Source organism: Gloeobacter violaceus PCC 7421, from assembly GCF_000011385.1.
Taxonomy (GTDB): Bacteria; Cyanobacteriota; Cyanobacteriia; order Gloeobacterales; family Gloeobacteraceae; genus Gloeobacter; species Gloeobacter violaceus.
The window spans coordinates 792,327-846,814 of the sequence record NC_005125.1 but is presented as its reverse complement, the minus strand read 5'-3'; the positions used below and the strand labels follow the sequence as shown (position 1 = coordinate 846,814).

Annotated in this window: 57 protein-coding genes and 1 tRNA gene (1 of these 58 only partly in view); 29 read left to right on the top strand and 29 right to left on the bottom strand. The window is 61.5% G+C overall.

The genetic code is table 11. The annotated features are described in order from the left end of the window. Positions 1-25: 25 nt before the first annotated feature. Positions 26-1,165, top strand: a complete 1,140-nt coding sequence (locus GLL_RS04140; protein ID WP_164928607.1) for an NHL repeat-containing protein — start codon at positions 26-28, stop codon at positions 1,163-1,165. 480 nt (positions 1,166-1,645) lie between these two features. Here GLL_RS04140 and GLL_RS04135 read toward each other — a convergent pair whose 3' ends face one another. After that, complete coding sequence (locus GLL_RS04135) at positions 1,646-2,191, bottom strand: hypothetical protein (protein WP_011140795.1); 546 nt, start codon at positions 2,189-2,191, stop codon at positions 1,646-1,648. Positions 2,192-2,385: 194 nt separating this feature from the next. On the opposite strand from GLL_RS04135, the gene GLL_RS04130 reads away from it, so the two are divergent. Together GLL_RS04130 and GLL_RS04125 are read left to right on the top strand one after the other, a co-directional pair. Further along, positions 2,386-2,610, top strand: coding sequence for a hypothetical protein (locus GLL_RS04130; RefSeq protein ID WP_164928606.1), 225 nt, complete (start codon positions 2,386-2,388; stop codon positions 2,608-2,610). A gap of 36 nt (positions 2,611-2,646) precedes the next feature. Then, complete coding sequence (locus GLL_RS04125) at positions 2,647-2,832, top strand: 50S ribosomal protein L32 (protein ID WP_011140794.1); 186 nt, start codon at positions 2,647-2,649, stop codon at positions 2,830-2,832. Between the two features lie 73 nt (positions 2,833-2,905). Here the strand turns inward: GLL_RS04125 and GLL_RS04120 are convergent, their stop codons facing one another. The 3 genes from GLL_RS04120 to GLL_RS04110 form a co-directional block, all read right to left on the bottom strand. Then, positions 2,906-3,895 carry an adenosine kinase gene (locus GLL_RS04120; RefSeq protein ID WP_011140793.1) on the bottom strand — a complete coding sequence of 330 codons (990 nt, stop codon included), beginning with the start codon at positions 3,893-3,895 and terminating at the stop codon, positions 2,906-2,908. After that, complete coding sequence (locus GLL_RS04115; RefSeq protein WP_164928605.1) at positions 3,895-5,037, bottom strand: murein hydrolase activator EnvC family protein; 1,143 nt, start codon at positions 5,035-5,037, stop codon at positions 3,895-3,897. The genes GLL_RS04120 and GLL_RS04115 overlap by 1 nt, the downstream gene beginning before the upstream one ends. A 65-nt stretch (positions 5,038-5,102) precedes the next feature. Then, positions 5,103-5,996: a methylenetetrahydrofolate reductase gene (locus GLL_RS04110; protein WP_011140791.1), complete on the bottom strand. Its 894-nt coding sequence runs from the start codon at positions 5,994-5,996 to the stop codon at positions 5,103-5,105. Between the two features lie 155 nt (positions 5,997-6,151). On the opposite strand from GLL_RS04110, the gene yqeK reads away from it, so the two are divergent. Together yqeK and rsfS are read left to right on the top strand one after the other, a co-directional pair. Continuing rightward, the gene (gene yqeK, locus GLL_RS04105) at positions 6,152-6,751 is read left to right on the top strand and encodes a bis(5'-nucleosyl)-tetraphosphatase (symmetrical) YqeK (protein WP_011140790.1); all 600 of its coding nucleotides are present in this window, start codon (positions 6,152-6,154) and stop codon (positions 6,749-6,751) included. A gap of 2 nt (positions 6,752-6,753) precedes the next feature. Then, the gene (gene rsfS, locus GLL_RS04100) at positions 6,754-7,131 is read left to right on the top strand and encodes a ribosome silencing factor (protein ID WP_231848373.1); all 378 of its coding nucleotides are present in this window, start codon (positions 6,754-6,756) and stop codon (positions 7,129-7,131) included. A gap of 18 nt (positions 7,132-7,149) precedes the next feature. On the opposite strand, the gene hpf is transcribed toward rsfS, so the two are convergent. From hpf to GLL_RS04075, 5 genes are all read right to left on the bottom strand, one after another. Beyond that, a complete protein-coding gene (hpf, locus tag GLL_RS04095; RefSeq protein ID WP_011140788.1) occupies positions 7,150-7,713 on the bottom strand; it encodes a ribosome hibernation-promoting factor, HPF/YfiA family in 564 nt (187 codons plus the stop codon). 175 nt (positions 7,714-7,888) lie between these two features. Further along, the gene (locus GLL_RS04090; RefSeq protein WP_011140787.1) at positions 7,889-9,322 is read right to left on the bottom strand and encodes a hemolysin family protein; all 1,434 of its coding nucleotides are present in this window, start codon (positions 9,320-9,322) and stop codon (positions 7,889-7,891) included. Between the two features lie 94 nt (positions 9,323-9,416). Then, positions 9,417-10,856 carry a cryptochrome/photolyase family protein gene (locus tag GLL_RS04085; RefSeq protein WP_011140786.1) on the bottom strand — a complete coding sequence of 480 codons (1,440 nt, stop codon included), beginning with the start codon at positions 10,854-10,856 and terminating at the stop codon, positions 9,417-9,419. A gap of 8 nt (positions 10,857-10,864) precedes the next feature. After that, a complete protein-coding gene (locus GLL_RS04080; protein ID WP_011140785.1) occupies positions 10,865-11,266 on the bottom strand; it encodes a Fur family transcriptional regulator in 402 nt (133 codons plus the stop codon). Between the two features lies 1 nt (position 11,267). Further along, positions 11,268-11,585, bottom strand: coding sequence for a DUF1825 family protein (locus tag GLL_RS04075; protein ID WP_011140784.1), 318 nt, complete (start codon positions 11,583-11,585; stop codon positions 11,268-11,270). Positions 11,586-11,631: 46 nt separating this feature from the next. Between GLL_RS04075 and GLL_RS04070 the strand changes: the two genes are divergently transcribed. Then, positions 11,632-12,972, top strand: a complete 1,341-nt coding sequence (locus GLL_RS04070) for an FGGY-family carbohydrate kinase (RefSeq protein WP_164928604.1) — start codon at positions 11,632-11,634, stop codon at positions 12,970-12,972. Here GLL_RS04070 and GLL_RS04065 read toward each other — a convergent pair. Beyond that, positions 12,969-13,460: a hypothetical protein gene (locus GLL_RS04065; protein WP_164928603.1), complete on the bottom strand. Its 492-nt coding sequence runs from the start codon at positions 13,458-13,460 to the stop codon at positions 12,969-12,971. The genes GLL_RS04070 and GLL_RS04065 overlap by 4 nt on opposite strands. An 88-nt stretch (positions 13,461-13,548) precedes the next feature. Beyond that, positions 13,549-14,631, bottom strand: coding sequence for a photosystem II q(b) protein (psbA, locus tag GLL_RS04060; protein WP_011140781.1), 1,083 nt, complete (start codon positions 14,629-14,631; stop codon positions 13,549-13,551). Positions 14,632-14,803: 172 nt separating this feature from the next. On the opposite strand from psbA, the gene GLL_RS04055 reads away from it, so the two are divergent. After that, positions 14,804-15,649 (top strand): alpha/beta hydrolase, encoded by an 846-nt coding sequence (locus tag GLL_RS04055; RefSeq protein ID WP_164928602.1) that lies wholly within the window; start codon positions 14,804-14,806, stop codon positions 15,647-15,649. After that, positions 15,642-16,232: a D-glycero-alpha-D-manno-heptose-1,7-bisphosphate 7-phosphatase gene (locus GLL_RS04050; protein WP_011140779.1), complete on the top strand. Its 591-nt coding sequence runs from the start codon at positions 15,642-15,644 to the stop codon at positions 16,230-16,232. Before GLL_RS04055 ends, GLL_RS04050 begins: the two co-directional genes overlap by 8 nt. Here the strand turns inward: GLL_RS04050 and cofH are convergent. Next, positions 16,169-17,338 (bottom strand): 7,8-didemethyl-8-hydroxy-5-deazariboflavin synthase subunit CofH, encoded by a 1,170-nt coding sequence (cofH, locus tag GLL_RS04045; protein ID WP_011140778.1) that lies wholly within the window; start codon positions 17,336-17,338, stop codon positions 16,169-16,171. The genes GLL_RS04050 and cofH overlap by 64 nt on opposite strands. A gap of 142 nt (positions 17,339-17,480) precedes the next feature. On the opposite strand from cofH, the gene GLL_RS04040 reads away from it, so the two are divergent. Both GLL_RS04040 and GLL_RS04035 read left to right on the top strand, forming a co-directional pair. Then, positions 17,481-18,827 (top strand): HlyD family secretion protein, encoded by a 1,347-nt coding sequence (locus GLL_RS04040; protein ID WP_011140777.1) that lies wholly within the window; start codon positions 17,481-17,483, stop codon positions 18,825-18,827. Between the two features lie 13 nt (positions 18,828-18,840). Further along, positions 18,841-20,154, top strand: coding sequence for an ABC transporter permease (locus GLL_RS04035; RefSeq protein WP_197530116.1), 1,314 nt, complete (start codon positions 18,841-18,843; stop codon positions 20,152-20,154). Here GLL_RS04035 and GLL_RS04030 read toward each other — a convergent pair. Both GLL_RS04030 and GLL_RS04025 read right to left on the bottom strand, forming a co-directional pair. Next, positions 20,151-20,846, bottom strand: a complete 696-nt coding sequence (locus GLL_RS04030) for a response regulator (protein ID WP_164928601.1) — start codon at positions 20,844-20,846, stop codon at positions 20,151-20,153. The two genes, GLL_RS04035 and GLL_RS04030, sit on opposite strands and share 4 nt — an antisense overlap. 597 nt (positions 20,847-21,443) lie before the next feature. Continuing rightward, a complete protein-coding gene (locus GLL_RS04025; protein WP_011140774.1) occupies positions 21,444-22,145 on the bottom strand; it encodes a tetratricopeptide repeat protein in 702 nt (233 codons plus the stop codon). Positions 22,146-22,162: 17 nt separating this feature from the next. On the opposite strand from GLL_RS04025, the gene GLL_RS04020 reads away from it, so the two are divergent. The 10 genes from GLL_RS04020 to panB all read left to right on the top strand — a co-directional run bounded on the left by GLL_RS04020 (position 22,163) and on the right by panB (position 31,431). After that, positions 22,163-23,446: a histidine phosphatase family protein gene (locus GLL_RS04020; RefSeq protein ID WP_011140773.1), complete on the top strand. Its 1,284-nt coding sequence runs from the start codon at positions 22,163-22,165 to the stop codon at positions 23,444-23,446. 64 nt (positions 23,447-23,510) lie between these two features. After that, positions 23,511-24,911, top strand: coding sequence for a PrsW family glutamic-type intramembrane protease (locus GLL_RS04015; RefSeq protein WP_011140772.1), 1,401 nt, complete (start codon positions 23,511-23,513; stop codon positions 24,909-24,911). Positions 24,912-25,006: 95 nt separating this feature from the next. After that, the gene (gene hisB, locus GLL_RS04010) at positions 25,007-25,600 is read left to right on the top strand and encodes an imidazoleglycerol-phosphate dehydratase HisB (RefSeq protein WP_011140771.1); all 594 of its coding nucleotides are present in this window, start codon (positions 25,007-25,009) and stop codon (positions 25,598-25,600) included. Between the two features lie 3 nt (positions 25,601-25,603). Continuing rightward, complete coding sequence (locus GLL_RS04005) at positions 25,604-25,780, top strand: DUF29 family protein (RefSeq protein WP_011140770.1); 177 nt, start codon at positions 25,604-25,606, stop codon at positions 25,778-25,780. 112 nt (positions 25,781-25,892) lie between these two features. Further along, entirely contained in the window at positions 25,893-26,303 is a 411-nt protein-coding gene (locus tag GLL_RS04000; RefSeq protein WP_011140769.1) for a BlaI/MecI/CopY family transcriptional regulator, read from the top strand. Continuing rightward, entirely contained in the window at positions 26,300-27,160 is an 861-nt protein-coding gene (locus GLL_RS03995) for a M56 family metallopeptidase (protein ID WP_011140768.1), read from the top strand. Before GLL_RS04000 ends, GLL_RS03995 begins: the two co-directional genes overlap by 4 nt. A 314-nt stretch (positions 27,161-27,474) precedes the next feature. Further along, positions 27,475-28,437 (top strand): PLP-dependent cysteine synthase family protein, encoded by a 963-nt coding sequence (locus GLL_RS03990; RefSeq protein WP_011140767.1) that lies wholly within the window; start codon positions 27,475-27,477, stop codon positions 28,435-28,437. 127 nt (positions 28,438-28,564) lie between these two features. Then, the gene (locus GLL_RS03985) at positions 28,565-29,557 is read left to right on the top strand and encodes a GDP-mannose 4,6-dehydratase (protein WP_197530115.1); all 993 of its coding nucleotides are present in this window, start codon (positions 28,565-28,567) and stop codon (positions 29,555-29,557) included. A gap of 10 nt (positions 29,558-29,567) precedes the next feature. After that, entirely contained in the window at positions 29,568-30,617 is a 1,050-nt protein-coding gene (gene gmd, locus GLL_RS03980; RefSeq protein WP_011140765.1) for a GDP-mannose 4,6-dehydratase, read from the top strand. Positions 30,618-30,648: 31 nt separating this feature from the next. Further along, positions 30,649-31,431 (top strand): 3-methyl-2-oxobutanoate hydroxymethyltransferase, encoded by a 783-nt coding sequence (gene panB, locus GLL_RS03975; protein ID WP_164928599.1) that lies wholly within the window; start codon positions 30,649-30,651, stop codon positions 31,429-31,431. A 502-nt stretch (positions 31,432-31,933) separates the two neighbouring features. Here the strand turns inward: panB and GLL_RS03970 are convergent. Beyond that, positions 31,934-32,989, bottom strand: coding sequence for an IS4-like element ISGvi4 family transposase (locus GLL_RS03970; RefSeq protein ID WP_011140763.1), 1,056 nt, complete (start codon positions 32,987-32,989; stop codon positions 31,934-31,936). Between the two features lie 94 nt (positions 32,990-33,083). After that, positions 33,084-33,284, bottom strand: a complete 201-nt coding sequence (locus GLL_RS03965) for an efflux RND transporter permease subunit (protein ID WP_164928598.1) — start codon at positions 33,282-33,284, stop codon at positions 33,084-33,086. A 67-nt stretch (positions 33,285-33,351) separates the two neighbouring features. Between GLL_RS03965 and GLL_RS03960 the strand changes: the two genes are divergently transcribed. Further along, the gene (locus GLL_RS03960; RefSeq protein WP_164928597.1) at positions 33,352-36,264 is read left to right on the top strand and encodes a M14 family metallopeptidase; all 2,913 of its coding nucleotides are present in this window, start codon (positions 33,352-33,354) and stop codon (positions 36,262-36,264) included. A 26-nt stretch (positions 36,265-36,290) separates the two neighbouring features. Here the strand turns inward: GLL_RS03960 and GLL_RS03955 are convergent, their stop codons facing one another. Next, complete coding sequence (locus GLL_RS03955; protein ID WP_011140761.1) at positions 36,291-36,845, bottom strand: 5-formyltetrahydrofolate cyclo-ligase; 555 nt, start codon at positions 36,843-36,845, stop codon at positions 36,291-36,293. Further along, complete coding sequence (locus tag GLL_RS03950; RefSeq protein ID WP_164928596.1) at positions 36,842-37,768, bottom strand: hypothetical protein; 927 nt, start codon at positions 37,766-37,768, stop codon at positions 36,842-36,844. Before GLL_RS03950 ends, GLL_RS03955 begins: the two co-directional genes overlap by 4 nt. 121 nt (positions 37,769-37,889) lie before the next feature. On the opposite strand from GLL_RS03950, the gene GLL_RS03945 reads away from it, so the two are divergent. After that, on the top strand, positions 37,890-39,248 hold the full coding sequence (locus tag GLL_RS03945; protein WP_011140759.1) for an anthranilate synthase component I: 1,359 nt from the start codon (positions 37,890-37,892) through the stop codon (positions 39,246-39,248). 139 nt (positions 39,249-39,387) lie between these two features. After that, positions 39,388-40,998 (top strand): 2,3-bisphosphoglycerate-independent phosphoglycerate mutase, encoded by a 1,611-nt coding sequence (gene gpmI / locus GLL_RS03940; RefSeq protein WP_011140758.1) that lies wholly within the window; start codon positions 39,388-39,390, stop codon positions 40,996-40,998. Positions 40,999-41,196: 198 nt separating this feature from the next. Here gpmI and GLL_RS03935 read toward each other — a convergent pair whose 3' ends face one another. Further along, positions 41,197-41,991, bottom strand: a complete 795-nt coding sequence (locus GLL_RS03935) for a SpoIID/LytB domain-containing protein (protein ID WP_164928594.1) — start codon at positions 41,989-41,991, stop codon at positions 41,197-41,199. 75 nt (positions 41,992-42,066) lie between these two features. On the opposite strand from GLL_RS03935, the gene GLL_RS03930 reads away from it, so the two are divergent. The 4 genes from GLL_RS03930 (at position 42,067) to GLL_RS03915 (ending at position 45,268) form a co-directional block, all read left to right on the top strand. Further along, positions 42,067-42,735, top strand: a complete 669-nt coding sequence (locus tag GLL_RS03930; protein ID WP_011140756.1) for a phosphoribosylanthranilate isomerase — start codon at positions 42,067-42,069, stop codon at positions 42,733-42,735. Between the two features lie 82 nt (positions 42,736-42,817). Then, positions 42,818-43,795, top strand: coding sequence for a solanesyl diphosphate synthase (gene sds / locus GLL_RS03925; RefSeq protein ID WP_011140755.1), 978 nt, complete (start codon positions 42,818-42,820; stop codon positions 43,793-43,795). Positions 43,796-43,912: 117 nt separating this feature from the next. After that, the gene (gene fba, locus GLL_RS03920; protein ID WP_011140754.1) at positions 43,913-44,983 is read left to right on the top strand and encodes a class II fructose-bisphosphate aldolase; all 1,071 of its coding nucleotides are present in this window, start codon (positions 43,913-43,915) and stop codon (positions 44,981-44,983) included. 132 nt (positions 44,984-45,115) lie between these two features. Further along, positions 45,116-45,268, top strand: a complete 153-nt coding sequence (locus GLL_RS03915; protein WP_164928593.1) for a hypothetical protein — start codon at positions 45,116-45,118, stop codon at positions 45,266-45,268. Between the two features lie 96 nt (positions 45,269-45,364). On the opposite strand, the gene GLL_RS03910 is transcribed toward GLL_RS03915, so the two are convergent. The 4 genes from GLL_RS03910 to ndhC form a co-directional block, all read right to left on the bottom strand. Then, complete coding sequence (locus GLL_RS03910) at positions 45,365-45,865, bottom strand: DUF1622 domain-containing protein (RefSeq protein WP_011140753.1); 501 nt, start codon at positions 45,863-45,865, stop codon at positions 45,365-45,367. Positions 45,866-46,103: 238 nt separating this feature from the next. Further along, on the bottom strand, positions 46,104-46,634 hold the full coding sequence (locus GLL_RS03905; protein ID WP_011140752.1) for an NAD(P)H-quinone oxidoreductase subunit J: 531 nt from the start codon (positions 46,632-46,634) through the stop codon (positions 46,104-46,106). A 4-nt stretch (positions 46,635-46,638) separates the two neighbouring features. Beyond that, positions 46,639-47,337 (bottom strand): NADH dehydrogenase subunit K, encoded by a 699-nt coding sequence (locus tag GLL_RS03900; protein ID WP_011140751.1) that lies wholly within the window; start codon positions 47,335-47,337, stop codon positions 46,639-46,641. Positions 47,338-47,398: 61 nt separating this feature from the next. Next, the gene (ndhC, locus tag GLL_RS03895; protein WP_011140750.1) at positions 47,399-47,761 is read right to left on the bottom strand and encodes an NADH-quinone oxidoreductase subunit A; all 363 of its coding nucleotides are present in this window, start codon (positions 47,759-47,761) and stop codon (positions 47,399-47,401) included. A 116-nt stretch (positions 47,762-47,877) separates the two neighbouring features. Between ndhC and GLL_RS03890 the strand changes: the two genes are divergently transcribed. Continuing rightward, positions 47,878-47,949 (top strand) — tRNA-Gln (locus GLL_RS03890). Between the two features lie 10 nt (positions 47,950-47,959). On the opposite strand, the gene cobU is transcribed toward GLL_RS03890, so the two are convergent. Then, positions 47,960-48,514, bottom strand: a complete 555-nt coding sequence (gene cobU / locus GLL_RS03885) for a bifunctional adenosylcobinamide kinase/adenosylcobinamide-phosphate guanylyltransferase (protein ID WP_197530112.1) — start codon at positions 48,512-48,514, stop codon at positions 47,960-47,962. A gap of 110 nt (positions 48,515-48,624) precedes the next feature. On the opposite strand from cobU, the gene clpS reads away from it, so the two are divergent. Then, a complete protein-coding gene (clpS, locus tag GLL_RS03880) occupies positions 48,625-48,906 on the top strand; it encodes an ATP-dependent Clp protease adapter ClpS (RefSeq protein ID WP_011140748.1) in 282 nt (93 codons plus the stop codon). Here clpS and csaB read toward each other — a convergent pair. From csaB to ctaD, 5 genes are all read right to left on the bottom strand, one after another. After that, a complete protein-coding gene (gene csaB / locus GLL_RS03875) occupies positions 48,903-49,946 on the bottom strand; it encodes a polysaccharide pyruvyl transferase CsaB (protein WP_011140747.1) in 1,044 nt (347 codons plus the stop codon). The genes clpS and csaB overlap by 4 nt on opposite strands. Positions 49,947-49,948: 2 nt before the next feature. After that, positions 49,949-50,602 (bottom strand): response regulator transcription factor, encoded by a 654-nt coding sequence (locus tag GLL_RS03870; RefSeq protein WP_011140746.1) that lies wholly within the window; start codon positions 50,600-50,602, stop codon positions 49,949-49,951. A 144-nt stretch (positions 50,603-50,746) separates the two neighbouring features. Next, on the bottom strand, positions 50,747-51,775 hold the full coding sequence (locus GLL_RS03865; protein ID WP_011140745.1) for an SDR family oxidoreductase: 1,029 nt from the start codon (positions 51,773-51,775) through the stop codon (positions 50,747-50,749). A gap of 145 nt (positions 51,776-51,920) precedes the next feature. Next, positions 51,921-52,145, bottom strand: coding sequence for a chlorophyll a/b-binding protein (locus GLL_RS03860; protein WP_011140744.1), 225 nt, complete (start codon positions 52,143-52,145; stop codon positions 51,921-51,923). A gap of 1,380 nt (positions 52,146-53,525) precedes the next feature. Next, positions 53,526-54,488: the 3' portion of a cytochrome c oxidase subunit I gene (gene ctaD / locus GLL_RS03855; RefSeq protein WP_011140742.1), read on the bottom strand. It continues 702 nt past the right edge of the window; only the last 963 of its 1,665 coding nucleotides appear in the window; the start codon falls outside the window, past its right edge; its stop codon occupies positions 53,526-53,528.

Here is a 54,488-nt window from a genome sequence, read left to right as displayed (position 1 = left end):
GGAAGTGTTACGAGGTCAGTACATCATGCAACAATTGGTCGTGCTTATTGCCTCCCTGCTTTTTGTCGAGTGTGCAGTGGCTGCGGTTGCTTCGGACTTAAAAGCTTTCACGTTAAACGACCTTAGTGATACTGCAAATACTTTATCTAATACCTCGTTCAAGCTGTTTTCACTTCAGAGCAGCTCTATTACTGCCAGATTTTCTGAAGATTGGTCATGGGGTTCAGATTCAATAATTTCTGAGAGCAACAGGTCTCAAAATATTAGTGTTAATTCTGAGCTTTTTGTGCTTGACCCCTTTCAGGGAAATGATGTCTTGAAATTTGATGGTCAAACTGGTGTTTTTCTCGAGCCTTATGTAGAGGGTTTCTCTCGTTTAAGTCCTGCATCAATGGTATTTGGGGGGCTAAACAACAACCTATTTATTTCACAAAACGGAGGCGGGAGCGTATGGGAGTACGATTTACTTACAGGTGACTTCATTGGAGAGTTTGTGGCCACTGGATCAGGTGGCTTGAGTAGGCCCTCTGGCCTTGCGTTTGGGCCGAATGGCGGCAATTTGTTTGTGGCTGATACCAGCAGCAGCAAGATCCTAGAGTTTAGTGTTTTTGATGGATCATATGTGGGCGATTTTGCATTTCTGTCAGGCATGCTTCCTGGAGAGATCGCTTTTTTCAATAGCAATCTGTTTGTAATAGATCAAGCTGCTTCAGCTGTTCAAAGATTTGACAGTCAGGGAACCTATCAGGGGGTATTCGTTTCCAATTTGGACAGTGCCGCTGACTTTGTATTTGGACCGAATGGCAATTTGTTCATAACAGTTGGAGATTTTCAGCTGGGTCGTGTCGATCAGTACGACGGTGTTACTGGAGCATTTATTGGGACATTTGCTTCAGGTAATGGCCTAAGCAATCCTACAGGGCTCGCCTTTGGTCCAGATGGCAACTTGTATGTTGCAGATAGCGACACCAGTAGCATTTTGGAGTTCAACGGTTCCACAGGTGCTTACGAAGGAATATTTGTACCTACAGGTAGTGGCGACCTGGGTTCACCTGACGACATCCTTTTTCAAGAGATACCGGAGCCTGTGCCTGGATTTATGGTTCCAATGCTTAGTGCGTTTGGCTTGATGGCGTGGCAATTTCGTAAGCGCAAGCTGGGTTGAGTCGTGGGCAAGGCTGGGTTCAGAGGTGGTAGCAGGGCGTTGTTCTTGTGAGGATAATTGTTAAGCAAGGATTTCGTAATATTGTAATGGGCTGAAAGCCTTGCCCTGAGCAGGTTTCAAAATTTTCGTGTCTTGAACAGTTTTGAATCGAGTGTAGAGGAATAATTTCTGCACCCACGCTTACGCAGGGGTTTGCCGCAGTCGACACGCGTCGTGCACGCACTGGAAGAGTGAGCCTACCCAACCCGCCAATGCTCGTTCCCAACCGCGCCGCTAAGTCCGGGGGGTGTCGGGGGGCTGGCAGCCCCCCGACGCGGGGAGGTTGGAGAGCGCGAGAGGGGAACCCGAAGGGGGTTCCGCCTCTCGCCCCACAGACCGTCGTGCCAAGCAAAAGCCGCCGAATCCACCCAAAAAGACCCAGGAAAAGAGCGTCATTCGAGCCATGCCGCTTCACCCTTACCCGGATTTGGTATCTGGTACCTATGGCTGAGTTGGTAGAGCCGGTAGAGCCGGTGCCAGGGGGGCTGGGGTTGAACGGGGGGGGAGGGCAATGACGAGTTTGCGGAAGTAGGGTTCGACGGTGCGGGCTGGAGTGTAGCCGGTGGACTCGTACAGGAGCTTGCCGCGCGGGTCGAAGAGCAGCAGCTTGGGCACCTCGCCCTGGAAGTAGGTTTGGAGGTCGGGCTGATCCTGTGGGAAGGTGTCGACATTTACAGCGATGAAATTGACCTGCGAGCCGAAGCGGGACTGCAGCTGGGTGATGTCGAAGGCCTGCTTTTTGCAATCGCGGGAGTCGTTGATATAGAGAATGACCAGGGCAGGCTGACGGCGGCGGATCGATTCGGCCAGCGTGATACGCGGCGGCACAAGGGCGCCGTTGTTTCCGTAGAGTGAGAAAACACTGCCCTCGTAAGTATCATCATCGATCGCAGCAAAAGTGATCCCCGCCGCCAAAAGCGATGAGCCAACGGCTAAAAGTCCTGCTGTGAGAGCGAGAGAAGGTTTTGAAGCGATTGGCTTGTTCATTGGATTCGCATTACCCTTTAGCTCAGCATATCTCTGGTTTAGAAAAGTGCGGGACAGCTATCCCCAAAAGTTTATGCAACAAAAATTCGCACAGATGCGTGATCCCCGATTCGTTAGGCCGGGTATAAGGGAGAGACCCGATCAGTACGCAGTTTCAAGTTCCTTTGTGAAAGGCAATTAGGAGGCCGATATATATGACTAGCGTCATGGTGGAGTCGGAACTTCAGGAGCGGATCCTGTCCGAACTAGGCCGCCAACCGCGTTCGATTGTACAGCTGACCTACGAGTTGGGCCAACCGCCCTGGGTGGTGTTCCGGGCGATGCACAACCTCAACCGCCGGGGATTGGTCGTTTATGCTCCTGGTCGGGGGCAGTGGTGTTTGGTGAGTTTACGGGCGATCAGCGGTGCGCTATCATAAGAAAGCTTTTTTAGCGCACCTCGGAATTTACTAGCCATGGCTCAGCCAAAGAAAAAGACCTCCAACGCCAAGCGGGATCAGCGCCGCGCCACCTGGAAGCGCAAAGCGCGTGTGCAGGCTGAAAAAGCCCTTGCCCTCGGCAAGTCGATCCTCTCGGGCAACAACACGGGTTTCTACTACCCGCAGCTCGAAGCAGAGGAAGAAGAGCAAGCAGAAGAGTAGTCGACGACGACCTCCGACAATCGACTCTCCGCTCGGGGCAGCCCTCCAGGGCTGCCCCTTATGTTGTGGGTTTTCAGGCTTCGGCGAGCAGTTCTGCGACCACCTGGGGATCAATGGCATCGAGGCGCGGGCCAAGTTGGGCCACCACCCTGGCCGCCAGATACGAAGCCAACCGGCCGGTGGCCGGGACGGCCAGATCGTGGGTGAGGCCGTAGAGCAACCCCGCTGCGTACATGTCGCCCGCGCCCGTCGCGTCGACGGCCGCCACCGCAAACGGTTCGATGCGGTACACATGGCTGCCGTGGGCGATGTAGGAACCGGCGGCACTCATGGTGACTACCGCCGTGTTGCAGTAAGAACGCAGAACATCGACCGCCGCTTCCGGGGAACTGGTCTCGGTGAAGACCTCCGCCTCCTCCTGGTTGCCGAAGAGCACATCGACATGGTCATTGACCACGCGCCGCAGTTCTTCTTTGTGGCGGCGCACCACGAACGGGTCGGAAAGACTCAAAGCGATGGGCACCCCGGCGGCGCGGGCCTGCTCCATGGCAAAGAGCACCGCGTCTTTTTGATTTTGGGTATCCCAGCAGTAGCCCGTGATGTAGAGATAGCGGCTCTGGGCAATCGCATCGGGGTCGATGTCAAACAGCCCCAGTTCGCGGCAGGCGCCCAAATAAGTGAACATCGTGCGCTGGGCGTCGGGGGTGATCAAGATCACACTCAGCCCGGTAGGTTGGGAGCCGACCCCCAGGTTGGCCTGCACCCCCCGGGAAATCATGCCGTTGCGGTAGGCGGCGCCGTAGCTGTCGGCGCCGACTTTGCCGGTGTAGCAGGTGGTCCCCCCCAGCTGCTGGATGCCGATCACCGTGTTGGCGGCCGAACCGCCCGGGGTGGCGTGAATAGGCAGACCCGCCAGTTTGGGGATCAGCTCGTCGTACTGCTCGCGGTCGATCAGGCAGACCCCGCCTTTGGGAAAGCCGAAGCTCACCAGCAGGGCGTCGGAGACCTGCACCTGCAGGTCGTAAAGCGGATTGCACAGGGCAAAAACGTCGAAGGTGCTCATCAGCGCAGGTAATCGAGGGGATTGACGGGTGAACCGTTGACGCGCACTTCAAAGTGCAGATGCGGTCCGGTCGAAAAGCCGGTGGAGCCGACCGCGGCGAGCGGGTCGCCTTTTTTGACTGTCTGGCCGACGGTGACAAACAGACGGCTCGCATGGGCATAGAGCGTCGAGAGCGTGCCGCCGTGGCTGACGATCACACAGCGGCCGTAGCCGCCGTACCAGCCGGCGTAGAGCACCGTGCCGTCGTCGGCAGCCCGGATGGGAGTACCCGAGCGGGCCGCGACATCGATGCCCGTGTGCATCTTGCGCACTTTGAAGATGGGATGGTGGCGCATACCGAACTGGCTGCTCAGGCGGCCCTCGGTGGGCAGGATCATCCGGCCGCTGCCCTGGACACTGTTGTAGCGGCGCTCGCTCGCGATAATCGTGCGGATCATCGCCGAGACGCGCTTCGAATCGGCAGCCAGCCGCCGTTGGGCCGCTTCGTAGGCGGCACGCTGGGTGCTCAGGCGCTGGACCAGTTCCGATTGGATCGAGGCTTGCCGGGCAAACTGCGAGCGGCGGCCGGCCAATTGCTGGGCAATCAGAGCGATGTCGTTTTTCTGGTTCTCGACGGCGCTGCGCTTGCGGGTGACCTGCTCGCGCCGGGTATCGAGGGCCTCAAGCAATTGCTGATCGCGCTCGAAGACTTTGCCCAGCTGTTGGCGCCGATCCATCAAGGTGTTGAGATCGCGGCTTGCCAGAAGCAACGCCCACCACTGCTCGGGGCGCTGCTTCTGCAAAAAGCGCAGCCGCTCGGCGGCGGCGCGCTGCAGCGACGAAAATTCGGTCTGCAGGCGACCGAGATCGCGCTTGAGGGCCACCAGCCGCTGCTGGGCCACCGACAGCCGATAGCGCGAGTCCTGCAGCTTGTTGGTGGTGACCGTCAGGTTCTGGCGGATGGCGCCAAGCCGGCTGCGGGCCACTTTTTCTTTGAGGCGCAACTGCACAGCCTGCCTGCGGGTCGACTGCAACTTCTCCTGCAACTGCTGCTGGCGTACCTGGAGATTCTGGATGGTCGGAGAAGCAGCGACACTTTGCGATGCCGTCAGCCCGATCGTCAAGATCGCCGCCGCACCCAGCCGCCGCAGGAGACCTGCCATGAACACCCCGTCAAAAGTTGGGGTCATCCTACCACGCCCGGATGCCCCACCCGGCGGCAAATTGTCTATTGCACAGGCGCGATACCGGCCAGGTCGAGAATTTCGGGAATCAACTCCTCCTTGCGGATGGCCATCAGATGGACGCCGTCGCAGATCTGCCGGGCCTTGGCCACCTGCTCGGCGGCGATCGCCGTGCCTTCTTTGAGGGGATCGCACGCCCCGGCGAGCCGCCGGATGATCCCCTCCGGAATGGTGACCCCGGGCAGATTGCGGTTGATGAATTCGGCATTCTTGGCGGATTTGAGCAAGAATATCCCGGCGAGCACCGGCCGGGCGCTCTCGTGGGCAATTGCGTCCATGAACCAGGCCAGACGCTCAAAATCGGTGACCAGCTGGCTTTGAAAAAAGCGCGCCCCCGACTCCACCTTGCGCCGAAAGCGGGAGCGCAGCCCCGCTTCGCTGGTGCACTGCGGATCGATGGCCGCCCCGGCAAACAGGCGCGTGGGGCTGCTCAGGGCGTTGCCGGCGCTGTCGAAGCCCCGGTTGAGCCCGCCGATCACCCTGAGCAGCCGCACCGATTCGAGGTCGCAGACCGCCCGTGCCTGGGGGTGATCGCCGCAACCGACCGGATCGCCGGTGAGCGCCAGGATATTGTGGATACCCAGCGCCTCCGCCCCGAGCAGATCGCCCTGCAGAGCGATGCGGTTGCGGTCGCGGCAGGCCAGCTGGCAGATAGGCTCGATCCCCCGCTGCACCAGCAATGCCGAGGCGGCAAGCGGGCTCATGCGCATCACCGCCCGGTTGGAATCGGTGACATTGACGGCATGCACCCGGTTTTTGAGCAGAGTGGCTTTTTCTAGAAAGGCTTCTATGTCCGGCCCTTTGGGAGGCATCACCTCGGCGGTGATCAAAAATTCCTTGCGCTCGGCGGCCGTCTCGAGGCGGGCTGACTTCACCATGGGTCGAGGGTTGTCCTGGGTATCTATGCATGGTACCTATATTCGGGCGACCCGCCGAGCCGTCCCAGACCGACCGGCCACCGCAGGAGCCGGCGATTTTTTCACCCATCGGCCGGACTGGTAAAATGGGGTGTGTTTTGGACGAGAGCGACGCGATGCAAACTCCGGCGTTAGAAGTGAGCTGGCGGGTGTCGGTGCTCGAATGGCTGGCCCGCCATGTGCCGCCCAAGCGCATCGAACACATCCTCGGGGTCGAATCGACCGCCGTCGCACTGGCCGAACGCTACGGCGCGTCGCCCGAACGGGCCGGCCGGGCCGGGCTGCTGCACGATCTGGCCAAATATTTTCCGCCCGAGAAGCTTTTGCTCGAAGCCGACCGCCTCGGCATCGCCGTCGATGGGATCCAGCGGCGCACCCCCCACCTGCTGCACGCCGACGTCAGCGCCGGGCTCGCCCGCGAAATCTTCGGCGAAGCAGATCCCCAGGTGCTCATGGCGATCGCCAACCATACCCTGGGCGACGCCGAGATGGATCTGCTCAGCCAGATTCTGTACGTGGCCGATTGGATCGAACCGACCCGCAAGGGCGAGGATGTGGCCCGGGTGCGCCAGGCCGCCCAAGCCAACCTGATGGAAGCGGTCCTGCTGGGGGCGGAGCAGACTATCCTAGATCTGATCGAAAGCCGTCGGGCCGTTCATCCGCGCACGCTGCTGACCCGCAACTGGGCGTTGTCCACCTTAGAGGAGCATTTATAACGTTGATCGATCAAAGCGCCCTGCCGCTGGCTCTAGCTGCCGTCCAGGCTGCCGACGACAGAAAAGGCGAAGATATCGTCGTTCTGGAAGTAGGCCAGGTGACCATCCTTGCGGATTATTTTGTGATTGCCACCGGCAACTCCCGCGCCCAAGTGCGCGCCATCGGCAACGCCGTCGAAGAAAAAATCAAAACCGAGTTCGCCCGCAAGCCCGTGCGCATCGAAGGGCTTGGGGAGGGCAGCTGGGTGCTCGCCGACTACGGCGATGTGATCGTGCATGTCCTGCTGCGCTCCGAGCGCGAATTTTATCAGCTCGAAGCTTTCTGGGGCCACGCCCCGCGCGTCGATGTGGCGCTCCCCCCGGCCCCCCTCAAACCTTGAGGGGGCCGACGGGGGAATCTACCTGGGCACAATCAGGCCGTAGCCGCCGTGGTTGCGCGCGTAGAGCACATTGATTTCACCGCTCTCGGCGTTGCGGAAGACAAAAAAATCGTGATCCACCAGCGCCAGGTGATCGAGGGCCTCCTCGGGGCTCATCGGCGGCATGGCGAAGTACTTGGTGCGCACGACTTCTTTGGGCAGCGCCGTCGCCTTCTCATCGCCATTGGGAAGACTAATCGGCGCCTGGTTGGCCACCGCCAGACCGGTCTTGGGCTTCGGTTTTTTTTGCATTCGTTCTTTGTACTTGCGCATTTGCCGGTGCAATTTGTCGGCGACCAGGTCGATGCTGGCGTACAAATTTTCGGTTTCTTCCTCGGCACGGATGATCGTACCGCTGGCCTGGACGGTCACCTCCGCCGAATGGCTGCGGGAAATGCGCGGATTGCGTGCCACAGAAAGATAGACATCGACACCCATCGTCAACTGATCAAAGTGGGCGAACACTTTATCCAGTTTGGAACTGACGTAGTCACGAATCGGTTCGGTGACTTCGATATTCTTTCCGTGGATGGCAAATTGCATAAACGCCTCCTGTGGTGACACGAGGCCCCGGAAGCGGCCGACTTTCTCCTGAGCCGCGGTTTCCGGGACGTTGAGATGTTCCATTTACGTTAGCATCCGCCACCCTCGCCCACTGGACGAATACAGACAGCCCAGGTAAATTTTTGCTGCGGGCAAAAGAAATAGATATGCAGGCTTATCTGCCGATTTCGTTGGCCTGCGCTTCGCGCGCAATCGAGCGCTCCGCCGCCTCGACCTCTTCGCGGGTGCGCCACACCAAGCGCACCCGCTCCAGGCGCGGTCCCTCCATCTCCAGGACCGTAAATTCGAGTTCGTTGTAGAAGAACTGCTCGCCCGCTTCGGGGACTTTGTGCAACTGGTACATGACAAAGCCGCCCAGGGTCTTGTACTCGTCGGAGATGGGCAGTTGGAGGTCCAGAAAATCGTTCAGTTCCTCCAGGTTGATCTGCGCCTGGATGATCGCGGTACGCTCGTCGAGTTTGACGATGTCGGGAGTCGCCTGATCGCTTTCGTCGGTGATGTTGCCCACCAGTTCTTCGAGCAGGTTCTCCATCGTCAGCAGTCCGGCGGTCCCGCCGAATTCGTCCACCACGATCACCATCGCCTGGCGCTCGCGCTGCATCTGGGTGAGCAGTTCGCTGATGCGCTTATTTTCGGGCACAAACAGAATCGGCCGGGCCAGACCGCCCACGGTGTCCGTGGGCTGCACTTCGCCTTTGGCCAGGGGAGTGATCACATCCTTGATCGAGACCTGGCCCTTGATTGTGTCGAGGGAGTCCTCGTAGAGCGGGTAGCGCGAGTGGCCGGTGCGGGAGACCTCGAAGAGCACCTCCTGGATGGTGGCGGTGAAAGGCAGCGCGTCGATGGAGGTGCGCGGCACCATCACATCGATGGCCACCGCGTCTCCGAACTCGAAGACATTTTCGAGCAGTTCCTGCTCGCCTTTATCGAGACCCGACGCGCTCGAGGAAGAGATCAGCAACTGCAACTCCTCGGGGCCAATCGGGTTGGTGTGGGTGTTGACGTTGGCCTTTACCCCAAAGGCGCGCAGCACCAACCACGACGACCAGTTGAGAAAGCTCAAAAACGGCGCGAAGAGTTTAAAAAAAATCTCGTTGGGCCAAGCGAAGAGCAGTGCCGTGCGCTCCGGGTAGAGGATGGCCACCGACTTGGGAGCCAGTTCCCCCAGCACGATGTGCATGTAGGTGATCAACAAAAAGGCGACAATCGTGCTGATCGTGTGGGCGAGGGCCGAACCGGCCGCGATCGAGAAACCGCTCAAGATGGGCTCGATCAAGGCGGCGATCGTGCCTTCGCCGATCCAGCCCAGAGCCAGCGAGGCGATCGTGATCCCGAGTTGGGTGGCCGATAAATAGCGATCGAGGTCCTTTTGGGAGCGCTGCACCGAGAGCGCGCCGCGGTCGCCCTCCTCGACCAGCTGTTCGATGCGGGTGCGGCGCACCGAGACCAACGAAAATTCGGTGGCTACGAAAAACCCGTTCAGCAGAACAAGCAGGACGACCGCAGCCAGCCGCAAGAGCATTTCAGGCCACGACAGCAACAACTCGCCCGCCGTCGCGGCCATCAACAATAAAGGGGGTTCCGCCATAAAAGCTGGTGCTGCTCAGGCGACGCGGTCGCCATGGCACATATTCCTTGCTACTAGCTTCAGTTGTAGCAGATTCGCCAACGTTTGTGAGCCGTCACTCGCTGTCCCTTGCGCCGGGATCCGCCTGCTGGGCGCGCACGGCGCGGTAGCGCTCCTTGAAAACTTGCTGCTGGCGCTTGTGCTCGACGATGGGCTGGGCGTAGCGGTGCTGGGCGCGCATCAGGGGCGGCAGGCGCTCGGAGGTGACCAACAGCGCCGTGTCGACACCCTCCAGTTCAGGCAGCCAGCGGCGGATGAAAACGGCTTTGGGGTCGTAGCGGCCCGCCTGGGTACTCGGATTGAAAATCCGCAGAGGCTTGGGATCGGTACCCACCGAGGCCGCCCACTGCCAGCCGCCGTTGTTGGCCGACAGATCGCCGTCCACCAGTTTTTGCATGAAGTAGCGCTCGCCCCAGCCGTAGGGCAGCAGCAAATCTTTGGTCAGAAAACTGGCCACAATCATCCGCAGGCGGTTGTGCATCCAACTGACGGTATTGAGCTGACGCATCGCCGCATCGACGATCGGATAGCCTGTCTCTCCTTGGCACCAGCGCTCGAAGCGCTCCTGGTCCTCATCCCACTGAAAATTCTCAAACTCGCGCCGGAAGGGACGACCGGCCAGTTGCGGAAGGTGAAACAGCTCGTACTTGTAAAATTCACGCCAGCCCAGTTCCTGCTGCCAGACCGCCAGTCCCGCCCGGTCGCGATCGTGCTCGGCCTGCTTCCAGGCGTCCATCGTGCGCGCCCAGACCGCCCGGATGCCAACGGTCCCGAATTTGAGGTGTGCACTTAAGCGGGAAGTGCCGTCGCAACCGGGCAGATCCCGCCTTTCGCCGTAGCGGTAGAGCCCTTCGCGGGCAAAAGCTTCGAGTTGCTCAAGCCCCGATTGCTCACCCGGGCTGACCAGCAGCTCGCCCGCGAAGGGTCTGCCCAGTTGCGCCAATTCCGGAAAAGACTGCTCCTCAACGGTGGGCGCTTCGAGACGTTCAGGCGTCGGGAAGGGCTTGGGCTTCGGCTTGGCGGACCATTGCCGCCAGAAGGGCGTGTAGACCGTGTAGGGCTTGCCCCCCGCGGCGGTGAGCACCTCCCCGGCCGGGTGCAACAAGATCTCGGCACAGGCATGGACGGTGATCCCGGCGGCCCGGAGTGCTTCTGCCGCCCGTGCGTCGCGCTCGCGGGCGTAGGGCTCGATGTCGTCGTTAAAATAGACCGCCCCGGCTCCCACGGCTTGGGCCAGGGCCACCAGTTGCTGCACCGGCTCGCCCACGCGCACCGCCAGACGGCCGCCGATGGTGCGGTAGGCCTTTTGCAATTCCAGCACCGATTCGCGCAGAAAATAGATCCGTGCCGGGGCGGTGTCATCGCGCTCGACAATGGTCGGATCGACGATGAAAACGGCGAGCACCTGCCCGCCCGTGCGGCTTGCCTGCCAGAGAGCAGGGTTGTCGTGCACTCTGAGATCCCGACGGTGCCAGACAATCGCAATAGAAGACATCGTGCGCTTCAGGCTCCCACAGCCTGACGGCACTCGCCGCAGGTGCCGTAAAAATCGAGCACATGGTAAGCAATCTGAAACTCGTGATCCTGGGAAAGGTGTTGTTCGAGAGCACTCACCGGGCAGTGATCGAGGGGAACCACCCGTTTGCAGCTCAGACAAATAAGATGGTGCTGGCTATGGTTGGCGCGCCCCATCAAATAATGGGCCTGGTTGTCGCGCACGTCGATGATCTGAATGCGGTCGTCCGCGAGCAACGCTTCGAGCGAGCGGTAAACCGTGGCAAGACCCACTTCCTGCTCGGTCCCGCGCAGTTGCAGGTAGATATCTTGAGCACAAAGGGGGCGCTTTGAACTGGCAAGGGCTTCGAGCACCGCCTGCTGCCCTTTGGTCAGCTTTCTCGCGGGCATGTCATTCCTTAATCTGGGCTTTCATCTGTTCGAGGGTTGATTCCATCTGCTGGAACATCTGTTGGGGCGTCATGCCGAAGGTGTTGAGCTGATCGGACATCTGCTTCATCGCCATCTGCGCCATGAAGTCATCGGACAACTCCATGCGCTTGAGCATAATGCGCTGGCGGTCGAGCAGTTCTTCCATTTTTTCGATGAATATCTTCTTGCCTTCCCGGTCGAACTTGCCGTAGTTGCTGCCGACCTGCATCAGCTCCTGGTACTCCTGATAGAATTCTCGAGCCTCTTGTTGGACGATCTCAGAATCGAAAAATCCCATGGTAGTTCTCGGGTCATCGGCACACTTCCATGCTACCGCACCTGGGTTGTTCGTCGGGATCGACCTGGGTACCTCGGGTTTGAGGCTGGTTGCCGTCGACGGAAGTGGCCTGGCTGTCGCCACGGCTTCGCAAACCTGGCCGGTGGCCGCGAGTGAACAAGATCCCGCCCAATGGCTCGCCTCGCTCGAAAAGTTGTGGAAGCCGTTGATCAGGGAATTACCCGGGCCGGTACTGGCCGTCAGCGCCACGAGCACCTCCGGAACGGTCCTGCCCACGGACTGCAAAGGCCGCCCCATCGCCTCCGCCTGGCTCTACAGCGACCGGCGGGGCTCAGAGCTGGGGGCGCGCTTCGGCATCCCGGCCGGTTGGGGCCTCAGCCGCTGGCTGTGGTGGCAATTGCAGGGGAGCACAGATTGCCGGCTTACCCATCCAAGCGATTACTTGCTGACGGCTCTCGGGGCCAAAGTGGGTTGGACGGACCACACCTGCGCGCTTAAAAGCGGCTACGATCCCGCGGCAGGAAAGTGGAGCCTGGCACTGGCGGCCGGTGTTCCGGCCGCACAGTTGCCCGCGGTCGTGCGGCCCGGCACGGTGGTGGGCACCCTCGCCCCCGAATGGGGTCTGGGGAGCGGCGTGAAGCTGGTGGCCGGTTGCACCGACGGCGTGGCGGGACAGATCGCAAGCGGCGCCCTCGCCGTCGGGCAGGTCTGCCTCAGCCTCGGGAGCACGCTCATTTTCAAGGGAGTCAGCGAAGCGAAGATTGCCAGTGCGGACGGTGCTGTCTACAGTCACCTCCATCCCGATGGGCGCTTGTGGCTGCCCGGGGCCGCCTCCGCCTGCGGTGGGGCGATTCTGGAAAAGTTCTATCCCCGGGAGCAATGGGAAGAGTTGAACGGGTGTGCGGAAGCTTTGAACCGCCCCACCGGCCAGACCGCTTATCCTCTGGCCACACCGGGCGAGCGTTTTCCGCGCTCGGGTGCCGATTTTGCCGGGGGATTACCGGATGTTCCAACCGAAGATCCGCACTTTTACGCCGGACTGCTCGAAGGAGTGGCTTTTGTCGAGCGCCTGGGGCTTGAGCGTCTGATGGCTCTGGGTATGCCGGTCCAGGGGGCTTTACTGTGCGTGGGGGGCGGTACCCACAGCGAAGTCTGGCTACGCATTCGCGCCGCCGTCCTGGGCCGGGAGCTGCAACTGCCTGCCCAGGTGCAGCCCGCTCTCGGAGCGGCAATCCTGGCTGCCGCCGGTGTCTGGGGGGTGGGTGTCGCCCAGGCTGCGGCCCGAATGGTGCGCCTGGATCGGCAGATCCTGCCGGACGCAGCCCTGGCTGCTGCCTACGAAGCTGTCTATCGCCGGTTTCTGGAGCGCTGGGGCGGGGCCGGCTAAACCGCCTTGATGCTGGAGAGGATTTGCTGAACCACCGGCGCCGCCGCCTTGGTGGCGTCATCGTTCACAGTCGTGATCACGAAGAACACCCGGTTGGCCGGTGTGATCAGCGCCATGGTGTTGACCCGCACGGCTTTGGTCTTCACGGTGCCCGACCCGGTGAGCGTCACTCCTGCCAGGCCGTTAATCTTTACCTTCCTGGGACTGCCTTTGAACTTCAGATCACTGACTTGTTCAGCTGCACGCTTGTCGATGGCTTTGCCCGCGGCCTCGAGATCCGTCTCGGCCAGCGAGTCGATCACCATCGAAACCGTTTCATCCGGGGCACTTACCGTCAGGGTCTGACCGTTCCGGGTTGTGTTGAAATCGCCTGGGATTGTCACTTGAACTTTCGCCAGTTTGTCCGTGTACGTATCTGCGAGCGCAACGGCGCTTCCTGCTGCCAGCAATGCCGCCACCCACAAATACTTCCCCAAAATTCGCATCATCCGTACCATTCCACTGCGTCCTGGTCGATTCTGGCACGAAAAAGAGGCCCCCGAAGGGGCCCCTTTCATGTCCGAATTGGCTCAGCAATTAGCCGTTGAGGTCGGCGTTGCCCACCGCCACCGGAGCCGACTCCGTTCCAGCCAAATCCAAGGGGAAGTTGTGAGCATTGCGCTCGTGCATCACTTCCATTCCCAAATTCGCTCGGTTGACGATGTCCGCCCACGTGTATATCGCACGACCCTGAGAATCCACGATGCTGCTGTTGAAGTTGAAGCCGTTCAGGTTGAACGCCATCACACTGATGCCCAGCGCCGTGAACCAAATCCCAATCACCGGCCACGCCGCCAAGAAAAAGTGCAAACTGCGGCTGTTGTTGAAGCTGGCGTACTGGAAAATCAAACGGCCAAAGTAACCATGCGCCGCAATGATGTTGTACGTCTCCTCTTCCTGGCCAAACTTGTATCCGTAGTTCTGGGACTCTTCCATCGACGTCTCACGAATCAATGAAGAAGTCACCAGCGAACCGTGCATCGCACTGAACAGCGAACCGCCGAACACACCCGCCACCCCCAGCATGTGGAAAGGATGGTTCAGAATGTTGTGCTCCGCCTGAAAAACAAACATGAAGTTGAACGTGCCCGAAATACCCAACGGCATACCGTCACTGAAGCTGCCCTGGCCAATCGGGTAAATCAAGAAGACCGCCGCCGCCGCCGCCACAGGAGCACTGTAGGCGATGCAGATCCACGGACGCAGGCCCAAACGGTAGCTGAGCTCCCACTCGCGGCCCAGGTAGCAAAACACCCCAATGAGAAAATGGAAGACCACCAGCTGGTAGGGGCCGCCGTTGTAGAGCCACTCGTCCATCGAAGCCGCTTCCCAAATTGGGTAGAAGTGCAGGCCGATGGCGTTGGAAGACGGGATCACCGCCCCGGTGATGATGTTGTTGCCGTACAGCAGCGAACCGGAAATCGGTTCGCGGATGCCGTCCATGTCCACCGGCGGGGCGGCGACAAAAGCGACGACGAAGCAAATCGTCGCAGAAAGCAGGGTGGGGATCATCAGGACGCCGAACCAACCAACGTAGAAGCGGTTGTTGGTGGAGGTCACCCAATCGGCGAAGCGGTCCCACAGCCCTTGTGAAGAACGACGTTCAAGAGTTGCAGTCATTGTTCTGACAAATCCATAATGCAAAGGCTTATTACCTTACAACGATATATTAGTTCATGAGGCTCTAATTGTTCACTCGGATTTGCTTTTGCTTATATCTCAAATCAGTATCGCTTATCTATGATGCCGGTCTCAGGCGATGGGATAATGCATGTGTTATGGAACGCAATCGATGACCGGTTCAATCGTTGCCAGCGAGTATCTGAAGTCTGCCGATGGCCTGCGCCTGCACATCACTCGCTGGGATGTGAACGAGCCTTTTGGGACGTTATTGGTGTTGCCCGGCAAGGGTGAACACGGCGGTCGCTACGGCCAACTGGCCGCCGGGCTGGCCGCCTGCGGCTGGCAGACCTGGGGACTGGATCCTCGCGGTCAGGGGCTTTCCGACGGAGCGCGCTCCCGGATCGGTTCCTATGACGAATTTCTGACCGATATCGCAGCAGCCCTGGAAGCACTCGGGCGGGAGTTTCCCGGTCGGCCCGCGGTCGTGCTCGGATACAGCATGGGAGCGGTGACAGGAGTACTGGCAGCCCTGCGGTGGCCCGAACGCATCCAGGGACTCATCTGCGTCTCACCGGCTTTTGTGATCGACAATCGCCTGCGGGGTCTTGCGAAGGTTTTTGCGTACCTGGGAAGCTGGCTGTTTCCACAGCGAATCGTCGCATCGGGCTACAATCCGGCCGCGGTGACCAACTGCCCCCTTGAGCAGCAGCAGATTGCCGCCGATCCGCTCATCGACGGTACCACCCGGCCCCGTCTGGTGGTGGAATTGCACAAGGCGGGGGCACAATGCCTGCGCCTGGCTCCCCGGTTGGCTATTCCAACGCTCATTCTTGCCACTGCTTTTGATCGCATCGTCGATGCGCGGGGGGCACAGGCTTTTTACGACCGCCTCCCGGGCGATCGAACCCTCCACTGGTACGACGATCAACTGCACGATCTGTTGCACGAGCGGCGCAGTGCCGAGGTGACGGGCGAGATTACCGGTTGGCTGCGGGAGAGATGGCCGGGTGCTTAGGCAGGCGGTTTTTCTCGATCGCGACGGTGTGCTCAACCAGGAGCGGGGCTATCTGCACCGGCTTGCGGATCTGGAGTTGATCCCCGGTGTGGCAAAGGCGGTGCGCAGGCTCAACGACGCAGGTATGTTCACGGTGCTGGTCTCCAATCAGTCGGGACCGGCGCGCGGGTACTACCCGCCAAGCCACGTCGATGCCCTGCACGAGCGACTCGCGACGTTGCTCGCGGCGGAGGCGGGGGCCGCTCTCGAGCGGATGCTCTATGCGCCGACCCTCAGCCCAACCGAGGGCGGCACCCACGCGGGTTACAGCCACTGGTCCACCTGGCGCAAGCCGAATACGGGCATGCTCGTGGCGGCGGCCTGGCGATTCGGTCTGGATCTCTCGGCCAGTTTCATGGTCGGCGATAAAGCCACCGATATCGACCTGGCCCGCAACGCCGGCTGCCGGGGCATTCTGGTGCAGACAGGCTTTGGGGAGCAAGTGCGTTCGGGCAGCTACCAGTACACCGTCGAGCCGGATTATCTGGCGGCGGACTTGAGCGATGCGGCCGGCTGGATACTTTCTGCGGCCACTTCCTGGTAGAGCGTGTCTCGCTGGTACGCGGTGCGTTCGGCCTGAAAGACGGCTGCGCGTAAAGCCTCGGGCGTCTGACAGGTGCCGCCCCGGGCTCCGGCCATCGAGGTGATGTGCTCCTCCATCAGGGTGCCGCCGATGTCGTTGCACCCCCAGCGCAGCGCTTCGCCCGCCCCCTCCAGGCCGAGCTTCACCCAACTGGGTTGGTGATTGACGAGTGAGCGCCCAAAAAATAGGCGCGCCACCGCCTGGGTGAGCAGCGCGTCCGCCAGTTCCGGCTGATCGCGCCCGACGCGGGCGCGCAGGGCGCGGGGGGCGGCAAGTCCGACGTAGGGCAGGAGCACAAATTCGGTGAACCCACCGGTACGCTTCTGGATGGTGCGCAGCACGCCGAGGTGAATGGCCCGGTGCATAGCCGTCTCGATGTGGCCCGACAGCATCGTGCTGGTCATCGGCAAACCGGTGCGGTGGGCGGCTTCGACCGTGCGCACCCAGGCGAGGGTACTGAGCTTTTCCGGGCAGAGGCGGCGGCGCACCGGCTCGTGGAGCACCTCCGCCGCCGTGCCGGGCATCGAATCGACCCCGGCGGCGCGCAGTTCGGCGAGCACCGTCTCGATGGGCAGCCGGTCCTCGCGGGCGATAAAAAACGACTCCTGCGGCGAAAAGGCGTGCAGGTGAATGCGGGGAAAAGGCGCTTTGATCGCATCTACCAGTTGCAGATAATAGTCGAGCACCCGGCCGCCCGCACCGCGCACCGCCGGGTTGAGACCGCCCTGCATGCAGATCTCGGTGGCGCCCGAGGCGACCGCTTCGGCAGTCTTCTGCAGGATGTGGGCAAAGTCGAGGCTGTAGGCTCCCGCTTCCTGCGCGTCGCGCCGGAAGGCGCAAAACGAACAGTGCTGAACACAGATGTTCGAGAAGTTGATGTTGCGGTTGATCACGTAGCTCACCCGCTCACCCACCAGCTCGGCGCGCAGGCGGTCGGCGGCCGAGCGGACAAGCTCGCGGGCCGCCGGGTCGGTCTGGCCGAGCAAGAAGGCCGCCTCGGGCACCGTCATCTCCCGGCCTTCCCGGGCAGCATCGAGGGTGGCGTGCAACCGTTTCCAATCGCGCATAGATCTCAAGCGAAGGCGGATCAAAACCATGTTACGGGCGAGCAGCGGCGGCCGGGCGAAAACTGCCAAGATGGGATCGTCGGACGAACCCCCGAAGGACTCGGGGTGTCTTGATCTTTAATCCATTCCCCCAGCGCATTGCATGGCAGTCATCTCCAAAAAACGCGACCGGCGCCTCAACTGGCTGATTATCGCCGGGGTGGTCCTTGCGGCCCTGACTACCGCCTGGTTGCTCTTCGGCCGCGCCGAACAACCCGCCGAGCGCGCCCAGGAACTCGCCCGTCAGACCGCTCCGGTGGTGCGCGAAGATGTCGTCCTCTCGGTCTCGGCGGCGGGGATCGTCAAGCCCCTCACCCCAGTCAACATCTCCCCCAAGCAACCGGGCCGGCTCGCGGCGCTGTACGTCGATCAGGGTCAGGCGGTCAAAAAAGGCCAGGTTCTCGCCCGCATGGACAATACCGACCTGCAGGGGCAGCTGTTGCAGGCCCAGGGCACCCTCGCCGCCGCCCAGGCCAACTTGCGCAAGTTGCAGGCGGGCAACCGCACCCAGGAAATTCGCCAGGCCGAGCAGAACCTGCGCGACGCCGAGGCGCAGCTGATCGGCGCCCGCTCCACCTACGAGAGCAACGCGCAGTTGTTCGCCTCCGGCGCGGTGAGCCGCAATGCCCTCGACGTCAGCCGCTCGCAATACGAATCGCTCCAGGCGCGCATCGGTGCGCTGCGCCAGCAGGCGGACCTGTCGAAGGCGGGGTTTCGCCCGGAGGATATCGACACCGCCCGCGCCCAGGTGCTCCAGGCCGAGGGCGCCCTCAAAACGATCCAGACCCAGGTGAACGACACGGCCATCCGGGCGCCCTTTGCCGGCGTGATCACCCAAAAATTTGCCAACCCCGGCTCGTTTGTTACCCCGACCACCTCGGCGAGCGCCACCTCCTCCGCCACCTCCTCGTCGATCCTGGCGATGGCGGGCGAACTGGAGGCGGTGGCGAGCGTCGCCGAATCGGACGTGCGCAATATCTACCCCGGCCAGTCCGTGACGCTGCAGGTGGACGCTTACCCGGGACGCAGCTTCAAAGGCCAGGTCCGCCTGGTGGCCCCCGAAGCGGTCGTCGTCCAGAACGTCACCAGCTTCGAGGTGCGCGTGCGGATCACCGATCCCGACCGCCGCCTGCTCAAGTCGGGCATGAACCTGACGGCGGTCTTTAGAGTCGGCGAGCGCAAGGACGCCCTGCTCATCCCGACCACGGCGGTGGTCAGTGAGGCGGGGCGCAACGGCGTCTACCTGCCCGGCGGTGAGAAGCCGCGCTTCAAGCCCATCGAAATCGGTGCCACCGTCGGCACCCAGACCCAGGTGATCGGCGGCCTCGCCGAAGGGGACCGGGTCTACATCACCTTCCCGGGCGGCCGCAAACCCAACGACCGGCCCGTGAGCAACAGCTCCCCCCTGGGCGGCCCCGGCGCCGGCCGTTCTACCCGTGCCCCCCGATAGGACCGATTCCGCCATGGAACTCAAACAGCAAACGCCCGTCACCCTGTCTTTGGGCAACGGTTCGCCCCCCGCCCGCCGGGGCGGCCTCGACCTCATCGAGACCATCCAGCTGGCCTGGGGATCGCTGCTCGCCAACAAGTTGCGCTCGGCCCTCACGATGCTCGGGGTGATTATCGGCATTGCGGCGGTGATCGCGATGGTGGCCATCGGCCGGGGCGCCCAGGCCCAGACGGAGGCCCAGCTCAAATCCCTGGGCTCCAACTTGATCTTCGTCCAAAACGGTGCGGCCAGCTTCGGCGGTACCCCCGGCGCCTCCCAGGGGGCAGGCACGGCCACCACCCTCACCTGGGATGACGCGAAAGCGATCGCCGCCACCGCCCAGGCGGTCGAGGATGTGGCACCACAGCTCAACGGCCGCGCCCAGGCCACCTTCGCCGGGGCCAACACCAACACCAACCTGGTGGGCACCACACCTTCCTACGTCAAAGTCCGCGACTTTCTGCCGCTCACCGGCCGCTTCTTTAACCAGATCGAACTGGATCAATCGGCAAAAGTGGCCGTCCTCGGCCAGACGGTCGTCGACGAGTTGGGCCTCGATTCCCGGAGTGCCCTGGGCAAGAGCATCCGCATCCGCGGCGAAGATTTTCTGGTGATTGGCACCCTCGAATACAAGGGCGCCACCCAGTTTCGCGATCAAGACGATCAGATCGTGCTGCCGCTGACGACCATGGCCGGCCGCATCGTGGGGGTCAACTCCCTGAGCGGCATAGCGCTGAACAACGTCGCCGTTTCGGCCGAAAGCGGCGATCAGATCGACGCCGCCCAGTTTCAGATCACCAACTTGCTGCGATTGCGCCACAAGATCGTGCCGCCACGGGTGGACGACTTTTTCATCCGCACCCAGGCCGACCTGGTCGAAGCCTCCAACAGCGTCACTGGCATCTTCACGATCCTGCTTGGAGTCACCGCGGCCATCTCGTTGGTGGTGGGCGGCATCGGGATCATGAACATCATGCTCGTCTCAGTCAGCGAGCGCACCCGCGAAATCGGCATCCGCAAGGCGATCGGCGCGCGCTCGGGCGATATCCTCCGGCAGTTTTTGATCGAAGCGGTGGTGCTTGCGGCGAGCGGCGGCCTGTTGGGGATCGGCCTCGGGGTGGCCGCCGCCTGGGCGGTGAGCGCCACGCTCGGCTGGCAGACGAGCGTCGCCGCCGAGTCGATCGCGCTTTCGCTGGGGGTGTGCGTGGCCATCGGCGTCTTTTTTGGGGTCTACCCGGCCCGGCAGGCGGCCCGGCTCGACCCGATCGCCGCCCTGCGCGCCGATTAAGTGCCGTAGTAGGCCCGCAACTCCGCAGTCGGCTCCTGCAGCAAACCCTGCTGAACGGCGATGCGCACCAGGCCCGCGGTGTTGCGCGTGCCCAACTTCTGCATCAACCGGGCACGGTGGGAATCGACCGTGCGGGGGCTGATGTAGAGGTGCTTGGCAATTTCGGAGTTGGTATATTCCTGGGCAATCAGCCCCAGGATCTCCTGCTCCCTTTTGGTAAGGCTGATGGCGAGTTTTCCCGGCTTGCGCGGTTCTTCGGGCAAGTAGGCGTGCTCAAAGATCAGCCGCACAATCGCCTTGCCGAAAACCAGGTACCCGGAGAGCACCAGACCCACGGCATTGAGCAATTCCTGCGCCTCGACGCTCTTGAGCAGACAACCGCGGGCATCGACCCGAAATGCCTGCAGGAAATCCTCCTCCAGTTCGCTCACCATCAAAATTTTGGCCAGCGGCTCGAGGCTGTGGATGCGGCGAGCCACCTCGATGCCGCTCACCCCAGGCAATCCGACGTCCAGCAGCACCAAGTCGGGCCGCAGTTGCTCGAACTGCTGCAACGCCTGGATGCCGTCGGCCGCTTCCTCGACGGCAAATGGGTGATCCGCCAGGCGCAGCATGCTGCAAAAGCCCCGGCGCATCACAGCCTGGTCGTCGACGACCAGAATACGGGTCTGAACAGATGTGTTGTTTGTCACTGTGCACCTGACCTCGGTTTTGACGGCCGCTCGAAGGTTCGAATGCCCGATCGGCATCGCACCTCCGCAGTGGCGGCGGTGTGAAAACCACGCAACGACGGAAGGGTATCGACTTGAGAGGAGTGACAACCCGGTATGTGCCGCAGCTTCGCTGTGGGATGGCGACCAACTCGCAACCGGCACAAATCTCCTACTGGCCCTAGAATGCACCCGATACAGAGAGAAAACGTTCCCAGGAAAGCTCAGGGATAATCACTAGGTAGTGCCTGCCCGATTGGGACTGAAACACCTTGTGCTTCTCCTGTCATCAATCAAATATGCAGTTTATCAGCTTGTTCTTGCTAACAGTATGCTGCTGCCTGAAAGATGAGGCAATAGTGAAAAGTACTAAATTGCGGAGAAACAGGATGGTTGAAGAAGTGGTGTTTCACTGCTTTTCTTGGGTACACCTACGCAAGCGTCAATCAATATCCCGTAAAACCACGTACATCGCCGGACTCGCTCCTGCGAGAGTCAAACGCTCTGGTCGATGATACTTTTCCGTTGACACGTTTGATACATTCCATTGTCACAAAAGCGGTGTACTGCCCAACTTTGCTAACCGGAATTGCCGAGGGACTTGAGAACGGCGCGGGCCGCTGTCACCTGCCGGACGCTAAAGTCCGAGCGCCTGAGCTGCTCAAGGTAGGCGGGGCGACGGTAGCGGCGGTCGAGGCCGATAGCTTCGCGGTAGGCTTGCCGGGCGAGCTCGAAGCGGCCGGCCCGCGCCTCGGCGATGGCAACGGCCACTTTTGGATGGGGATTTCGCGGATCGAGGCGGGCGGCTTCGCGGGCGGCGCGGGCGGCCTCCTCGTAGCGCCCCAGTTCCCAGAGGCCGAGGCTGAGGTTGTAGTAGGCGATTTCGTTGTCGGCTTTTAGCCGGATGGCCTGGCGATTGACCGCCACGGCCTGGGGATATGCTTCGGTAAACAGGTAAATCACGCCCAGGGCGTTGAGGGGTTTCTCGTCGTTGGGCACCAGGCGGGCGGTCTCGGCGAGTACCGCGATCGCCTCGCCCTCGCGGCCCGCCAGGTGCAATGTCCAGCCGTAGTTGGTGCAGGCGTTGAGATGACGGTTGCGCCCGGCGGTGAGCCCGCGCTTCTGGACGGTGCAGTTGCGCTCGCGCTCCGCCAGACTCTGGGCGGTGGCGGGCAGGGCCAACAGCAAAAGCGCCAATCCGGCCGGCAGATAGCGGCCGAGAGCGGTCTGGGCCAGTTTTGCGTTGCGCCGCAAAGATAGTATGGTTGCGTTTGCACCCATAGAGGAGTAGCACCCGGATGCGCGTTGTGCTGGTTCGCCATGGCCAGAGTACCTGGAATGCCCAGGGTCTTGTCCAGGGGCGCACGGATCGGTCGGTGCTGAGCGAAGCCGGTGTCGCCCAGGCGCGCGCCACCGCCGCCGTTCTTGAAACGGTTGCTTTTGGGGCGGCCTTTTGCAGTCCCCTGCAGCGCGCCCGCCAGACCGTGGATCTGTTGCTTGCGGGGCGCTCGCCGGTCGTGGTCGAATACTGCGAATCGTTGATGGAAATTGACCTGCCGGGTTGGGAGGGGCTCAATCACGCCCAACTGGCCGAGCGCTTTCCTGAGGAGCACGCCCTCTGGCGCCGGGCACCCGAGAAGCTCGATTTGGGCGGCTTTGTGCCGCTTGCCGCTTTGTGGGAGCAGGCCCGTGACTTCTGGCGCATGCTGCTCGCGCGCCCTGCGACCGCAACGGTGCTGGTGGTGGCCCACAACGCGATCAACAAAGCCCTAATCTCGACCGCCCTCGGCCTGCCCCCGAGTGCCTACGCCCGCCTGCTGCAGTCGAACACCGGCATCAGCGTGCTCAATTTTGACGCCGCCGGTTACGCCCAGCTCGAATCGTTGAACCTGACCGCCCACACCGGTGCGGCTCTGCCCAAGTACAAGCAGGGCACCCGGCTGTTGCTGGTGCGCCACGGCGAGACCGAATGGAACCGGATGGAGCGCTTCCAGGGGCAGATCGACGTCCCCCTCAACGACCAGGGCCGCGCCCAGGCCGAGCAGGCAGCGACCTTTCTTAAAGAAATGCCCATTACCCGCGCCTTCAGCAGCCCGCTATTGCGGCCAAAGGCCACCGCCGAAGCCATTCTGCGCTTTCACCCGGAGGTGGCGCTCGAGTTCGTCCCGGCGCTGCAGGAAATCTGCCACGGCCAGTGGGAGGGCAAGTTCCGCGCGGAGATCGACCTGCTTTTTCCGGGTGAACTCGAGCGCTGGCAGCGCGAACCCCACAGCGTGCAGATGCCGGAGGGCGAAAATCTTACCCAGGTCTGGGAGCGCGCCACCGACGCTTGGAGCGGGATCGTCCGCGGGGTGGATAGCGGGGTGGTGCTGGTGGTGGCCCACGACGCCATCAACAAGGCGATCGTCGCAGCGGCGGTCGGGGCCGGTCCGGAGGATTTCTGGCGCTTCAAGCAGGGCAACGGTTCGGTGACGGTGATCGACTACCCGGACGGTCCCGAGGGTCGCCCCCAATTGAGTGCCGTCAATATCACCTCCCACCTGGGCGGAGTGTTCGACTGCACCGCCGCCGGAGCGCTCTAGGCTTTAATCGTCGGTGGGGCGCTTCGGTTTGTAAGGGACAATAAGAAACGGGTGGAACCGAACGGTGCTATCCGCAGCCCTCGGGCGTAAAGGTGAAAAGCAGGTGGCCAGGGATCCGAGGATGGTGCTCAACCGGCGCAGCAAAGGATTTCTCAAGCGCGTGGCGGTAGGCGATCAGCCCGCCGCCGAGCGCCATCCCCTCTCCGAGTCCGAGGCGATCACCCTGGGCCGCGCCGCCAACTGCGAAATCGTCCTGGACGCGGGCCGCTACAGCGGTGTCTCGCGCAACCATGCCCAGGTGCTGCCCTTGCCGGGGAGCACGGGCTGGCAAATTTATGACCTCAATAGTGCCAACGGCACCTTCATCAACGGCACCCGCCTCGAAGGCAGCCACATCCTGCAGCCGGGCGACCGGATTTTGCTGGGTCCCAACGGACCGGAATTTTGCTTCGAGTGCGAGTGCGCCCTTGCCCCGCCGCCCGAGCCGCTCAACGTCGCCGATTCCCAGACCGACACCGTCAGTATCACGCAATTGTTGCCGATCACCTCGACGGTGAGCGACCTGCTCGAGCGGGACTTCTTGATTCCGGGGGTGAGTACGGTGCTGTTCGTGGTCGCCCTATTCAGCAGTATCGGCAACGCCCTGCTGTTCAACTCGATCCTGGCGCTGTACCTGGCGGGGGCGGGTTACTTTTTCGTCTACCGGCTGTGCGGCAAATCCAAACCCTGGTGGGTGCTCATCGGCGCTGCTCTGGCGACGGCTTTGTTGCTGGCCAGCCCCCTGATGGCCGGGTTTTTTGTGGTCTTTCGCCAGTGGTTGCCCGGCGACACCGACGCCATGCTTCTGCGCGCCGCCCAGGGGGAGACGGTGGGCTTCGTCGAGCAGCTGGTGACCTTCTTTTTTGGGGCGGGGTTGCTCGAAGAACTGGTCAAAGCCCTGCCGGTGCTCGCGGCCTACCTGATCGGCCGCCGCCTCAGCCAGCCCTGGCGCTCCCGCCTGGGCGTGCTTGAGCCGCTCGACGGCATCTTGCTGGGGGCCGCCTGCGGGGTCGGCTTCACCTTGTTTGAGACCTTTTCGCACTACCTGCCTGCCACAGTCGAGCAATTCACCGTGCAGACCGGGGCGCTCGGCATCGGCGAGGCCACCGGGCTGCAGCTATTGATTCCCCGGATCATCGGCAACGTCTCGGGCCACATGGCCTACAGCGGCTATCTGGGCTACTTCATCGGGCTGGGGGCCCTCAAGCGCACCCCCGCCCGGCGCTGGTGGATATTTTTGATCGGCTACTTGAGCGCCGCCTCCATCCACGCCCTCTGGAACGCCGCCGGCGTGCTGGGTGAACCGGTGCTGGCCATCGCCGGGGTGCTCGCCTTTGCCTTTTTGATGGCGGCCATTCTCAAAGCGCGCAAACTTTCTCCCACCCGTCCCCGCGAGACCGCCTCCGCCCCAGGTGTCGGCAGGTAACGAAACCAGGTTTGCCTGATGCTCCACCCCCAAGGAGGCTCCACGGACGCGGATTTGAGCGACGGAATTTATCGGCGCTCGTTAGACTGAAAAGCATGGAACCACGCATTGCTTCGACAGTACGCACGACGCGCGAAACCGACATCCAGATTCGCCTCGACCTCGACGGCACCGGCCGGGTCCAGGCTGAGACGGGTGTCCCTTTTCTCGACCACATGCTCGCCCAGATTGCCACCCATGGCCTGATCGACATCGACGTGAGCGCCCAGGGCGACTTGCACATCGACGATCACCACACCAATGAGGATGTCGGCATCGCCTTCGGGCAATGCCTGGCCAAGGCCCTGGGCGACAAGCGGGGTATCTCGCGCTTCGGGCATTTTGCCGCCCCCCTCGACGAAGCGCTCGTGCAGGTGGTGCTTGATCTTTCCGGTCGCCCGCACCTGAGCTACGGCCTGGAGATCCCCACCCAGCGCGTCGGCAGCTACGACACCCAACTGGTGCGCGAGTTTTACCAGGCGGTGGTCAACAACAGCTCTATGACCCTGCACCTGCGCCAGTGGGCCGGGATCAACTCCCACCACATCATCGAGGCGTCTTTCAAGGCGTTTGCCCGCGCTTTGCGCTTGGCGGTCGAGATCGATCCCCGCCGCGCCGGCAGCCTACCCAGCAGCAAGGGGGCGCTCTAGCCGATGGAGAACCCCAGTTTGCAGCCCTATCTCGAAGAAGTCCTGCCCAAAGCCTACCGCAGGGGTTTGAACCTGGCCGTGCAGGAAACGAACTTGTCCTATAAAGTATTTCCGGTTGTCTGCCCTTATAGCCTGGAACAGATGCTGAGCAACGAGCTTCTTTCCATCGAGAACGGGTAATCTATGGCCTGTAGACTGCCCCCGGCGGGGGTGCAAGTTTGACAGGCTGTCAAACCGACTGCGGGGCATTTTTGGATAGGATGGCACCTGTCCCCTCTGCGCCCCAACGAAGATGCCCCCACTACCGGATTACCGTCCTGAACGTCTTTCCCTCGGCCCGCTCGAAGCGGAAATTATGGAAATTGTTTGGAAGCGTGGAGCGCTCGCGGTCAAAGACGTGCACGACGAGCTGCTCAGCGATCCGGACCGCGAACTTGCTTACGCTTCGGTGACCACCGTACTGCGCCGTCTGGTCCAAAAAGGCTGGCTCAGCTGCGACACCAGCCAGCGGGCCTTTTGCTTTACCCCCCGGATCAGCCGCGAGCAGGCGCGCACCCTCACCGCCCACAGCCGTCTGCAGGCGTTTTTGTCGGTGGGCACACCGGAGGTGGTGGCGGCCTTCGCCGACAGCCTCGATGAAGCGAGCGTCGAACAACTGGGTGCCATCGCCGAGCGTATCCGCCAGGCGCGGGGGGAACGATGATCCATCTGGCTCTGGTGCTGTTGGCGGTACTGGTGGGCGGCGGGCTGCGGGGACGTCCCCGGCGGGCCGGGGGGTGGTGCTGGCGCTGGAATGCGGCCCTGGTGCAGTTGCTGGTGCCGGGTTTGCTGTTTGCCACCACCGCAGCGACCATCCTCTGGATGGGAACGCCGGGGGTGGCCTCCTGGCGTTGGGATGGGGTAGCGGCTTACTGGTTGAGCGCCGCCTGGTGGGTGTACGCCCTGGCGGTCGGTGCCGGGAACAGCTGGTCGTGCGCCCGCGCCATTCGCGCCGCTCGCGCGCTGCCCGTCGCTTCTGTGGCCGGCCATCGCGCCCGGCTGCTGGATGAAGGGACACCGTACATTGCCCTGGTGGGCTTCTGGCAGCCGCAACTGGTCTTCACCAGCGGCCTTGTCGCATCGATGGGTGGGGCGCAGCTTGGCGCGGTGCTGGCCCACGAGCAGGCCCATCGCCACTACCGCGACACGTTCTGGTTTTTCTGGCTGGGATGGACGCACCGGGCCACCGCCTTTTTGCCCCACTCCGAGGCGCTCTGGCAAGAATTGCTGGCCCTGCGCGAACTGCGCGCCGATCGCCATGCGGCCCGCAGCGTCGATGGTCTATTGCTCGCCGAAGCGCTCGTCGCCCTGGCGGGGTCCTGTCGGCTCCCCGCGGCCACGGCGTTTGCGGCGGCCGTCTACTCCAGAGGCGAACGGTTGAGCGAACGGGTCGAAGCCCTGATCGCCCCCAAGGACGAGCGGCAGGCGCAAAGAGGGGGGGTGTGGGGATGGCTGCCGGTGGGCTTGCTGCCCCTGCTCACCTGGCCCCTGCACGGCCTCGCCCGGCACCTGTGCCCCTGACCGAGCTTATTGAAACTGCAAATCAATTAAAGCTGATGCTCTCCGCAGCGGCTCGCTGCGGAGAGCATCGGGACAAAATAAGAAAAAGTCGGGCCAGCTAGAGTCTTCCGCGAGACGTAAGAGAGAACAACCCGCCGGCCCGACCTGTGGATGACAATGCCAAAGTTTTGCTATCCACTGAAAATACTCTAGAGCAATTGAGAATAGCTGTCAACAGAATCGCTTACTCCTCAATTCCGACCGGCATGGTTGGGTTTTGCCGAAGCAGCGGCGATAGAATTGGAGAAAGACCGCCCGTTGCGAGGATCTGTGCCGTGGTGAGCACCGAGATTGGCCCGAGCGCCCTGGGAAGCGTCCAGCCTCCCGCCGAGACGGACCTGCTGCAGTGGGTGGGCAACACGCCTTTGCTGCGCCTGGAGCGGGTGACGGCGGGGCTTTCCCCGGACGTCGAAGTGTACGGCAAGGCGGAGTGGTTCAACCCGGGCGGCTCCGTCAAAGATCGCCCGGCGCTCAATATGATTCTCGAAGGCGAGCGCAGCGGCCGGCTGACCCGCGAGAAAATTATTCTCGATGCCACCTCCGGCAACACCGGCATCGCCTACGCCTGGATCGCCGCGCGCCGGGGCTATCGCGTCAAACTGGCCCTGCCCCTGAACGCGAGCGAAGAGCGCAAGCGCATCCTCAAGGCCTACGGCGTCGATCTCATCCTCACCGATCCGACCCTCGGTTCCGACGGTGCCATCCAGGAGGCACGCCGGCTCTACGCAGCGGATCCCGAACGGTACTTCTATCCCGACCAGTACAGCAACAACGCCAACTGGCAGGCGCACTATCTGACGACGGGCGTCGAAATCTACCAGCAGACCGGTGGGCGGGTCACCCATTTTGTGGCGGGGCTCGGCACCTCGGGCACCTGCATGGGGGTGGGACGGCGCCTCAAGGAGTTCGACCCGGCCGTTCGGGTGATTGCCATGCAGCCCGACTCGCCCTTCCATGGGCTCGAAGGGCTCAAACACATGGAGACGGCGATCGTCCCGGCGATCTACAACCCTGCTTTGCCCGACCGGCAGGTCGAAGTGTCCACCGAGGAAGCCCAACGCACCGTCAAGCGCCTCGCCCGTGAGGAGGGCATGCTGGTGGGCATCTCCGCAGGGGGCAACGTGGCGGCGGCTTTACGCCTGGCGCGCGAACTCGACCGCGGCGTGGTGGTCACCATTTTGTGCGACAGTGCCGACAAGTACCTTTCGGAGCGCTTCTGGGACGACCCGAATCTATAATCCGCCCGAAGCGTTGACCGCCGGCCTCCGAGCGCCGAAGATAAGGGTGCCTATCCTATCCACCGCACCGGGAAGCGACGGTCCCCGGCGGTCGTGTGGGAGCTTCGTCGGCGCTGGGGGGCAGCAGGTGCGCGTCTTGATCACGGGAATCGGCGGGCAGGACGGGTTTTACTTGAGCCTGGCGCTGTTGCGCCGGGGCCACCGTGTCTTTGGGATTCACCGCCGGGATCCGCCGGGTGAGCCGCTGGCAACGCTGCTGCCCGCCGGTGGGGATTTGCAGCTACTAACAGGCGATGTCACCGACCGCGCTTTTTTGCGGCGGGTGGTGGGCGAAGCGGCACCCGAGCAGATCTACAACCTGGCGGCCCAGAGCCGCGTGGGCCAGAGTTTTGCGATGGCCGAGCGCACCTTCGAGGTCAATGCCCTGGCGCCGCTGTACCTGCTTGAAATCATCCGCGAACTCAATCCGCGCATTCGCTTTTTCCAGGCCTGCTCCGCTGAGGTGTTCGGCGAATGCCCCCGAGCGCCCCAGGACGAATCGACGCCTTTTGCGCCGGTGAGCCCCTACGCCATTGCCAAAGCGAGCGCCTACTGGCTGGTGAACAGTTACCGGCGCTCCAGCGGTCTGTTTGCCTGCAACGCCATTCTCTACAACCACGAGTCGCCCCTGCGCGACGAGAGTTTTTTGTCGGGCAAAGTCGTGCGCTCCCTGGCCCGCATTCTGGTGGGCCAGCAGCAGACGCTGGCGCTGGGCAACCTCGAAGCGCGGCGCGATTGGGGCTTCGCGGGTGATTACGTCGAGGCGATGGTAGCGATGATGGCCCAGGCGGAGCCGGACGATTATGTGATTGCCTCGGGTGAGGGGCACAGCGTCGGAGAATTCGTCGAGGAAGCCTTTGGCTACGCCCGTCTCGATTGGCGAAAACACGTCGTTATCGACGAGCAGCTGTTGCGGGCGAGCGAGGCGCACGTGCTGTTGGGCAACGCCGGGCGCGCCCGGGCGCGGCTCGGATGGCAGCCGCGCCTGGGATTTCAAGCGCTGGTGCGATTGATGGTAGACTCGGCCATTGAACAGGTGAAGGCCGCCACCTTGAGTGCCGCCGCTTCCAGAGAACACTGACAGGAGAAACATGAGCGAATCCAAGCGCGCCTTGATCACTGGGATCACCGGTCAGGACGGATCTTACCTGGCTGAATATCTGCTTGGCTGCGGCTACGAAGTGCACGGTTTGCTGCGGCGCAGCAGCACCCTCAACGTCGGTCGGGTCTCGCACCTGCAGGAGCGCATCCAGTTGCACTATTCGGATTTGACCGATTCGATGAGTTTGCAGCGTGTTCTGCAGCTGTGCGAACCGCACGAAGTCTACAACCTGGCCGCCCAGTCGCACGTCAAAGTTTCCTTCGACCAGCCCATCTACACCGGCGATGCGACGGCTCTCGGGGTGACCAGACTACTGGAAGCTGTGCGGATGATCGTGCCGGAGGCGCGCTTCTACCAGGCGTCTTCCTCCGAGATGTTCGGCAAAGTGCGCGAGGTGCCCCAGACCGAATTGACCCCTTTCCATCCGCGCTCGCCCTACGCGGTGGCCAAAGTCTACGGCTATTGGGCGACGGTCAACTACCGCGAAGCCCACGGCCTGTTCGCCTGCAACGGCATCCTGTTCAACCACGAATCCCCAAGACGTGGAGAGGATTTTGTAACGCGCAAGATCACCTGTGCGGTGGCGCGCATTGCGGCGGGCAAGCAGCGCGAACTGGTGCTGGGCAATACCGAAGCGCGGCGCGACTGGGGCTACGCGGGGGATTACGTCGAATTGATGTGGCGGATGCTCCAGCAGGAGAAGCCCGACGACTACGTGGTGGCCACCAACGAACAGTGGAGCGTGCAGCAATTTGTCGAGCGCGCCTTCGAATTAGTGGACCTCGACTGGCGCCAGTACGTGCGCACCGACCCGCGCTACTTCCGCCCGGCGGAGGTGGACGAACTGATCGGCAACCCGGCTAAAGCCCGCGAGCAGCTCGGCTGGCAGCCGCGGGTGCGCTTTGACGGATTGGTACGGCTGATGCTCGCGGCGGACCTGGTGGCCAACGGGGTGATGCCCGAGTTCGACTGGCCCGAAGTCGAAGATATCGGTCTGTACGCCGCGCCGGGTTTCAAGCTGCTGCGCCCGGCCCGATAATCGCGCCACCCGGCTGTGGCACACTGTGGGCATGGGGTTATCCATCCACAGTCTCAGAAAGCTCAAAGAGCGCGCCCAACCGATTGTCGCCCTTACCGCCACCGAGTACGCGATGGCCCGCATTCTCGATCAAGCGGGGGTCGATCTGCTGCTGGTGGGCGACTCGCTTTCGATGGTCGCCCTGGGCCATACGAGCACCCTGCCGGTGACAGTGGACGAGTTGTTGCACCACTGCCGGGCAGTGCGCCGGGGGGTCGAGCGCGCTTTGCTGGTAGCCGATTTGCCCTTCGGTTCCTACGAGCAGAGCCCCCAGCAAGCTTTTTCCACCGCGACCCGATTTCTCAAAGAAGCGGGAGTGCAGGCGGTCAAGCTCGAAGGCGGTTACCCGCGCATGACCGAGACGGTCGCTTTTTTGACCGAAAGCGGCATCCCGGTGCTCGGGCATCTCGGCCTCACCCCCCAGGCGGTTCACCAGTTGGGGGGCTACCGCGTCCAGGGCAAGACCGCCCAGGCGGCCGAACGGCTCATCGATCAGGCTCTCGCCCTGGAGGGGGCGGGGGCGTTCGCGCTCGTGCTGGAGCACATTCCCTACGATCTGGCGGGGGAAATTAGCGGCAAACTGGTCATCCCGACTGTCGGCATCGGCGCCGGTCCGCACTGCAACGGCCAGATCCTCGTCACCCACGATCTATTGGGCCTTACTGAGAATCCGCCGCCTTTTGTAAATCCTTACGCCGACTTGCGCGCGCTTATCAGCAAAGCGGTCGGCCGCTACAGTGCGGATGTGCGCGCCCATGGCTCCCGTGAGGAGTGATGCTCACTTCAAGCGTCAGTCGGAGCTACATGTAAATTTTGTCAAATGTCTGGGATCAAGAAAATATAGCTGTATTGCGCAGCAATGTCCCAAACCGCGGGAGTGCAATAGCCAGAAGTTCGACCAACCGGGCTGGCGTGACCGGAGGGCGTTTCAAATCTGCTGCCTACTGCCGAACTATAGCCGTTACGGTCGTCGGCTCCAAGTGGAATAGCCGACACAAAAATATGTCCGTGTGCTCAGTATTTGACGGGGTGACAGAGGGCCTGGAAAGCTTGCCCCATCCGGCTTCTGTGCTCCTATTCTAAGAAAGAAGGGCTGGCCACTGTGGGCAAGCCCCCAAAAAATCAAATGTGGCCTCCACTCTACCAGTCCTTCCTCCAGCAACAACTCGGTTCGGACAAAGCTATATTCCTGCAGATCCTTCTGCACACTCTTCAATCTCAGCAATATCTGTGCCTCGAACGACTTGCTGAGGCTCTACCGCTTCAGAAGTGTTGAATCAGTAGACATTTGCACACAATTTGAGCGACCAGACCCTGCGCCTCCGGCTACCCAGTAATTTTCCCAGCCAATGCACATAACTGATTTCTTTGCACATACAACATTGCAAGTAGCGCAACTTATCCAACCGCTGACTTCCCCACATCTTCGGCACTGCCACCAGTTCCAGTAACAGGTGGGCAATCAGGGTCACGTAGAGCTGCATCCGGATACCATTCTCATTTTTTGTCATCAGCCGCTTCAGCTTCAGATGCATTTTCAGAAACTTCCATAACAGCTCTATTTGCCAGCGTTGACGGTACAGTTCCATCACCTCTTCGTCACTGACAAAACATTCGCCTTCGGCAGGTAAATTGGTGACCAACCGATACTCAGCCCGGTTCTCGATATCGCAGAAGTTGACCACCCGATACATCCCGGACTCTTTGCCCGTTCCCACCCGCATCTGGCCAGCATTGCCCTCGAAGGTGAACTTGTAATTGCTCGGGATGCGCATTAAAAAATATTTGCTTGATGCCTGGGCATTTTTTAGATATTCCAGTCCTGCAAAGCCCCGGTCGAAGATACCTACGCCATTTTCAGGAATCGCTTGAAGCATTTCATTAACAAAATTAGAATCGTGGTCGTAGCCAAAATTGATCAGGCTACCCTCGGTGGCGCCGCTGCCGTGTTCAAGGCAGGCGAGCAGTTTGACCTGGTGATAGCTTTGCGCCCATAGCAACTTGCTTGTCAAGCCGACTACCGTCGAGTCAATCGGGCAAGGATGCAGTTGTTTGACGGGCAACTCTCGCCTGACCCGGGCAAGCAAATCCCGGTACAGCTGCTCAAACATCTGCAGAGAACGGGACTTGCAGGCTTTGGAAAAAGTGGAGATATCGACGGGGATACCGGTGCGGTTGAGGCGTTTGAATAGGTCCTGCATGCTGACGGTACTCTTGTCCATAATGAGGGCCAGCCAGCAACTGAAAAAGAGCCTGGAGTCGAGGACAGGGAAATCGCGATCGGGCAAAGCGGACAGAAAGGTTTTGACAAGTTGCGGAAAATCGAGTAACATCGGGGCGATTAAAAGGAATTGAATACAGCCCGAAGTTTACACGACTGCGGGCTGTTTTTGTAGGATCAATTCTTGACATTCAACACTTCTGCCATTAAATATACAGGTGCCGATGCCGGGTGCGGGCAACTGGACCTAGTCCGCACCCGGCGATCGTCAGCACCAAAAACAGCACGATCGTGGGGATCGGGTTGCGGATGGACCAGGCGGAAAGATTCCAACCCATGGGGGGCACGAAAAGCGACGTCAAGATTAGTAAACCGCCGTTCGTTTCCCAGAAAAGTTGCGTTTGCATCGGAAATAGAATCCAACAGCCCGTAGGATGCTGGTCATTTCGTGTCACCACCGGAAGCTTTGCCGCCATGCTGAAACCTACCCGCCACGCGCTCGTCGCGCTCACTTTGACGCTGTGTACCACACCGGCCCTTGCCCAGACCAAAATCAGCAATCTCGACTCGGAAGTCACCTCCAGTTCGACTAAAGGCAGCACCGCCCAGAGTCCCGCTCCGTTGAAAGTGACCACTGCCAAGCAACACTTCGGCTACAACATTGGGGACGACTACTTTCTGGCCAATTACGATCAGACCGCGGTCTACTGGCGCAAACTCGACCAAGAATCCGACCGCATGCGACTGGTGACGATCGGCAAGACCGCCGAAGGCCGCCCGCAGTTGATGGCGATCCTCACCTCGCCCGAGAACCACAAAAAACTGGGCCGCTACCAAGAGATCGCCCGCAAACTTGCCCTGGCCGAGGGCCTGAACGATTCCCAGGCAAAGGCCCTGGCCGCCGAGGGCAAAGCGGTGATCTGGATAGACGGCGGCCTGCATGCCACCGAGGTGGTGGGCACCCACCAGCTCATCGAAACGGTCTATCAGATGGCAAGCGCCACCGACGAGGAGACCAAGCGCATTCTGGACGATGTGATCTTGCTGGCCGTGCACGCCAACCCGGACGGTCAGCAACTGGTCTCCGATTGGTACATGCGCAAAGCGGAACCGAAGGAGCGGGCCTTCAACGACATTCCGCGGCTCTACCAAAAATACATCGGCCACGACAACAACCGCGACTCGTTCATGAACAACATGCCGGAGACCAAGAACATGAGCCGGGTGCTCTTTCGGCAATGGTTTCCACAGATCATGTACAACCACCACCAGACCGGGCCGGTGGGGACGATCCTCTTTGCGCCGCCTTTTCGCGACCCGTTCAACTACGTCTACGACCCGCTCATTCCGATGCAGCTCGACCTAGTGGGCGGAGCGATGCACACGCGCTTCGCCGCCGAAGGCAAACCCGGCTCGACGATGGTCGACGGCGCGGGCTTCTCGACCTGGTGGAACGGGGGTCTGCGCACCACGGTCTACTTCCACAACATGATCGGCTTGCTGAGCGAAATTAACGGCAGCCCGACCCCGATTGAAATTCCCTTTGTGCCCGACCGGCAGTTGCCCAGCGCCAGCCTGCCCTACCCAATCCCGCCCCAAAAAGTCTGGCGCTTCCGCCAGTCGATCGATTACTCGCTGAGCGCCAACAAAGCTGTCCTCGACCTGGCCTCCAAGTACCGCAAGGATTTTTTGTACAACATTTATCAGATGGGCCGCAATGCGATCGCCAAGGGCAGCCGCGATCACTGGACGACCTATCCCAAGCGCCTGGCGATGGTCAAAGCGGCAATCGCCAAGGAGATGCCCCCGGAGGAGACGCCGGAATTGAGCGGCGTCGGGGCCGGCTACTTCAGCAAGGGCTACCCCGACAAGTACTACCAGATGATGCGCACCCCCGAGTTGCGCGACCCGAGAGGCTACATCCTTCCCGCCGACCAGACCGACTTTTTGACGGCCACCAAGTTCGTCAATGCCCTGATCGAATCGGGAATCACCGTCCAGAAGGCGACTGCCCCGTTTCAGGCCGGCGGCAAAACCTACCCGGTGGGCTCCTACGTGATCAAGACGGCCCAGGCGTTCAGGCCCCACGTCCTCGACATGTTCGAGCCTCAGGATCACCCGAACGACTTTGCTTACCCGGGTGGTCCCCCCAAGCCGCCCTACGACAACGCCGGCTGGACTCTGGCCTACCAGATGGGCATCCAGTACGACCGCATCTTGGAAAGTTTCGACGGCCCGTTTGCCAAAATTGCGGATGTGCTGGCCCCACCCCCCGGCCAGATCACCGGGGCGGCGGGGGCGGCAGGATTTTTGCTCGATCACCGCGTCAACGACGCCTTCGTGGCGGTCAACCGCCTATTGGCCGCGGGAGAAGACGTCTACTGGCTTCAAGCACCGCTGGCCGCGTCGGGCAAGACCTACCCGGCCGGGACGTTTTACATCCCCGCGCAGCCTTCGGTGCTGCCGATGCTCGCCGAGATGGCCCAGAAGGTGGGTCTGGTCTTCGAGGGCACCCCGAGCAAACCGGAAGGCGAAGCCTTCAAGATGAAACCCCTGCGCATCGCGCTGTGGGATCGCTACGGCGGTTCGATGCCCTCCGGCTGGGTGCGCTGGATGTTCGAGCAGTACCAGTTTCCCTTCGAAGTGGTCTATCCGCAGCAACTCGACGCCGGCAACTTGAAGAGCAAGTACGACGCCATCGTCCTCGTGGACGGCGCTGTCCCGATGAGCGACAAAGCCCCGGTCGGCCGCGAGGCCCGCTTTTATAAACAGCCCAAAGCCGAGGAGATTCCCGCCGAGTTTCGCGATCGGCTGGGTTATGTCTCGGTGGCCAAGACCGTGCCGCAGCTGCGCACCTATCTGGAGGCAGGCGGCACGGTGATCGCCGTCGGCAGTTCCACCAACCTCGGCTATCACCTGGGTCTGCCCATCGAGAACGCCCTGACAGAGCAGACGGCCGAGGGCAAAGCCAAACCGCTCCCGCCCGAGAAATATTACATTCCGGGGTCGATTCTGCAGGCGAAGGTGGACAACACCCTACCCATTGCCCACGGTCTGCCCGAGCGGGTGAACGTCTTCTTCAACAACAGCCCCGTCTTCAAGATGAAGCCGGGGGCGCAGGGTGCGGGTCTGCAGACGGTGGCGGTCTTCGACAGCGACGAACCTTTGCGCAGCGGCTGGGCCTGGGGCCAGCGGTACCTCAAAGGCGGCGTCCCGATCGCCCAGGCGCCGGTGGGCCAGGGCAAGCTGTTCTTGTTCGGCCCCGAGATCGTCAACCGCGCCCAGCCCCACGGCACGTTCAAGTTCCTCTTCAACGGCCTGTACTACGGCACGGCCAGTTCCGTACAGATGGCCGCCGAACCGGGCGCGCGCAGCGCCGGCCGCTAAATCGTACCGGGAGGGTGGCACGCGCCTCACGCTCCCGGCTGCGCAATTTCGGGCCACAGGAAGCCGGCCTCGGTGACAATCCCGCCCATCGGCCGATCCCAGGGGTCGGTGGGAACTTGCTCATAGACAAATTCGCTGTAACCCACGGCGATGGCCGGTAGCGCATAGCGTGCGAGGAAACGATCGTAATAGCCGCCGCCGTACCCGATGCGGTAGCCGCGCCGATCGCAGGCTACCACCGGCACCAGCACCCAGGCTGCTCCAGCAGGATCGACCGCTTCGCAATCCGGTTCCGGTTCGGGCGGACCCATGGCCCCGCGCCCGACGCGGCCGGGTTCATAGCGGTGCCAGGTGAGTTCCGTCCCCGCCACCCGGGGCACAGCCCAGGTGCGGCTGTCGGCGAACAATGGCCGCAGGTCCGGTTCGTTGCGAAAGGGCAGGTAGGCGAGGATGCACCGGTCTGTGGATTCGAGTCGGCCGCTTAGATAGGCGCGGATGCGCTCGCTCATCCGCTCGCACGCTTCGGGGCTGAGCGCCCGGCGCCTTCCAAGGCACTGGACGCGCAGGTCGGCTTTGTTCACTCCGGCCGGGGCTGGCGGTCCGGTCGGAAGGGGCGCTCGGGTTTGACCAATCCGGTGCCGCCCTCGCTGCGCTCCGCCGATCGGGGCCGTAGACCGCCGCCGCCTTCGCCGCGGGGGCCACGGGGGGGACCGCCTTTGCCTGTGGGACGGCGGGGGCCGCCGCGGCGCTTGTCGCCGACGGGCTTGGGCAGCACGGCAATGGGGGTGCCGTCCTCGATGCGCAATGCCTCGCTGGTGCGGCGCACCTCGAGATCCCAAAATTTGCCGCGGGCGTCCTCGGGCAAAAAGCCCTCCAGACGCAATTTAAAGGCCCGGCCGGGTTTTTTCTTTTTGCTCTGCTGGCGGATCTTGAGCAGGACAAAACCTTCTTGCTGGGACTGAAAGCTCACTTCGCCGCGGATGGAGAAAAAACCGTCTACACCCTCGACGTTGGCGGTCGAAAACAGCAAAGTGGACTTTTCAACCGATTCGTCACTTTCTGTTTCCGTCTCCAGTTCTTCGTCCTCTTCGTCCTCTTCGTCCTCTTCATCGTTGGAGTCTTCTTCGGCGGAGTCGAAGGCGCTGTCTCTGTCGGGTTTAAGCCCTTCTGGGTTGAGCGACCAGACCCCGACAATCTGGGTGTGCAGGCCGCCGCCGTCGCGGGTGCGCGGGTAGACCACCCAGGGGTGATCGGTTGAGAGATCCAGGTGCTTGCGCACCAGGCTCAGCACCCGGCCCAGGAGCACCGCGTCGATTTCGACGCCGTCGGGGGTGAGCAGTTTGCCCTGGGTGATGCGCTCCTCGCTCGGTTCATAGCGGCCGCGCACGATGCCGATGGCCCGGTACTGCAAAGGTTCGCTCGGAGCAGGAAAGGGCGCTTTGGGATCTTCTTCGGGAATCTGAATGTGATCGAGATCGATTGGAGACGGCGGAGTTACGTTCATGTATACCAATGCGGACGAATGGCGCAATCGCAGACTGCTCTCACTTTGACATATGCGCCTGGGTTTGGCACACCATCGCAGGCGGGCGAAAATGACCCCAGTCCTTGACGCTTTGCTGTCGATGTCGATGGTTGCCCCCACCTGGCACTGGCTGTACCTTCCCCTCGAAGGACGCACCGGCTCGTGCCTGTTTGAGCGCCTGTTCGGCGAGGAGGCGGTGGCGGTCCTGCTCGAAAGCCCCCAACTCTCGCCGCGTACCGCCCGCTACTCGATCTTGGCTGCCTGTCCGCGGCGCGTGCTTGCTCCCGCCGTCGGTGAGATTCTGCCCGCGCTGCGCGCTTGGCTTGCCGCCGCGCGGCGGCAGCTGCCGCCGCCCGAGTGGAGGGGGCTGCCCTTTCGCGGCGGGCTTGTGGGCTGGTTCGGCTACGACCTGGCCTGGGAAATCGAAAGGCTGCCGTGGCTGCGGAACGACCCCTTGCCTTTTCCGACGGCCTGGTGGTTTGAGCCGGCCGTCTTTGCCGTCGCCGATCATCGCGAGGATAAGCTTTTGCTCGCCGTCGACAATCGGTCGGGACTCGGTCCCGACCGGGGAAGCCTGGCGTACTGGTGCAAGCGGCTCGACAGACCGATTTTGACCGACGAGGAGATCAACAGTGGTGCGTTGCCGCGCCTGACGTCGCGCGACAGGTTTTTGGAGGCTGTCCATCAGGTCAAGGAGCACATTGCGGCCGGGGATATCTTTCAGTGCAACCTCTCGCTTCGCTTCGAACTCGACTGGGAAGGCAATGGCTGGCGGCTCTACCGACGGCTGGTCGGGCTCAATCCTTCGCCTTTCGCCTGTTACTGGCGCACGCCCTTCGGCGAAATCGTCAGCTGCTCGCCCGAGCGGCTTTTAGAAGTGCGCGGCGAAGCGCTGAGCACCCGCCCGATCGCGGGAACGCGCCCGCGCGGGTTCACCGCTGCCGCCGATCAACGCCTGGAAAGCGAACTGTTAATCAGTCCCAAGGAACGCGCCGAGCACATCATGCTGGTCGATCTCGAACGCAACGATCTCGGGCGGGTCTCACAACCGGGCAGCGTGCAGGTGGACGAACTGATGGTCATCGAGCGCTACTCCCACGTCATGCACATTGTCTCCAACGTCGTCGGCCGCCTGCAGCCCGGATGCGACGCCCTGGACGCGGTGCGCGCCGTCTATCCCGGCGGCACGATCACCGGCTGTCCGAAGGTGCGCTGCATGGAAATTATCGAGAGGCTCGAACCGGTGCGCCGCTCGCTTTTTTACGGCTCGGCGGGTTACCTCGACTGCACCGGTGACCTGGATCTCAACATTTTGATCCGCACGCTGCTCAAGTCCGGCTCCCGGATTTGGGGGCAAGTCGGGGCGGGCATCGTCGCCGATTCTGATCCCCAGGGCGAATACCTCGAATCGCTCGCCAAGGCCAAAGCCCTCTGGAAAGCCCTGGGAGACAGTCGATAAGTTGAGCGGCAAATCGATCTAAAAAAATTCATAGTAAATGTACCCAAACCGCCCCCGATGTTTTTTACTGGGTACATACGGACCGATGTAGTCAGCAAGACTCCCTATAAAAAATAGGGAGTCTGCACCATTTAGGGTCATGGCATTTATGGGCACTTCTAGCGCAGTCCATCCAGCGATTCTGGTCATCCTCGACGGTTGGGGCTACCGCGAGCAGACCGACGGCAACGCCGTCGCCGCCGCCAAAACTCCGATCTTCGACGCGCTCAAAGCCAGCTATCCTTTTACACTCATCCACACCAGCGGCAAGGCGGTCGGTCTGCCGCGCGGGCAGATGGGCAACTCCGAAGTCGGCCACCTCAACCTGGGTGCGGGCCGGATGGTCCCCCAGGAGCTCGTGCGCATCTCCGACGCGGTCGAAGAAGGCACGCTGCTTTCCAACCCCGAACTGCTGCGTCTCTGCCGCACGGTGCGCGAGCGGGGCGGCAAGCTGCATGGGGTGGGCCTCGTCTCCGACGGCGGTGTCCACTCCCACATCGAGCATCTGTTTGGGCTATTGGACCTTGCCAAGCGGGAGGGTTTTGAAACGCTGTTTATCCACGGGATGAGTGACGGTCGTGACACTCCTCCCACTTCGGGTGTTGCGTACTTCGAGAAGCTCGAAGCCCGCATCGCCGAAACGGGCTTCGGCACGATTGCTACTCTGGGTGGCCGTTACTTTGGGATGGACCGCGATCGCCGCTGGGATCGCACCGAGGCGATGTACCGGGTGATGACCGAGACCGGCCCCGGCACGGGTAAACGCGCCTCCGAGACCTTGCGCGAGAGCCACGCCGCCGGCAAGACCGACGAATTCGTATTGCCGGTGCGCCTGGCTGCCGGTGCGGTCGAACCCGGTGATGGGGTGATCTACTTCAACTTCCGCCCCGACCGGGCGCGCCAGCTCACCCGCGCCTTCGTGCAGGCGGACTTCGACGGTTTCGTGCGCCCCTACCTCGACCCGCTCGCCTTTCTCACCTTCACCCAGTACGACGCAACCTTGCCGGTGGCAGTGGCTTTTGCGCCCCAGAGCCTCGACAACCTCCTGGGTCAGGTGATTGCCCACCATGGCCTGCGGCAGTTCCGCATCGCCGAGACCGAGAAGTACGCCCACGTCACCTATTTCTTTAACGGCGGCATCGAGACGCCCCTGCCCGGCGAGGAGCGCTCGATGATCCAGAGCCCCCTGGTGCCCACTTACGATCTGAAGCCCGAGATGGCCGCCCGCGAGGTCACCGACCACGCCGTCGCCGCCATCGAAACGCGCCAGTACTCGCTGATTGTGATCAACTACGCCAACCCGGACATGGTGGGCCATACCGGCAACTTCGACGCTACGGTTAAGGCGGTCGAGACGGTGGACGCCTGTATCGGCCGCCTGGTGGAGGCGTGCGTGCGCGCCGGGGGCACAATGCTGCTCACCGCCGACCACGGCAACGCCGAACTGATGTGGGACGAACAGGGCAATCCCTGGACCGCCCACACCACCAACCCGGTGCCGTTTATTTTGATCGAGAGCGAGGGTCTTAAAATTCCCGGTTGGGGAACGGACGTGCAGTTGCGCGCCGGGGGCAGCCTCGGCGACATTGCCCCGACGATCCTCGAAATTTTGGGCCTCCCGCAGCCCGCCGAGATGACCGGCCGCTCGCTGTTGGGCGAAAGTGAAATCGAGATCCGCACCCCCCGCAGCCCTCTGCGCGTGGGGCTGTGAGAACATAACCCGCATCCAGAATCTCGGCTTTACTCGGCGGATTCTAGAAGTGAATTTGCTTCAGAACACTGGTCACATCGCCGCTTCAGGAACTGGCGATTTCGATCACAGTTGTACTGCGAGATGGCTTACAGGGGCGAGCCGAGCGCTTCGCTCCGCTGCGGCTCTGGTCGCCAGGCAACAGGACGGTCAGCGCCGTTATTTGGGAAAAGCGATCTGGTAGACGTGGCTTTTGTACCAGTAGGCGAGGATGTCGTGGTAGTTCCAGCCCGCCTGGGCCATCATCTGGGACACCTTTTGGCTCAGCAGAAGGCCTTTGGGAACGGGAAGCGAGTATTCGCCGTAGCGCACCCAACCGGCGATGCCCTCGGCGCGGTAGAAACCCTGGGCCTTCGAGTAGTCGAGAAACTGATCGCGCGTGGCGGCCACGGCCCGGTCGGTGCGCGGGTGAGTGAGCAGGGTGCTTTTGCCGGTGCGGGGGTTGTATCTGGCAAAGCCGCCGTAGACCTGGTCGGTGACCGTGTCCACCAGGTCGTAGTGGGGACCGTGCTTGCGGCGTACCCAACTGGTGAGTGCGTACGTGCGCGCCGCCACCGCCTGAGCCATCAGGGCCTGATCGCCGTAGCTTGAGGGCATCTCCCGGGGCACCACCCCGCGCAAATAGGTCTCCGAATCGACAAAGTTGATAGCGACAAGCCCCCCATGAAGCCGGCGAAACTGCACGCTCTCGGGATACCAGCGATCCCCCACCAGCACCAATCCTTCGGGGGGCAACTGTACGACCCCGCTACTTTCGCGCCGAACAGTAAACCATTGACCGGGAACGAGGTCGACTGCCGTGCCGTTGTCCTGGCGCAGTTGGGCCGGAACGGAGACGACGATTTTGAGCGTAGACTGCGGCCCTTCCACCAGTACCCGAAGCGGAAAAGCCTGCAATGGAGCGGCAAAGGCGAGCAACAACACCCAAAGCAGCAGGGCGGGTCCGGGCTTCATCGGTTGGAGCCGTCCAAAAGTACGCAGCAACCCTAACCCACGGCTAGCATCGTAGGCAAGAAACACCCGTCTACCATGCGCGTAAAAATCTGCGGCTTCACCGACCCGGGCCAAGCCCAGGCCGCCGCCCGGTTGGGAGTGCACGCCCTGGGCTTTGTCTGTGTCCCCGGCACCCCCCGCTATGTGGACGCGGCCCGCCTGCGCGAGATCGCCGCCGCCCTGCCGCCGTTCACCTTCAAAGTCGGCGTCTTCGTGGATGCGCCCGTTGAGGCGATGCGCGCCGCGGTGGAAGCGGGCGAGCTGCAGGGGGTCCAGCTCCACGGCGAGGAGAGCCCCGAGACCTGCGCTCACCTGGCGCGGACGCTTCCTGGGATTTTGCGGATCAAGGCTCTGCGCGTCCGGGAACCGGCGGACCTCGAAAAGATCGCACTGTACGTGGATGCCATCGAAGCGGTCCTACTCGACGCCTGGCATCCCACCCAGGCGGGCGGGACAGGACGAACCCTCGACTGGAAGGCGCTGCAGGGGTTTTGCCCGGCGCTGCCGTGGATGCTTTCGGGCGGTCTGCGGGCCGACAATCTGGCCCAAGCCCTGGACATCCTGACACCCGATGCGGTTGACCTGTCGAGCGGCGTCGAGAATGGGGTACCTGGACAAAAAGATCTGAGCAAAATCACTCAGATCTTGCACATCGCCCAAGGCAACACCGGGCAACGCCGACCGCCCCTTTGCGATGGAACGTGACTGCGGCGAATAGACGCGGGCGGTTTATGATTAATGATGAAGGCACTGTTACCTTTCTTAATTTCAGTGCGCAGCTGGAGAAATGAGCGTGGTGTCCGCAGCGAACTGGTCGGCCCTGGTCGAAGACGACTTAAGCCAGATGACGCGCAATTTGAAGAATCTGCTGGGGACGAAGCATCCGGTTCTGTATGCAGCGGCTGAGCACCTGTTCAACGCGGGCGGCAAGCGCATCCGCCCGGCGCTGGTGCTTTTGGTCTCGCGGGCGACGGCGGCCTACGGCGAGCCGACCGAGCGGCACCGCCGTCTGGCTGAAATTACCGAGATGATCCACACTGCGTCGCTGGTGCACGACGATGTCATCGACACCAGCGCCGTGCGCCGCGGCATCGACACGGTCAATTCCCGCTTCGGCAACCGGGTGGCGGTGCTGGCGGGGGACTATTTGTTCGGGATGGCCTCGGCCTACCTGGCCCGCCTGGGCAGCCTGGAGGTGGTCGAGCTGTTGGGAATTGTCATCTCGCACTTCGGCGAGGGCGAACTGTTGCAGAGCACGCTGCAGTTCGACTCGGACCTGACCTTCGAGCAGTACATCGACAAGAGCTTTTATAAGACCGCTTCGTTGATGGCAGGCACTTCGAGGGCGGCGGCGGTGCTCTCCGAGAGCCCAGCGGCCGTCTGCGAAGCGCTCTACGAGTACGGTCGCCACCTGGGCATCGCCTTTCAGGTAATCGACGACCTGCTGGATTTCACTGGTTCGACCGCCAAACTGGGCAAACCCGCCGGTTCGGACCTGCGCGACGGCAATCTCACCGCCCCGGTGCTCTACGCCCTCGAAGAGTCGCCTCACCTGAGCGGCCTCATCGAGCGCCAGTTCGAGCAGAAGGGCGATCTTGAAAAGGCCCTTTCGCTGATCCATGCCAGCCGTGCGCTGGAGCGCACCCGCGAGCTTGCAGAAACCCACGCCCGCCGGGCGGTGACCTCTCTCGACACTCTCTCCCCCTCCCCGGCGCGCGAAGCGCTCAAAGATTTGGTCGGACACACCGTCAGCCGGCTGTACTGATGGGCCGTGTTTGTAATGGCCTCGCCAGAATCCGAAATCTATCTTAAAATTGGGGCCAGTACGGACGGTCACGCAGCGGTTCTGGTTGGAACCGGAAGGCACATCTAGGAGGAAATTATGGCGCTTGTACCGTTGAGGGTTTTGCTGGATCACGCCGCTGAAAACAACTATGGCATTCCGGCGTTCAACGTCAACAACCTCGAACAAATCAAGGCGATCATGGACGCCGCCCGCGAAGTGAACAGCCCCGTCATCCTGCAGGCGTCGCGCGGCGCCCGCAAATACGCGGGTGAAGCGTTCCTGCGCCACATGGTGCTTGCGGCGGTCGAAGAATACCCCGAGATTCCGATCGTCATGCACCAGGACCACGGCAACAGCCCGGCCACCTGCTACTCGGCCATCAAGAACGGCTTTACGAGCGTGATGATGGACGGTTCGCTGATGGAAGACGCAAAGACCCCGGCGAGCTACGAATACAACGTCGAGGTGACCGCCAAGGTGACCGAGGTGGCCCACGCTCTGGGTGTGAGCGTCGAAGGTGAACTCGGCTGCCTCGGTTCGCTCGAGACCGGCGCCGGCGACAAAGAGGACGGCCACGGCTTCGAGGGCACCCTCTCCCACGACCAGCTTTTGACCGACCCGGATGAGGCGGCCGATTTCGTCGAGCGCACCGGCGTCGACGCCCTCGCCATCGCCATCGGCACCAGCCACGGCGCCTACAAGTTCAGCCGCAAGCCCGACGGCGCCATCCTCGCCATCGACCGCATCCGCGAAATCCACCGCAGGCTCCCCAACACCCACCTGGTCATGCACGGTTCTTCGAGCGTGCCCCAGGATCTCCAAGACCTGATTAATGCCCACGGCGGCGCCATTCCCCAGACCTGGGGAGTACCGGTGACCGAGATTCAAGAAGGCATCCGCAACGGCGTGCGCAAGGTCAATGTCGATACCGACAACCGCCTGGCGATCACCGCTGCGGTGCGCGAAGCCCTCGCTAAAGAACCCGCCGAGTTCGACCCGCGCAAGTTCTTGATTCCTTCGATGAAGTATATGCTGAAGGTCTGCCGCGACCGCTACGTCGAGTTCGGCTCCGCCGAGCAGGCGAGCAAAATCAAGCAGGTCTCCCTCGATGAGATGGCCAAGCGCTACATCGCCGCAAGCACCATGAAAAAGGCCGTCACGGTCTAACAGCTGTACCACTTAAGCACCAAAAAGGGGCTGATTCTCGGCCCCTTTTTGTTTGCGGTACTGCCGACAAAATGCCGGTATGTAAGTCCGCACCTGGGCGTCCGGCTTAGCCTTGAGGAGACTGGGGAATTGGTGATCCGGCAACCGAATGGCGAGAAGTTCGAGACCTTCCTGGCCTTGGCCGAACGGGCCGAACAAGAAAGGCAAAGAGCCGAGCGGGCCGAGCAGGAAGCAACCCGCCTGCGCGAGCGATTGCGGCAGTTAGGCGTTGAGCCGGATATTTAGGGGCTCTCACCTGAAAACAAGAGCGCAACTCTGATTTACAATTTTCTTTGGCTTAGGTAATGTGCAACGCACTCGCTGAGTTGCGCATGACGCCCTCTACTCCTTCGACGTGGATCTTTCCTTCACCGAGGTCCGCCCTTCGGCTTGCCGAATTTCCTGCTCTAGAAAGTAATTGAGCAGCGTGCGCAGCAGCACGATCGCCGCCAGAGTCAAGATGTCCTGGCGGGTGGGCGCTACCGCCGTGCGCAGAATGTCGCTGGCGACGGTAAATTCGAGGCCCAACGTCAGCATCCGGCCCAGTTGCAGCCGGATCGTCTCGATCGAATCGAACCCCTCGCCCTGCGGCAAGAACCCTCGCCGAAAGTACTCAAAGATGCCTCGCAATACTGCGATGCCGATCACCAGGGCGGCGGCGATCTCCGCTGCCGCCGCAAAGTAACCGACGATCAGTTTCAGCCAGGGCTCCAGAGGATTGGCGAGCGCACCTTCGACGACCGGCTGGGCGACATCGAGGCTCAAAAGGAGGGCGAGCCCCAGGATCAGTGCAGTCGGCAGCAGCAGGCTGAGCGGGTTGTTGCGCGGTGTCTCCGGTTCCATCGCTTGCGGTGAACTAGTTACGGACAATCATCTGTCCTTTGTTGGAATAAAGCTTGAGCTGACGCCACCAGGGATACACCACCTCGACTGTCACCCCTTCGTGCGGCTGGGCCCACTTGACGCACTGACCCGCATACCCTTGAGCCGCCCAAATCCGTTGCAGGCGAGCAAAAGCCTTACCGATACCAGCCAACACCTCACGACCACCCACCCGGTCGTGCCATAGACCGTGTAGGGCTCAGTAGGCGTCCTGCAGTTCGTAAAAGTCGGGCGTCACGTAATCTTTGCGCATCGGCCAGCCCACCCAGTCCTCCGGCATCAGGATGCGGATGAGGTTGGGATGGCCTTCGTAGATGATCCCGTACATGTCGAACGACTCGCGCTCCTGCCAGTCCGCCGTCTTCCAGATCCAGTAGACCGAAGGGACGCGCGGGTTGTCGCGGGGCAGAAAGACTTTGATGCGCACTTCCGGCGGCCGATCGGCACTGTCGCTCAGCTTGGTGAGGTGGTACATGCTCCCGAGGGAATCACCAGGGCCTTCGTCGAAGCCGCACTGGCAGGCCAGATAGTTGAAGCCGTCGTCGTAGAGAGCCCTGGCCACCGCGATCAGGTGCTCGGGCTCCACTTTGATGATCTCGATTTTGCGGTTGTCGAGACCCGTCAACTCGTGGGGTAAACCGCGCGCCTTGAGCGCGTCGGAAATAGGACCGGTGACAAGCTCGATGGCAGTCTGCCCATCGGCCGCGGATTGGGTGGTTTGCTCTTCCATCGGATCAGACCTGTTCGTTTTGCTTGACGACTTCGGGCAGCACCAGAGGCATCTCCATGGCCGCCGCCAGCCCCGGTGGGGGCGCCTGGCGGGTCGGGCTCTCGAGATACTTGCTCGAGAGTGACTCCGGGACCGCTTTGAGCGTGTGGGCAGTAGTGTGGTAGCGATGGGTCTGGCGGATTTGCTCGTAGCGGTCGCGCACGTCCTCGGTGGCCATTTTCTTGCGCAACTTGACGATCGCATCGAAGATCGCCTCGGGCCTGGGCGGGCAACCCGGAATGTACACGTCCACCGGTATGAGCTTATCGACACCCCGCACGGTGGTGTAGGAGTCGGTGGAGAACATACCGCCGGTGATCGTGCACGCGCCCATGGCGATCACGTACTTGGGCTCGGGCATCTGTTCGTAGAGGGTCACCAGCGCCGGGGCCATCTTCATGGTGACCGTACCGGCGGTGATGATCAGGTCCGCCTGGCGCGGTGAGGCGCGGGGCACCAGCCCGAAGCGGTCGAAGTCGAAGCGCGAGCCGATCAGTCCGGCAAATTCGATAAAGCAGCAGCTCGTGCCGTACATCAGAGGCCAGACGCTCGAAAGCCGCGCCCAGTTGTACAGATCGTTGAGCGTCGTGAGCACCACGTTGTTGGTCAGTTCGCTGGTGACTTCGGGGCGCTCGATCGGGTTGAGCAGGTTCTTGATGTCCATGGCGTCTTGGGGCTTGCGCCCGTGCGGGGTGGGTGGATGCAGAATATACAGTCGGGTCGAATCAGGTCCACTCGAGGGCGCCCTTGCGCCAGGCGTAGACCAGGGCGACCACCAGAATGGCGATAAAGATCAGCGCTTCGATAAACGCGAGCAGTCCCAGCTGGTTGAACGCCACGGCCCAGGGATAGAGAAACACCGTCTCCACGTCGAAGACGACGAAAACCAGGGCGAACATGTAATAGCGGATGTTGAACTGGATCCAGCTGTCGCCGCGCGGATCGACCCCCGATTCGTAGGTGGTGGTGCGGAAGGCGCCGGAACCTTTGGGACGGATGAGATAGGAGATGGTGAGGGCCAGTACCGGGACCAGGGCGCTCAACAACAAAAAGATGAGCAGGGCGTCGTAACCGGAAAGAACAAACACTGCGTTTTGTGAAGTAACGGTTGTGTCCTTCAGTGTAACGCAGCTGTACGGCCGAGGCCCGAGCGGACCTCGCCTTGACAGGCTTGCGAGCGCGTGGGTTACGATTGGCAAAGCGTTCGGGCGTCGCCAAGCGGTAAGGCACCTGGTTTTGGTCCAGGCACTCGGTGGTTCGAATCCATCCGCCCGAGGATAAGTGATTCAAAATTGATCGATCGGCCGCCCCACCACCTTCAGGTCGAGGGCGTAGCCGTTGGCGACCAGGTAAGCGGCGTCGGCCTCGCGGGCCACATTGCGGTTGAGTTCACCAAGCAAGTCTCGAAAACGCCGACCCAGGGGATAGACGGGGATCACGCCCCAGCCGACCTCCTCGCTCACGGCAATCACCCGTGCCGCACACCGGTGCAGCTGGCCAGGCAAGGCCGCCACCTCCTGGGCGAGCGACTCCTCCGCCAAATCTGCGAGCAGCCTCGCACCCAGCCAGCCCCCGAGCGAATCGATCAGCAAGCATTCGTCCGCTTCGGCTTCTGCGAGTACCGCTTCGAGGGCCGGCCCACCGGGCGCACCGGTCTCAACCAGACTCCAGCAGGCGGGACGGCGCTTGCGGTGACGCGCGAGGCGTCCCTGCCAGTCCGCATCGTCGGGGACGCTCCAGCCTGTGGCGACATAAGTGACCCGGGCAGAGGACACCGCCAGTCGTTCGGCCAGCTGGCTTTTGCCGCTACGGGCGGGGCCGCTTACCAGGATCAGTTTCACCGCCACCCCTTCCAATTGCTCGGCCAGTGGATATATTTAGTATTGCCAACGCCTCTACCGGCAGGCAGAATAAGTAGCTGAGTATTTTTGCGCATCCACCCGAATTTTTTATGAGCACCGAGACCCTTGAGAGGAAAAGTGTACAGCGCAAACCCATGCCGCTGTACAAAGTTCTGCTGCACAACGACGATCACACGCCGATGAACTATGTGATCGAGGTGTTGATGAAGACCATTCCAAAGATGCAGCCTTCCAAGGCGCGCAAGATCATGCTCGAAGCCCACAATGGCGGGGTGGCGGTGGTGATTGTCTGTGCCCTTGAACACGCCGAATTTTATAGCGAAAGCCTCAACCGCCACAACTTGACTAGCACCTACGAACCGGACTGCTAAGCCGGGGCAAGCACCCGGGTAAGTACCCGAGCGTTGGCGCGTGCTCTCTGCACCCAGCTTTGGCGCGCCTCGGCATTGAGACCGCTGCCCTGCCTGTAGGCTTCACCCCAGGCGCGGGCGAGCACCGCCGGGTCGTCGGGAAGCCGGTTGAGTTCGCAGCCGGGAGCCTGGATCTCGCTGAGCAGTTGGGTCACTTTCGGATCGTAGCTGAGGCCCCAGACCGGATTACCCCCGGCGGCGGCCATCAGCACACCGTGCAGGCGCATGGCGACAGTAAGCTGCACCGAGGCGAACAGGCCCATCAATCGACGGGGATCGCCCTCGCTCACCACCAGGCCGGGTTTTTCGAGACTTTCGGCAACCGTGCGGGCAAGGGGTTCATCCCCGGGAATCTGAAAAGGAACACACAGAACGCTTGCACCGATGTCGCGCTGCAGTTGGTCGAGGGCCGCGATGATCACGGCCTGCCGCCGCACGTCGAGGTCCGGGTGGGGTCTGAGGACCACCGCCACGCGCGGCGGCGCGAGCGCCCCGGCCGTCGGGTTAGAAGCCGGTTCCAGTGCCCAGACCGGATCGCAGGTCTGTTCGTGGGGGATACTCCAGCTATCGAGTAACCGGGCAGAAGCCGCATCGCGCACACTCACCGCCCGGCAGCCCGCCAGCAGTCTGCGGGTGTAATCGCGGCACCAGGGATCGCGCAACGGCCCGATGCCCTGCGCCCAGGCGACGGTGCGCTTGCCGAAACTCTGGGCCAGCTGCATCAGCGAACCGTAGTAGAGCACGCTTTTGCGGCCGGTGACATCCTGCATCAGACTGCCGCCGCCCCAGATAAAGGCATCGGCGCGGGCAATGGTGCTGCTGACTGCAAACAAGTTCCAGCGATCCCGGCATTCGACGGCGTAGCGTTTTTGCATTTGTCGGGGGTTGGCCGCGAGCACCACCGGCTGGACGTGGGCGGGCAGCATCTGCAGCAGAGTGGACAGCAACGCTTCGTCGCCGCAGTTGCCAAAGCCGTAGTAGCCGCACAGAACGGCCCGCATTTCTAAAACTGCACCAGCTTGCGCCGCACCGCCTCGATACACAGCGCCACCCGGCCGTTGGTTTCGTTGGTATCCTCCAGAGCGATCCCCAGCTTTTCTTTAAGGCGCTGGACGTGGTTTTGTACCGTTTTTTTGCTGGTATAGATGCGATCGGCCACGGCCTGATCGGTAAGCGCTTCTTTGCAGATAAGGCCGAGCACCTCGACCTCCCGCTCGGTCAGCTGCAACAGACCGCGCAGCTCGCGGGGGATCTTCAGCTCGCCGCTCAGAGCACTTTTGGCACCTTCGAGAAACTGGGTGCGCCGGTCCATCTTGTTGACGGCGGCAAAACCGCCCTCATGGCGACCGATCGCATCGCCTAGGGGGGTGAGCAACAGGGGCTCACTCGAATAGACCATCACGCACTGGTGCGGAAAGTGCTTGAAGACGTCGCGCAGCAAATTGAGGCCCGGCTCTGCCGACTGCTGGCCGCTGGTCTGACCGTAGAGCAAATCGATCACCAGCAAATCCGGTTGGAATTCTTTGAGGCGCTTGATGGCGGCGACCGGGTCGCTCAAAGTCTCGCAGTAGGCGTCGGCTTCGAGCTTCTGCAACCACTCGCAGTTGTTCTTGGCCACTTCGGGATGATCTTCGACAATGATGAAGCGCAGTGCCATAGGGGTGTTGAGGGATTTTCCTCAGCGTATCACTGCGGCTCCTCCTCTGCTCGAGCCCAAAGCGCAAGTCCGTATTCAGGCAAGACTTGAGTGTGGATTGCTTTGGGTTGCACCGGTTGCTCCCTCAATCAAAAGTAGATGCGTTTACTTGCTGACTTGTTCGTTTACCCGTGGCCGCAAAAGCCCGACTAGGCCCAACAAAGCGAACGCCCCCAACGCGGCGGCAACCGCCGGATAGCGATCGGTCCAATCGAGCAAACTGGGGATGGCCAGATGACTAAAATCTCCCCGAGAGCGGTCGTATCCCTGTTCGCTGTCTATGGGAGTGAACAGGTTATCGGGATCGCCTGGGGATTTGGGTTGCTGGGTGCGCTGCAAATCGAAAGCGGTCCACTCCAGCAGCTTATCCAGCAAAGGCGGCGAGAGCCGCTGAAGCCAATCGAGCACCCGACCGGAATCGCCCACGATCAATTCGCGCACGGGATGCTGGGCGGCGAACACGATAGCGTCCGCCACCAGTTCCGGTTGGTAGTAGGGTGGTACCCCGGAGGGTTTGACGCCCAGTTTGCTGCGCGCTTTGTTGTAGAAGGGTGTGTTGATCACTGAGGGGAGAATGCTGGTGACGCTCACAGGAACTCCGTCTTTGCGCAGTTCAAGCCGCAGCGATTCGAGAAAACCTTCGACGCCGTGTTTAGCGGCGGCGTAGGCGGCCATCAGCGGCATAGCCCGCCGCCCCTCTACCGAGGAAACATGAATCAGGGCGCCGCCGCCGGTCCGCTTGAGGTGCGGCAGGGCCGCCATCGCCCCATAGACCTGCCCGAGTAAACTGACATCCACCACCCGCCGAAACTCTTCGGCGGTAGTTTCCTCGAAGCGGCCAATCACCGCCGTAGCGGCTGCGTGCACCCAGGTGTCGAGGTGACCATAGCTCTCGACCGCCAGGTCGGCCACCCGCGACACCTGCGCAAAATCCGCGGCATCGGCGACGATCGGCACCACCTGAGTTCCGAACCGTCGAACTTCGGCGACCAGTGAAGCCAATCCTCCCTCGCTGCGGGCAGCTACCACAAGGCTTGCACCCCGGCCGGCAAATTGCAGGGCACTCGCCCGGCCGATGCCGCTCGATGCTCCAAACACTACGACCACCTGCTGTTCGATCGGTTTGAGGTTCATGGTGACTCCTGATGACAGGGAAGATGCAAAAACAACAAGGATTCGGTTTTTTATGCAATGCCATAAAAAACCAGGCCCCGGATTGGATAATCCAGAGTCTGGCGGCGAGAGAAATTGGTTCTCAATGTGAAAGCGTTCACCTGCCTTAGCGGGGAAAGCCGGTGCCGGAGGCAATGTTGAGAACATCGCGAACCACACTGTAGCCCGCGAGATCCCAAAGCAAATAAGCCACAAAACCAATCATCGCAAAGCGACCATTCCAAATCTCGGCCTGGGGCGTCCAACCGAGGCGAAATTCATTGCGATCGCGAGCCGGATCCAGGGGATCGGCGGTAATCGTTTTATCTTTATTATCCTGCCCTGACATCATAATCAAAATCCAAAATCGGCTTGTAACAACAGGCTAAGCAAACATCCAAATGTTCCCATCTCCCGAAAGGAGTAACCTACTTCAACCTATTTGCTAATGGCCTAACTGTGAATCAAAATAAACCTAAAAAAAGCAAACAACTTTAGAAACACCCTACAACATTCGGAATTTTTGACCTTACTTCAAGACTGTCAACCCCAAAATTGCTCAGCTGGACGCACAGCTGCAACCGATATTCGTGTTGCCGCCTGCGCAGGTATACCTCAGGGCATGCCCTATAGTTATAGTAAAGATCGACGTGGACAAGACCCGCCTGCCAATCGCTCCATTTCAAATTTGCCGTTCGGTTTAACTGTGCCAATTCCAAACGGTAGTATAGGGCTCGAGTGCAATTCCTAACTGTGTTGTGATCCCAATTCAGTCTCCGCTATTATTGTTGCAATACCTGCCTTATACTAACAGCACAGGTGCAAACAAATCCTCTGTTAAAACATGAGGTTCTGCGGGAACTCTGTCTAGAGACCAAGAGTGTATAGTGGTTTGCTCATCGCTTCGTTATTGCTGACATACTGCGCAGTCTGGAGTTTTGTGCGAATCACCGTAGCCATCTCCGGCAAAGCCGAAGGGCTCGTTTGGGAACCGCACACAAGCGCAAACCGAGTCACACTTAGCAGAAAGGGTTTTCGCGGGATTCACCTCTAGGGCTAGTACCACAAATCCTTCTAAAGATAGAACCGATTCTTCTAGTGAGTGTCTAAGTTAGTGCCATAGGTTGATGCGGGCTATGGCATTTGCTTAGTTCTCCAAGTTTAGCATTGCTGACGATTGAATGCTTAGCCCTAGACCGGTGGTCAGCACAGCAAAGTCACGGGAGTCAACAGCCGCCAAGCTCACTCTGGCGGCTTTCTCTCGAGCTGCGGGTAGGGCTCGTCTTTTGAGCCCCTTGTTCTTGTGAGGGTTCTTGCAATTCTTGCATAAGTGCCCGATTGAGACCCTGAACTGCATATCCGCAAGGTCCACTCGCTCAGCCGGAGAAGGACAAAATTCGTTGTCTTGCACAGGAGCTTTGGTATGATTCGACAAATGTGCTGGTTGCCCATGACCGAAACCGGAGGCATGCAGGTGCTGCACCTGAGAACCCATCCCTCTCAACCTTGGGTGCCTTATAATCAGCGTCCAGAATACGTCGTTTCCGATTACAACGAACCGGACGGCTCGAAAGGGTGGGCCTGTTACCAAAAGTTGCTCCGGGCGGGCTGGTCGCTAGTGCCGACGTCCCTGGCCATGCACGAACCTGTGTTGAGCGAGCGGCTTGAAAGTGCTTAAGCAGCCGTTTAGTGCCAAGTAAAACGATGCGCTTCTTCCATGCCCGGCTAACAGCTAGGTCTCTGAAGGATCCTCCGGGCCAGCACCTTTGCCGATGATGCCGTATTCGTAAGGCCCGGCGGTGATCACGGGCAGCTGACCAAAATTTTCGAGCGGCGGCGGCGAGGAGATGGTCCACTCTAGACCGTGGGAGCGCCAGGGGTCATTCTCTGCCTTAGTGCCGGCAAGCCAACTGATGAGCACATTGAGCAGAAACGGCAGTGTCGAGATACCCAGCACCGCCGCCCCGAGCGAAACGATTTGATTGAGGAGAGTGAACTGCGGCAGATATTCCGCCACCCGACGCGGCATGCCCAACAGTCCCACCTGGTGCATCGGCAGAAAGGCAAGGTTCAGGCCGATGATCGTGGTCCAGAAGTGGACTTTGCCCAGGGTTTCGTTGAGAAACCGTCCGGTCATCTTCGGAAACCAGTAGTATACCGCGGCGTACAGACCGAGCACGCTGCCTCCGAACAGCACGTAGTGCAGATGGGCGACCACGAAGTAGGTGTTGCTTACGTGGATATCCACCGGCACGGAGGCGAGCATCACCCCGGTCACCCCCCCCGCCACGAACATACCCACGAAACCCATGGCAAAGAGCATCGGCGTGGTGAGCCAGAGTTTGCCTCCCCAGATGGTGGCTACCCAGTTAAAGACTTTGATCCCGGTCGGTACGGCGATCGTCATCGAGGTGATCATAAAAAACAGCCGCAACCAGTCGGGGGTGCCGGAGGTGAACATGTGGTGCGCCCAGACCGTAAAGCCGATCACCCCGATGGCCACCGTCGAGATGGCCACCACCCGGTAACCGAACAGCGGCTTGCGTGCGAAGGTGGGCAGGATCTCCGAGACCGCGCCCATCGCGGGCAGGATCATGATGTAGACGGCCGGGTGCGAGTAGAACCAGAACATGTGCTGGTAGACCACCGGGTCGCCGCCTCTGGCCGGGTCAAAAAAGGCGGTCCCCAAAGCCAA

Excerpts from the sequence above, each read along its gene's own strand:
- GLL_RS04140 (WP_164928607.1), top strand. The coding sequence starts at position 26 with ATGCAACAATTGGTCGTGCTTATTGCCTCCCTGCTTTTTGTCGAGTGT.
- GLL_RS04135 (WP_011140795.1), bottom strand. The coding sequence starts at position 2,191 with ATGAACAAGCCAATCGCTTCAAAACCTTCTCTCGCTCTCACAGCAGGA.
- GLL_RS04130 (WP_164928606.1), top strand. The coding sequence starts at position 2,386 with ATGACTAGCGTCATGGTGGAGTCGGAACTTCAGGAGCGGATCCTGTCC.
- GLL_RS04125 (WP_011140794.1), top strand. The coding sequence starts at position 2,647 with ATGGCTCAGCCAAAGAAAAAGACCTCCAACGCCAAGCGGGATCAGCGC.
- GLL_RS04120 (WP_011140793.1), bottom strand. The coding sequence starts at position 3,895 with ATGAGCACCTTCGACGTTTTTGCCCTGTGCAATCCGCTTTACGACCTG.
- GLL_RS04115 (WP_164928605.1), bottom strand. The coding sequence starts at position 5,037 with ATGGCAGGTCTCCTGCGGCGGCTGGGTGCGGCGGCGATCTTGACGATC.
- GLL_RS04110 (WP_011140791.1), bottom strand. The coding sequence starts at position 5,996 with ATGGTGAAGTCAGCCCGCCTCGAGACGGCCGCCGAGCGCAAGGAATTT.
- yqeK (WP_011140790.1), top strand. The coding sequence starts at position 6,152 with ATGCAAACTCCGGCGTTAGAAGTGAGCTGGCGGGTGTCGGTGCTCGAA.
- hpf (WP_011140788.1), bottom strand. The coding sequence starts at position 7,713 with ATGCAATTTGCCATCCACGGAAAGAATATCGAAGTCACCGAACCGATT.
- GLL_RS04090 (WP_011140787.1), bottom strand. The coding sequence starts at position 9,322 with ATGGCGGAACCCCCTTTATTGTTGATGGCCGCGACGGCGGGCGAGTTG.
- GLL_RS04085 (WP_011140786.1), bottom strand. The coding sequence starts at position 10,856 with ATGTCTTCTATTGCGATTGTCTGGCACCGTCGGGATCTCAGAGTGCAC.
- GLL_RS04080 (WP_011140785.1), bottom strand. The coding sequence starts at position 11,266 with ATGCCCGCGAGAAAGCTGACCAAAGGGCAGCAGGCGGTGCTCGAAGCC.
- GLL_RS04075 (WP_011140784.1), bottom strand. The coding sequence starts at position 11,585 with ATGGGATTTTTCGATTCTGAGATCGTCCAACAAGAGGCTCGAGAATTC.
- GLL_RS04065 (WP_164928603.1), bottom strand. The coding sequence starts at position 13,460 with ATGATGCGAATTTTGGGGAAGTATTTGTGGGTGGCGGCATTGCTGGCA.
- psbA (WP_011140781.1), bottom strand. The coding sequence starts at position 14,631 with ATGACTGCAACTCTTGAACGTCGTTCTTCACAAGGGCTGTGGGACCGC.
- GLL_RS04055 (WP_164928602.1), top strand. The coding sequence starts at position 14,804 with ATGACCGGTTCAATCGTTGCCAGCGAGTATCTGAAGTCTGCCGATGGC.
- cofH (WP_011140778.1), bottom strand. The coding sequence starts at position 17,338 with ATGCGCGATTGGAAACGGTTGCACGCCACCCTCGATGCTGCCCGGGAA.
- GLL_RS04040 (WP_011140777.1), top strand. The coding sequence starts at position 17,481 with ATGGCAGTCATCTCCAAAAAACGCGACCGGCGCCTCAACTGGCTGATT.
- GLL_RS04035 (WP_197530116.1), top strand. The coding sequence starts at position 18,841 with ATGGAACTCAAACAGCAAACGCCCGTCACCCTGTCTTTGGGCAACGGT.
- GLL_RS04025 (WP_011140774.1), bottom strand. The coding sequence starts at position 22,145 with ATGGGTGCAAACGCAACCATACTATCTTTGCGGCGCAACGCAAAACTG.
- GLL_RS04020 (WP_011140773.1), top strand. The coding sequence starts at position 22,163 with ATGCGCGTTGTGCTGGTTCGCCATGGCCAGAGTACCTGGAATGCCCAG.
- hisB (WP_011140771.1), top strand. The coding sequence starts at position 25,007 with ATGGAACCACGCATTGCTTCGACAGTACGCACGACGCGCGAAACCGAC.
- GLL_RS04005 (WP_011140770.1), top strand. The coding sequence starts at position 25,604 with ATGGAGAACCCCAGTTTGCAGCCCTATCTCGAAGAAGTCCTGCCCAAA.
- GLL_RS04000 (WP_011140769.1), top strand. The coding sequence starts at position 25,893 with ATGCCCCCACTACCGGATTACCGTCCTGAACGTCTTTCCCTCGGCCCG.
- GLL_RS03995 (WP_011140768.1), top strand. The coding sequence starts at position 26,300 with ATGATCCATCTGGCTCTGGTGCTGTTGGCGGTACTGGTGGGCGGCGGG.
- gmd (WP_011140765.1), top strand. The coding sequence starts at position 29,568 with ATGAGCGAATCCAAGCGCGCCTTGATCACTGGGATCACCGGTCAGGAC.
- panB (WP_164928599.1), top strand. The coding sequence starts at position 30,649 with ATGGGGTTATCCATCCACAGTCTCAGAAAGCTCAAAGAGCGCGCCCAA.
- GLL_RS03970 (WP_011140763.1), bottom strand. The coding sequence starts at position 32,989 with ATGTTACTCGATTTTCCGCAACTTGTCAAAACCTTTCTGTCCGCTTTG.
- GLL_RS03965 (WP_164928598.1), bottom strand. The coding sequence starts at position 33,284 with ATGCAAACGCAACTTTTCTGGGAAACGAACGGCGGTTTACTAATCTTG.
- GLL_RS03960 (WP_164928597.1), top strand. The coding sequence starts at position 33,352 with ATGCTGAAACCTACCCGCCACGCGCTCGTCGCGCTCACTTTGACGCTG.
- GLL_RS03950 (WP_164928596.1), bottom strand. The coding sequence starts at position 37,768 with ATGAACGTAACTCCGCCGTCTCCAATCGATCTCGATCACATTCAGATT.
- GLL_RS03945 (WP_011140759.1), top strand. The coding sequence starts at position 37,890 with ATGTCGATGGTTGCCCCCACCTGGCACTGGCTGTACCTTCCCCTCGAA.
- gpmI (WP_011140758.1), top strand. The coding sequence starts at position 39,388 with ATGGCATTTATGGGCACTTCTAGCGCAGTCCATCCAGCGATTCTGGTC.
- GLL_RS03935 (WP_164928594.1), bottom strand. The coding sequence starts at position 41,991 with ATGAAGCCCGGACCCGCCCTGCTGCTTTGGGTGTTGTTGCTCGCCTTT.
- GLL_RS03930 (WP_011140756.1), top strand. The coding sequence starts at position 42,067 with ATGCGCGTAAAAATCTGCGGCTTCACCGACCCGGGCCAAGCCCAGGCC.
- sds (WP_011140755.1), top strand. The coding sequence starts at position 42,818 with ATGAGCGTGGTGTCCGCAGCGAACTGGTCGGCCCTGGTCGAAGACGAC.
- fba (WP_011140754.1), top strand. The coding sequence starts at position 43,913 with ATGGCGCTTGTACCGTTGAGGGTTTTGCTGGATCACGCCGCTGAAAAC.
- GLL_RS03910 (WP_011140753.1), bottom strand. The coding sequence starts at position 45,865 with ATGGAACCGGAGACACCGCGCAACAACCCGCTCAGCCTGCTGCTGCCG.
- GLL_RS03905 (WP_011140752.1), bottom strand. The coding sequence starts at position 46,634 with ATGGAAGAGCAAACCACCCAATCCGCGGCCGATGGGCAGACTGCCATC.
- GLL_RS03900 (WP_011140751.1), bottom strand. The coding sequence starts at position 47,337 with ATGGACATCAAGAACCTGCTCAACCCGATCGAGCGCCCCGAAGTCACC.
- clpS (WP_011140748.1), top strand. The coding sequence starts at position 48,625 with ATGAGCACCGAGACCCTTGAGAGGAAAAGTGTACAGCGCAAACCCATG.
- csaB (WP_011140747.1), bottom strand. The coding sequence starts at position 49,946 with ATGCGGGCCGTTCTGTGCGGCTACTACGGCTTTGGCAACTGCGGCGAC.
- GLL_RS03870 (WP_011140746.1), bottom strand. The coding sequence starts at position 50,602 with ATGGCACTGCGCTTCATCATTGTCGAAGATCATCCCGAAGTGGCCAAG.
- GLL_RS03865 (WP_011140745.1), bottom strand. The coding sequence starts at position 51,775 with ATGAACCTCAAACCGATCGAACAGCAGGTGGTCGTAGTGTTTGGAGCA.
- GLL_RS03860 (WP_011140744.1), bottom strand. The coding sequence starts at position 52,145 with ATGATGTCAGGGCAGGATAATAAAGATAAAACGATTACCGCCGATCCC.